Consider the following 42,849-nt stretch of genomic DNA (forward strand, 5'->3'; position numbering starts at 1 on the left):
CAACAATCCTTGTAAAGAAGCCAGCGAGAGTGAAGGTGAAATATGTGATACGACTCATTGTCAAGTATATATGGACAAGAATGAGAGAATGAAAAAGTGGAGTGAAAAAGATGGTAATAAAAATTGGGATAAGATAAAAAAAGCAGTTAAAGATACAGAAGGACAAGTACTTGTTTATGATGGAAAAGTGTTGGAATATCCACAATTTTTTGCAATTAGTTCAGGAAAAACAGAAAGTGCTAAAGATGTATTTTCAAATGATATACCATATTTAAAATCTACAGATAGTACAGGTGAAGAAATTGCTCCTAAATACAAAAGCTTTATAGAAGTTAATTTAGATGATTTCATAGATAAAATAAATAAAAATTATTCTAATTTAAATTTATTAAAAAATAATATAGGTTCTAGTATGAATATAGATTCATATACAGAGGGGGGAGCAGTAAAAGAATTAAAGATAGGTGATCAAATTATAAAGGGAACTGAATTTAGAAAATTATTTAATTTAAATTCCACAAATTTTAATTGGACAATAAAAGATAATATTATAAAAATAGATTGTACTGGATATGGTCATGGAGTTGGAATGAGTCAGTGGGGGGCTAATGCTATGGCTAAAGATGGTAAAAAATATAATGAAATATTAACTCATTATTATGATGGGGTTGAAATAAAAAATATAACTTATAAATAATTTGAATTTATTGGAAATATATAAATTCAAAATTAAATTATAAGAAAACAAGCTATATTATTAAAAATAAATAATATGGCTTGTTTTTTTATTTTTTAATTTATATATAAAAAAACAGTATTAGTGTATTAATTTCTACAAAAGGGAAATAATGAAAAAAGGAGGTGTTAATATGGACAAAAATTTTAAAGGAAAGTTTAGAGACTTATTAAGAAAGGAGAGCTTTTATATTGCTTTATTTCTATGCCTTTGCGTTATGGCTGCTGTAGGAACTGTTTCTTATAAAAGAATAAGTAACCAACATGAAGTTGCAAAGGTTCAACAACCAGAAAAAGAGCTAACTTTAAATATTAATGATAAAAGCGTTACAAATGAAATTCCAAATGCGGAGAGAGTAGAGAATACTGCAAAAGATGAACCCAAGGTAAATAAAGAAACTGCTTCTAAGGAAACTGCTAAAAGTGTTGCTTCAACAACAGTTAACTTATCAAATCCAATAGAGGGAAAAATAAGTAGAGGATATACTTATCCAGCACCAGTAAAAGTAGAAGATAATTTATACAGAACTATAAGAGGTGTAAATATAAGTTCTAAAATTGGAACAGAAGTTAAAGCAGCTGCAGATGGAATTGTTGATGTTGTAGAAAATGCAGGCGTTGAAGAGGGTACAGTAGTAGAAATTAAACATGCCAATGGATTAAAGACAAGGTATGGAAATCTTGATAAAAATGTTTCTGTAAAAGCTGGAGATAAAGTTACAGCCAATCAAGTAATCGCTAAGATTGGAGATACAGCTAAATTATATGATAAAGAAACATTTGGTGAATATTTGAATTTACAAGTAATTAATCCAAATGGAGAACAAGTAAATCCAGAAAAATATATTAAACTTAAATAAAAGTTTAAGGAAAAAATTCTTACTAAATGAATAACTCAATAATTATTATTGAGTTATTCTTAAAATATTATTTTAAGGAGGTTGTATAGTTTGAAGGATTATATAGAGGAAAGAGTGTTAGAAGTTGCTAAATATATTATAGATTCAAAAGCCACAATAAGAAAGACTGCAAAAGTTTTTGGGGTTAGTAAAAGTACTATTCACAAAGACATGACAGAAAGATTGCCTAAAATAAATCCTATAATAGCAGAAGAAACCCATACAATATTAGAATTAAATAAAGCTGAACGTCATATTAGAGGTGGAAAAGCTACAAAAATGAAGTATAAAGCTATTGAACGATAAACATAATAGGTTTATAATATAGAATTAGTAGAAAAATGTTATTAATGGTAAGAATATGCGATTTAGGAGTGAATGATGAATGTGGTTTTGGAGAACTGGGACAGACCTTGGAATTGATTTAGGTACAGCTACTGTGCTAGTTTATGTAAAAGGCAAAGGTGTAATATTAAAAGAACCATCTGTAGTAGCCATAAATAAAAATAATAATAAATTATTGGCTGTGGGTGAAGAAGCAAGAAGAATGATAGGTCGTACGCCTGGAAATATAGTTGCTGTTCGTCCATTGAGAGATGGGGTTATTTCAAATTATGATATAACAGAAAGAATGTTAAAAGAATTTATAAGAAAAGCGTGCGGAAAGAGAAATATTACAGCGCCTAAGGTTATGGTCTGTGTACCTTCTCAAGCTACAGAAGTTGAAAAAAGAGCTGTTATTGATGCAGCAAGAAATTCTGGAGCGAAAACAGTTCATTTAATTGAAGAACCATTGGCAGCAGCAATTGGTGCAGGCATTGATATAACAAAGCCTAATGGAAACATGGTTATAGATATAGGTGGAGGAACTTGTGATATAGCTGTTATTTCATTAGGTGGAATAGTTGAGAGATCTTCAATTAAGATTGCAGGAGACAAATTTACTGAAGCAATCATAAAATATGTAAGAAATAAATATAAAATAATGATTGGAGAAAAAACGGCTGAAGATTTAAAAATAGGTATAGGTTCAGCGTTTAAAGGTTCTAGAAGTTTAACTGCTAAGATGAAGGGAAGAAACCTAGTAACAGGATTGCCAGATGAGTTAGAAATAGGCACAGAAGAAATTAGAGAAGCATTAGAAGAATCTGTTGAATCTATAGTTGATGTAGTTAAGACAGTCTTAGAAAGAACTCCACCTGAATTAGCTGCAGATATAATAGAAAAAGGCATATTAATGACTGGTGGCGGTGCATTATTATATGGGCTTGATAAGCTCATAGAGTTTAGAACTGGTGTGGAAGTAACTATAGCTGAAAATGCTATTGAGTGCGTTGCTGAAGGAACAGGAGCAGTTTTAGGACAATTAGATAAGTTAGACAATGAATTAAATTCTCAAGAAATAGTTCTTATTGAATAAAAAGAATAAAATCATCCCAAAACTNNAGTTTTGGGATGATTTTATTTTTTTAGATTATATGCATCGATTAAAGCTTTTGATATTAATTTAGCCATGTCCATAACTAAAGAAAGTCTTATGCTGTAAGAAGAAAATACTTCTGAATTATTAACAGTATCAACTATACCGATTATTGAAGCTATACCAACTTCAGGTAACTCTTTACCAACACCTTTTCCGGGATGTATAGCATAATCTCTAGTATGAATTTCTCCAATAGCATCTTTATTACCAAGGCATGCATCTACTCCTATTATTGGAGAATCAGGATGTTTTTCGTATATTTCTTCTAGTCGATCATCTATGTTTAAAGCGTGTATAGGACTTGAAAGTGTACCGTATACAGGTAATTCAAATGAGCTATCTTTTAAAATTGAGCCTACTAAAGGACCTAAACAATCACCAATACATTTATCAGTACCGATACAGACTATTATTGTTTTATTATTAAGATAATCCTTAATTGCTTCAGATATCTCAAAACAAGCATCTGTTGATTTATAATTTACTTTGTGTTTAGTCAAATGCAATACCCTCCCCTCTTAACATATATATATGATGGGATTTAATAAAAAATGTGGTTTAAAGTATAAAAAAAAACAAAGTGGAAAATATTAGAATGAGAGGTGAGCAATAATGAAGAGAATTTTAACTATCATATTTATGACTTTTGCATTATTAATGAATATTTATTTAATATTTTATTGGCAGCCTAAAGATGCCAAAGCAATAATTACTAGCAATAATGATAGTGTAAGTGTAATGTCATATTCAAGATCTATGTATACAGTTAATAAAAACACTGTAATGACGATATTATCTGAAGATGATAAAAAGAATTTAACAAGAATAGTATATAAATTATCAACAAGTGATATAGGAAAAGTTGAAGAAGCATTTAATTTAGAAGATGAAAATGAAGGTTTGATGAGAGCTTTTAAAGTTTTTCAAACAAGATTATCAACACAGGATTATATAAAGTTAAGAGGAATTTTTTCTAAATTTATAGATATAGAAGTATTAGATTTAAATTTGAAAAAATAATTAAAGTTATATACTAAACAGAAGTATTATAAAGTAAAATAAAGTAATATAAATATAATTTAAGTACATGAGTATATGTAAGACTTGAAATATAATTGGATTGAATATATACTAGTCATTGTTGATTGGCAACAACGCAACAAAACAAAAAAAGAATATTTTGGAGGAATTCCCGAGTGGCCAAAGGGGGCAGACTGTAAATCTGTTACGTTACGTTTCGATGGTTCGAATCCATCTTCCTCCACCAATTAATGGGCGCATAGCTCAGCTGGGAGAGCATCTGCCTTACAAGCAGAGGGTCACAGGTTCGAGCCCTGTTGTGCCCACCATTAATTAAAAAGTAAAAAATGCTGGCATGGCTCAACGGTAGAGCAGCTGACTTGTAATCAGCAGGTTGTAGGTTCGATTCCTATTGCCAGCTCCATAAAACTAGGAGGAATTCCCGAGTGGCCAAAGGGGGCAGACTGTAAATCTGTTACGTTACGTTTCGATGGTTCGAATCCATCTTCCTCCACCAATTTAATGGGCGCATAGCTCAGCTGGGAGAGCATCTGCCTTACAAGCAGAGGGTCACAGGTTCGAGCCCTGTTGTGCCCACCATTAATTAAAAAGTAAATAAGTGCTGGCATGGCTCAACGGTAGAGCAGCTGACTTGTAATCAGCAGGTTGTAGGTTCGATTCCTATTGCCAGCTCCATAACGCGGAGGAATTCCCGAGTGGCCAAAGGGGGCAGACTGTAAATCTGTTACGTTACGTTTCGATGGTTCGAATCCATCTTCCTCCACCAAAGAGAATAAACATAGTTTATTCTCTTTTTTATTATTTAATAGTCAGAAGTTATTGTAAGTATAGTTTATGTACATATTTAATTTTAAAATAAGGTTATAAAGATATAGATTTTATAGAAAATAGGAAAAACTATTAATTAGATAGTTTTATTAATTACTAAAAATTATAGGTTGACTAAGTAAACACCATATGTTAAAATACGAATGAAAATTAAATTAAAGTTACTCTTATCGAGAGAGGTGGAGGGAAAGGGCCCTATGAAACCCGGCAACCTGTGTATACAAGGTGCCAATTCCTGTAGATAAATTGTATCTACAAGATAAGAAAAGGATTATTGAATTAGTACTCTTCTTATAGAAGGGTTTTTTTATTCTTTAGAAATTTATCAAAATCAAATATAAGTTTAAGAATTTATTATAATAAAGAGCAGAATGAAGGGAGAAAACAATGAGAAGATTATTTACATCAGAATCAGTTACAGAAGGGCATCCAGATAAAATGTGCGATCAAATTTCAGATGCTATTTTAGATGCTATTTTAACTAAGGATCCAAATGCGAGAGTTGCATGTGAAACATGTACTACTACAGGACTAGTTATGGTAATGGGAGAAATATCAACTAATTGTTATGTTGATATTCCTAAAGTTGTTAGAGAAACAGTTAGAGAAATTGGATATGATAGAGCAAAATATGGATTTGATTGTGACACTTGTTCAGTTATGACTACTATAGATGAACAATCAGCAGATATAGCAATGGGAGTTGATGAAGCTCTTGAATCTAAAAAAGGTCAAAAAGATGAGGTAGAAGCAGTAGGTGCTGGAGATCAAGGTATGATGTTTGGTTTCGCTACTAATGAAACAGATGCATACATGCCACTACCAATTTATATGGCTCATAAATTATCTAGAAGACTTACAGAAGTAAGAAAAGATGGAACTTTAGATTATTTAAGACCAGATGGAAAAACACAAGTTACTGTTGAATATGAAAACAATAAGCCTAAGAGAATAGATACAATAGTTATATCTACTCAACATGGTGAAGAAGTATCATTAGAAACAATAGAAAAAGATATAAAAGAACATGTAATAAACTCAGTAGTTCCAGCTGAATTATTAGATTCAGAAACTAGATACTTTATAAATCCAACTGGAAGATTCGTTGTAGGGGGTCCTCAAGGGGATTCAGGATTAACAGGAAGAAAAATAATAGTTGATACATACGGTGGATATGGAAGACACGGTGGTGGAGCATTCTCAGGCAAGGATTCAACAAAGGTTGATAGATCAGCAGCTTATGCAGCAAGATGGGTGGCTAAGAACTTAGTTGCAGCAGGTATTGCAGATAAATTAGAAATACAATTAGCTTATGCTATAGGGGTTGCAAAACCAGTTTCTATTGAAATTGAAACTTTTGGAACAGGTAAAATGCCAGAGGATAAGATTGTTGAAATAGTAGAAAAAGTATTTGATTTAAGACCAGGTGCTATAATAAGAGATTTAGATTTAAGAAAGCCTATATTTAAGCAAACTGCTGCTTATGGACATTTTGGAAGAACTGATCTTGATTTACCATGGGAAAGATTAAATAAATTAGAAGAAATAAAAAAATATATTTAGAAATCTAATGAATTTTATATAATTTATAAAGACTTATCTTACTTATTAAGTGTATTAATAGTAAGATAAGTTTTTTTATTCTTTAGGAATTTATATTATTAAAATATTTTAGCAAAGTGGTGATGTATTCATAAGTAAAGCTATATCGAATTTTAAAAAGATTCTTATTAAAACAACATATTATTTTTAAAGATCATGTCGATAATATAAACAGTATGTATTTAAATTTTTATAAATTTATTATTCATAGTATAATATTATAAACATTATTTTTAATAAAGATTAGATTAATAGAGTTTATAAAATAAATTTATTTTGATGATTTGGAGAGATTATATGGAAGTCATAGATGGCTTTGTTGAAAACATCGTATTTAAAAGTGAAGAAACTGGATATGTAGTTTGTAAAATAAGAACTGCTAAAAACTTAATAAGTGCAGTTGGGACTATTCCATTTATAAAAGAGGGACAAAATGTAAAAATAAAAGGACATTGGACTGTGCACAAGCAGTTTGGACAGCAATTCCAAATAGCTGAATTTGAAGAGGTATTGCCAGATTCATTAGATGGAATAGAGAAATATTTAAGTGCAGGAATAATACATGGAATAGGTCCTGTTACAGCTAAAAAGATAATTGATAAGTTTGGTGAAGAAACTTTAGATATACTAGAAAATCATATAGAAAGATTAATGGAAATAGAAGGTATAGGAAAAAAGAAGTTCATGATAATATATGAATCTTATATGGAACAGAATGGATTAAAGGAAGTTATACTACATTTCCATAAGTATGGGTTAAGTAATAATCAATGTATGAAAATATATAAAAAATTTGGACCATCATCTAACCAAATAGTTTCAGAAAATCCTTATATATTATCTGAAGAGATAGTTGGAATTGGATTTAAAACGGCAGATAGAATTGCTATGAATCTTGGTATAAGTGATAATTCAGAGTTTAGAATAAAAAGTGGTATAAAGCATGCTTTAAATCAGTTTTGTTTATTAGGGAATACATATATGCCAAAAGAAAAATTAATAGAAGATTGTGAAAAACTTTTATCCATTGAAAGAATATTAATAGAGGAGAATGTATACTCAATAGCTGCTTCCAAAAATATAATATTAGAAAAATTGGGAGAAGAAGAAGCTGTATATTTGCTCCCTTACTATTATTGTGAGTTAGGAGTTACGAATAAAATAATTACTTTAGGTATGCAAACAATACAAACTATTAATTCGGACTTGGATTTTGAAATAAATGTATTAGAAAAGGAATATAATATAAAGTTTGCTACATCTCAAAGAGAAGCTATACTTGGAGCTTTTAATAATGGGATTGAAATAATAACAGGTGGTCCTGGTACAGGAAAAACCACTATAATTAAATGTATAATTGATATATATGAAAAAAACGGCATGGATGTAATATTAGGTGCACCAACTGGAAGAGCTGCAAAAAGAATGACAGAATCAACAGGTCGTGAATCAAAGACTATACACAGATTATTAGAAATAGGTGTATCAGAAGATGATTCTGTTTTTGGAAAAAGTGAATCATCTCCATTAGATACTGATGTCATAATTATAGATGAAGCTTCCATGATAGACATAATGCTTATGCATAATTTATTAAAAGCTGTTAATTTAGGTACTAGATTAATAATTGTTGGTGATGTTGATCAATTACCATCAGTGGGAGCTGGGAATGTATTAAAAGATTTAATAGAAAGTGAATATATTAAAGTTGTAAGGCTAAATGAAATATTTAGGCAAGAAACTGAAAGTTTAATAACAACTAATGCTCATAGAATAAATCAAGGTGAGGCACCTATATTAAATCAAAAGAATAAAGATTTTTTCTTTATTGGTGAAGAAAACTTAAACAAAACAGTTAATGTTATCATAGATTTAATAAATAGGAGACTTCCAAGTTTTAATAAGCAATGGGATAAGTTTAGAGATATGCAAGTTTTAAGTCCTATGAGAAAGGGAGTACTTGGAGTAAATAATTTAAATATAAATCTTCAAAAGGTATTTAATCCACCATCAAAAGACAAGAAAGAAAAGAAGATAAAAGAAATTATTTTTAGAGAAGGTGATAAAGTAATGCAAACTAAAAATAATTATTCTTTAAAATGGACTAGAATTAAAGGTGAGGGAGAATATGAAGGTGTTGGAGTATTTAATGGGGATTTAGGTTTTATACAAAGTATAGATGAAGAAAATAAAAGCTTTACTATAACATTCGATGATGAACGAAAAGTTATATATGACTTTATGTATTTAGATGAATTAGACCTAGCATATGCTACTACAATACATAAAAGTCAAGGTAGTGAATTTAAAGTTGTAATAATTCCCGTATTTATGGGAAGTCCTTTTTTGATGAATAGAAATCTTTTATATACGGGTATAACTAGAGCAAAAGAACTTGTTGTAGTTGTAGGTGTGAAAAGAGCTTTAATTTACATGGTTGGAAATACGAATATCATGGAGCGGTATTCTGGATTAAAATATAGAATTAAAGATATACTGACTAATGCAATAGAGTAGCATAATATTATAATTTATAAAAGGAGATTTTTAGATGGGCAAATATAATCAGCTTGATTATGAAGAATTGAATTATGCAATAGATAAAATAGCTCATTGGTATAAAAAGAACATAAAATTTTTAAATATAATTACAGTGCCTTTTAATACATCATATATATTTTCAGATATAATAAATGAAATTTCGATGCAAGGCGGAAAGATACTGTATATTTGGGGAAATAATAGAGAAAATAGAGAATTATTAACTCTATTAAGAGAAGTTAACTTAGAGATAACTTATTCGTATATTGAATGTGGTAAAGGAATTACTAATTTAACATTTGTAAATGAAAGAAATTTAGGTCTTATTAGAGGAAAATACGATTTAATTATATTTGATGATATAGGATATTTTTCAAATATTGATAATTTAAATCTAAGAAATAAAATGGATATTTGTTCTATTTTAAGTAACAAAATAATATTTTATGGAATAGAGAAAATAAGTTTAAATGGAGAATTTATTGAATTATCACCATATAATTATGAAAAACCATTTGTTGAACCTAGAATTTTAACAACAAGAATAAACTTAAACACAGATATACCGTATAATTTATATGAATATCTTAAATGGTTTGTAAATATGAGAAAGAAAGTTGCTATTTATACTCCAGATAAGGAAAGATTAAATTCGGTTTATGAATATTTTGAAACACAATTAATAATGAAAGGTGTAAAAGTTATAAAGGTATCTGAAGAAGAGGAATTTAAAAGATGTGGTAGAGTATTAAAATATAAAGATAAGGCAATATTTATAATAACTGATAAAGTTAAGGAGTTGAGTGAATATTGTCTTGTTAATGATGCGGTTATCTTATTTGCAGATGATATTAGGTACACGTACAAGAAACTCATGTATTTATGTGGAAAAATAGGACAAATAAATAAGGAGTTACCTGAAGTGTTATTAGTATCTAATAGTGTTTCAGAAGATATTGATAAAGCAAAAGAATTATCAAGAGAATTTAACAGAAAAATATGGGAAAAAAGATCAAAAAAATAATAAAAATTATATATGAAAGTGTAGTTTCAATAATATATCCAATTGAAAATTATTGTATATTATGTAATAGAAATGACTATACTGGAATATGTGATATTTGTAAGTCTAAAATTACATGTATTAAAAACAATGATAATGAGATAATAAGTTATGGGTATTATGGTGGAGTAATAAAAGAGCTTATACTTAAATTTAAGTATAAGAATAATTTTACAGCAGGGGATATCCTATCTGAATTTTTAGAAAAATATATTATCGATAATATAAATTATAAAGAATATATAATAACATATATACCTATGACTACTAAATCTCAAAAAAAGCGAGGTTTTAATCAATGTGAATATATTGCTAAAAAAATCGCTAGTTCGTTAAATATGGAATGTAAAAAAATATTAATTAAAGTAAAAGACACAAAAGAACAAAAAATGTTAAATAAAAATGAAAGAAAAGAAAATATTAGTGGTTCTTTTGATATAATAAAGAAAATTGATTTAAATGATAAAAAAATAATACTTATTGATGACGTTACAACTACTGGTTTTACAATAAGAGAAGGATATAAAGTATTAAAAAAATATGGAGCAAAAGAAATAAAACTATTGACCTTAGCGAAAAGTCATATATAATATTAATGTAAAGCTAGGTTTGTGGTTGAAAGTCGATGCTAGTCGCAGGCAAAACGATCCACTTAAGTTAGACAAAATGTCTAATGAGCATGGTGCGGTATAGAAGTGAGTCCTGCCATTCATGAAGAGTGAGAGGGTTAGTAGTGAGGAATTAACTTTTAGTAGCAAAAGCTCCAGCAGGCGAGTGTGGGGGCAAAAACCAGGTCAACTAGCTTTACTTTTTTTATATGTTCATAAGTAATATTTTGTAATAAAAAGAATAAAATAGAAACTAAGAATTTTCTGTAAATTCTGAATATTACTCTTGTTAACTAGGAAAAAAAGTAGTAAAATATAGTTAATAAATAAAATAAATTTTGTCTAAAAGGTTTTATACAGAGAGGGGCTGGATTTTTATGAAAGTAATAGTTATAGCAAAAAATATTGAGTTAACTAATGCATTGAGAGAAATGGTTGAAAAGAAAATTTCAAAGTTAGGAAAATATTTTAATTCTGATATAGAAGCCAAGGCTACTTTAAGCGTACAAAGAAATAGGCAAATAGTAGAAGTCATGATACCTTTTAATGGAGTCGTATTAAGAGGAGAAGAAGCTAATGAAGACATGTATAGAGCTATAGATTTAGTTGAGGAAAAGCTAGAAAGACAAATTAGAAAACAAAAAACTAAATTATCTAGAAAAAAGAATGGATCATTAAAGTTTGGAGAAATAGTAGATTTGTCTCCAGTTGCAGCTGATGAAGAAGAAGCCAAGCTAGTTAAAAGAAAGAGATTTGGTGTTAAACCTATGGATGTAGATGAAGCAATACTTCAAATGGAATTAGTAGGACATAATTTCTTTGTTTATCAAGATGTAGAAAGTAATAAAATAAATGTAATATATAAAAGAAAAGATGGCGATTATGGATTGTTAGATCCAGAATATAGATAAAACAAAAATTTGGAAATCCTCTAGTAATATGCTAGAGGATTTTTATTTTATGGTAAATTAAATGAAAAAAGCTAGATAAAATCTAGGTTTAAGGTAACTTTAATAAAAAACGTATATATAATCCACATTATTCTTATGCTGGAAATTGATATTAAACAAAAAATTGTAAATTTTATTGAAAATAATTGATAGAGAATGTTATAATGATAGAATGTACGATTTGCAAGAAAGTAAATTACTTTTATTGACAAAATATGTAGTTTGAAAGGATGACATTATGGGATTATTAAGTGCCGTATTTGGAACATATAGTGAAAGAGAAGTAAAGAGAATTAGACCTATTGTCAGCAAAATAAATGAATTAGACGAAGCTATGCAAAAACTTTCAGATGATGAATTAAAAGCAAAGACTGTAGAGTTTAAAGAAAGACTTAACAATGGTGAAGCAATAGATGATATTTTACCAGAAGCATTTGCAGTAGTTAGAGAAGCGTCTAAAAGAGTATTAAATATGAAACATTATGATGAGCAACTTATTGGAGGAGTTGTTTTACATCAAGGTAGAATAGCTGAAATGAAGACCGGAGAAGGTAAAACATTAGTAGCAACTTTACCAGCATATTTAAACGGATTAACAGGCAAGGGTGTTCATATAATAACAGTTAATGATTATCTTGCAAAAAGAGATGCTGAACAAATGGGAGAATTATATGGCTTTTTGGGATTGACAACGGGTGTTATTGTTCATGAATTAACTAATGAACAAAGAAGAGAAGCATATAACTCAGATATAACTTATGGAACAAATAATGAATTTGGTTTTGATTATTTAAGAGATAATATGGTTATATACAAAGAAGAAAGAGTTCAAAGAAAATTGAACTTTACTATAGTAGATGAAGTTGACTCAATATTAATTGATGAAGCTAGAACTCCACTTATAATTTCTGGTCAAGGAGAAAAATCTACAGAATTTTACAAAGTAGCAGATTATTTTGTTAAAACATTAGTAAAAGAAAAAGATTATACAATAGATGAAAAAGCTAATGCAGTAATGTTAACTGATGAAGGATTCCATAAAGCAGAACAAACTTTTAAAGTAGAAAATTATGCAGATGCTGAAAATGTAGAATTACAACATTATGTTACTCAAGCATTGAAAGCTAACTATGCAATGAGAAGAGATAAAGATTACATGGTTAAAGATGGAGAAGTAATAATTGTTGATGAATTTACAGGAAGACTTATGGAAGGAAGACGATATTCGGATGGTCTTCACCAAGCAATAGAAGCTAAAGAAAATGTTAAGATTGCAAGAGAATCTAAGACATTAGCAACTATTACGTTCCAAAATTACTTCAGAATGTATGAAAAATTATCAGGAATGACAGGTACAGCATTAACAGAAGAAAATGAATTTAGAGAAATTTATGGATTAGATGTTATTGTTGTTCCAACTCATAAACCAGTTGTTAGAATAGATAATCCGGATTTAGTATTTAAAAGTGAAAAAGGAAAGATCATGGCTGTTGTTGATGAGATAGCAAAGGCGCATGAAGTAGGTCAACCAGTACTAGTTGGTACTGTAAGTATTGAAAAATCAGAATTGATTTCAAGTATGCTTAAGAAAAAAGGCGTTCCACATCAAGTTTTAAATGCAAAATTCCATGAACAAGAAGCAGAAATAATAACTCATGCTGGAGAAAAAGGTATGGTTACTATAGCTACTAATATGGCTGGTAGAGGTACTGATATTAAGCTTGGAGATGGTGTTCTTGAAATTGGTGGACTTAAGATAATAGGTACTGAAAGACATGAATCAAGAAGAATAGATAACCAATTAAGAGGACGTTCTGGTAGACAAGGAGATAACGGTGAATCAACATTCTTTATTTCATTAGAAGATGATTTAATGAGAATTTTTGGATCAGAAAAAATTCAAGGTGTTGTTGAAAAACTTGGTCTTCAAGAAGATGAAGCAATAGAAAGTAAACTTGTTTCTAAGTCTATAGAAAATGCTCAAAAGAAAGTTGAAGGTAATAACTTTGATATAAGAAAAACATTATTAGGATATGATGATGTTATGAATAAACAAAGAGAAGTTATCTACAAACAAAGAGCAGAAGTTCTTGAGGGTGAAGATGTAAAAGAAGAAATATTACATATGTTAAGAGATGTAATATCAGATGCAGTTGATGCTCATATTAAAGAAGATGCTGAAGATTATAGAGAAAGCTTCTTATTCTTAATATCATACTTAAATGACATATGTATACCAACAAATGAAGTGAATTTACCTGCACTTGCAGATATGTCAAAGGAAGAAATAGTAGATCATTTATATGATGTTGCAGTTAAAAGCTACGAAGATAAAGAAGAAGAATTTACATCAGAAAGATTAAGAGAAATAGAAAGAGTTGTTCTTTTAAGATCTGTTGATACAAAATGGATGGATCATATTAATAATATGGATAACTTAAAACAAGGTATTGGACTTAGAGCATTCAAACAAGTAGATCCTGTTCAAGCGTATCAAATGGAAGGTAGCGCTATGTTTGAAGAAATGATAGATTCTATTAAGAAGGAAACTGTAAAGATGTTATTCCATGTTAAAGTGGAAAGAGCACCTGAAAGAGTAAGAGTTGCACAAGAAACAGATGCTGTGCATGGAGATAAACCATCAGCTCCAGTAGGACCAGTTAGAAATCTTAATAAATTTGGAAGAAATGATGTATGTCCATGCGGAAGTGGAAAGAAATTTAAAAATTGTTGTGGTAGAGAAGCTTAAAAATAAATATTAAAATATTTATAAAGATAGTATAATAAATTCCGTAGAAGTTTCATAGTAAAATAATATTATGAAATTTGCTACGGAGTTTTTTAAATAACAATATTATTTTTATCAACTGTTAACACATAAAACCTGTGGATAAGTAAATGTAATTGTTTATAAGTAATATGGTGTTATTAAAAATAAAAAATGAAGAGGTGAATATATTGATTATTGAATTAGAAAAAGAATTATTAAAACTTTCTAATATAAAAAAATCTATATTTGAAATGAGTGAATCTCTTTGACAAAGAATATTTGGAAAAACAATTAAGTGAATTGGAATTTCAAATGCAAGAAGATGGCTTTTGGAATGATACTAAAAGAGCAGAAGAGATAACTAAAGAGAGTAAAAGAATAAAAGACAAGATTCAAAGAGTAGAAAGTGTTCAATCTAAGCTTGATGATATTGAAGTTTTAAAAGAAATTATGGATGATGACGATGAAGAATCTGCATATGAAATAATTAATAATATAAAAGAGATTGAAGAAGAAATTGATAATTATAATATGGAAATTCTATTGTCAGGTGAATATGATAAGAATAATGCAATACTTACATTACACGTAGGTGTTGGAGGTACAGATGCAAATGATTGGACAGAAATGCTTCTTAGAATGTACACAAGATGGTGTGAAAAGAAGAATTATAAAGTTGAAATGATTGACTTACTTGAAGGTGATGAAGCAGGGATAAAGAGCGTTACTCTAAAAGTCATAGGAGAATATGCTTATGGATATCTTAAAGCTGAAAAAGGAATTCATAGATTAGTTAGAATATCACCTTTTAACGCTAATGGTAAAAGACAAACATCATTTGCTTCAATGGAAGTATTACCAGAGCTTACAAAAGAACAAGATATTGATATAAGGTCAGAAGATATTAAAATTGATACTTATAGGGCATCAGGGGCTGGAGGACAGCATATAAATAAAACTGACTCAGCAGTGAGAATAACACATCTTCCTACTGGTGTTGTAGTGCAATGTCAAAATGAAAGAAGTCAGTTTTCTAATAAAGATACAGCAATGGGAATGCTTAAAGCAAAGTTAATAGAATTAAAAGAAAGAGCTCATAAAGAAAAAATTGAAGATTTAACTGGAGAACTAAAAGATATGGGATGGGGAAGTCAAATACGTTCATATGTATTTCACCCATATAATTTAGTTAAAGACCATAGAACAAATGTAGAAGTTTCTAATGTTACTGCAGTTATGGATGGAGATTTGGATTTATTTATAAATTCATACTTAAAGAGCTTAAAATAAAAAAAGTTGAGGGTTAATGAAAAATTTTTAACTCTCAACTTTTTTGATTTATTCACTTAAAAATCTAGCATAGTTGATTTACAAAAAATATATAATAAGTAGAAAAACAAAATTTAAATTACACGAATTTTATTTTTATTAACGTATTGTTTTAATTTTTTCTTGATAGTGGGTAAAAAGAATATAAATAAGAATAAAGCAAATAAAAATAAAATAAAATTATGACTATAAAAGACTAATCTAAAATCATCATAAGCATAATTAGAAATTTCATCTTTAACAAGAGAATAAACATCATCAATTGCTTTGGTATCAATATACTCTACTTTATCATTTAGCGTATGAATTTTAGAGGTATCAGAATGACATAATGTAATAGAATCCATTCCCATATTAGTAAAACTTGCATGATCACTACAATCTTCAAATGTAATTTTATAATCGATATTTTTATTTGAACAGATTGTTTTTAATGAATTTAATAAATTTATATTAGCATCTTTATTACTTTTGCATACTGATCCACTCATTATAGAAATAGGGGTATTAGCAGCACCAATCATATCAAAATTAATAATTTCACTATTTTTTATAAGATTTTCATGATTTTGAGCAAAATTTGAAGATCCAAGTAATCCAAACTCTTCTCCAGTTAATGCTACAAAAATAATATCTCTTTTTGGTTTTATGAAACTTGATAAATTCTTAGATAACTCCATTAAAAAAGCTGTACCAGAAGCATTATCTAATGCACCGCCATAACAATTATTTAAATAATCTTGTCCTACATGATCGAAATGAGCAGTAATTACAAGTGGCGGTAAATTTTTAGACGTTCCATTTATTACTCCAACTACATTAGAGGTTGATTTTTCATGCTTAGAATAAGGAAGAGTAATTTTTATTATATTATTGCTTCTTAAAGAATCTAGTATATTGTTATATAACTCAGTAGTTATAGCAATTGAAAATTGATAATCAGATTTATCATTAAAGGAACTTCTAAAAGAAAAGTTGTTACATGAAGGTGTATAAAACAAATATATTTTTTCATCATGTTTTATTGTTAAAGAAGTAGGGAAAATGTTAAGAATATCTTCTTTATTAAAAGTAACTGAACTTTCATTAAAATTAAGCAAGTCCTCTTTATAATCAACACCATATTTGTAATCATATAAGATTTTATCATCATTTAATATTTTAAATGAGGGATTATTTCCATTCTTAAATGGTGTATTAACATAAAAACTTTCTTTATAATTTTCAGTTAATGGAACTAAACCAATATCTTTAAACCAATTTTCTATAAAATCAGCAGTTTTTTCATTTCCGCTTGAGCCTGTTAATCTACCTTCATATTCATCAGATGAAATTATTTTAATATTATTTTTAACGTTTGAAGAGTTAAAGTGATAATATGTAGTTTGAAGAAATATTGAAAATACTAGAGCTATAAATACTAATAATAAACTACTGTAATAAATAATCTTTTTCATTGTTAACCTCTCTTAAATTATTTCTCATAGTAGAGTTTATTAATAATTAATTAACAATATGAACTATATTTTTATATAAATATAAATGTAAAATAAAAAAGACACAATGTAAATAGTTACACAAAAAGAAATAATTGAAAAACAAAATCAAATAAGTTAAAATATGGTGTACATAATTTATAATTGGAGGCATTATTTATGGAGAATATTTCAAACAATCAAGTTCCACAAGAAGTGAAAAAGTGGAATTGGGGAGCATTTATGCTAAATATATTTTGGGGAATAGGTAATAATAGTTATCTTCCTCTTTTATGTTTAGTTCCTCTACTTAACATAGTATGGATATTTGTATGTGGAGCAAAAGGAAATGAATGGGCATGGAAAAAAGGAAGTTATTCAAGTGCTGAAGAATTTTTATTAGTTCAAAAAACTTGGAATAAAGCAGGACTAGCATACTTTGTGTTTACATTCGTAGTAATATTATTATACATATTTGTTTTTAGTGCATTAATAGCTGGATTATCATCTACAATGTATTATTAAAAACAACATAAAAAATATAAGCTATTCGTATTTTATGTGAATAGCTTATATTTTTTATTTATACTTTTTTATAAAACATGTCAATAATGCAATAAATAGATGTAAAAGCTAAGCAACTATAAATATACATATTTAATCCAGATTCCAATATAGAAATTATTCCACCAATAATTAAATTTAATATTATTACTATGTTAATAAACTTAAAAAGTTTGGAATTAGTAGTTAAGATTACATTTATAGCTGAAAATATAGTTAATATAAGAGTCAAAAAATAAAATATGTTTCTTAAATCTTCAGAGTAATCTATAACTTTTAACTTATTTAAAGATAGTACTAATATAAAAAATAATAATAAGAATGAAGTAACTTTATTAACAACTTTAATCATCTGCAGCACCTCTTATTACAAATATTTCCAATTATAATTATACAGTTAGCTTTACATAAGAGCAATAAAAATATAGGATATATTACATTTAATGTAAATTCAAAAAGCTAATTATTTAAAAGTTATGTTAACTTTTAAAATTAATATAGTGTTTAATTTTATGTTTTGGTTAATATATACATATAATATTGCTATTAATGTAAATAAGTTTATAATATTAGTAGTCACTTAGATATTTTATAAAGTTTATTTATTTAGAAGTATGTTAATACTTTAATATAAACAGTTAATTATAAAACAGAGTGGATAATTTAATATAGTCATTAGGAGGAAAGCATGAAATCTATAGAAGAAAGATTAGCAGCAGAATTGAATTTAGGATTAACTCAAATTAACAATGTAGTAAGTCTTTTAGATGATGGAAATACAGTTCCGTTTATATCAAGATATAGAAAAGAAGCAACAGGAGGTCTTTCTGATGAAGTGTTAAGAAAGTTATCAGAAAGACTTACTTATTTAAGAAATCTAGATGAAAGAAAAGATGACATTAAAAGATTGATTAATGAGCAAGGAAAATTAAATACTGAAATAGAAAATGCATTAGAAAAAGCAACAACATTAACAGAAGTTGAAGATATATATAGACCATATAAACCTAAAAAGAAGACTAAAGCTACAATAGCTGTAGCAAAAGGATTAAAACCATTTGCAGAATTAATACAAGACGGAGTTTTTAAAGGAAATTTAAATGAAGAAGCATCTAAATACATTAATGACGAAAAAGGTGTATTAAAGGCAGAAGAAGCTGTTCAAGGAGCATTAGATATAATTGCAGAAAATATATCTGATGAGGCTAAATTTAGAAAACATATAAGAGAATTAATTATAAAAGAAGGTTTTATAGAATCAAAAGGTGATTCAAAAGATACTACTCCTTATGAAATGTATTATGATTATAAGGAAGAAGTTAAAAAGATACCTCCACATAGAATATTAGCTATTAATAGAGGAGAAAAAGAAAAAGTATTAAGTGTAAAAATTACAGTTAATGAAGATAAAATAATAAGATATTTAGAAAATAATATTTTAACTGGAAATGAAGTTTTAGATGAAAAATTAAAACTTTCTATAAAGGATTCTTTAAAAAGATTAATATACCCATCAATAGAAAGAGAAATAAGAAATGAATTAACTAATATTGGTGAAGAAGGTGCTATAAATATATTTAAAGAAAATTTAAAAGCATTATTATTACAAGCACCTATAAAGGGTAAAGTTGTAATGGGGTTTGATCCGGGATTTAGAACAGGATGTAAGATTGCAATATTAGATGAAACAGGTAAGTTCTTAGAGAATACAGCGGTATATCCTACGCTACCTAAGAGAGATATTGCTGGAACTAAAAAAACATTAAAAGAATTAATTTACAAGCATGATGTAGATGTTATATCTCTTGGAAATGGTACAGCTTCAAGAGAATCAGAAGAAGTCATAGCTGAAATGATAAAAGAGATAAAAGAAGAAAAAGGAAAAGAAGTATCATATGTAATTGTATCTGAGGCAGGGGCATCAGTTTATTCAGCATCAGAGCTTGCAACTAAGGAATATCCTAATTTAGATGTTACTGTAAGAGGAGCTATATCAATAGGTAGAAGACTTCAAGATCCACTTGCAGAACTAGTAAAGATTGATCCAAAGGCTATAGGTGTAGGTCAATATCAACATGATGTTACTCCTAAAAAATTAGAACAATCATTAGCTGGTGTGGTTGAAGATTCTGTTAATACTGTTGGCGTGGATTTAAATATAGCAACACCATCTTTATTAACATATATATCAGGAATAAATTCTACTATTGCACAAAACATTGTAGCCTATAGAGAAGAACTAGGACAATTTAAATCAAGAAAAGAATTACTAAAAGTAAAGAGGTTAGGTCAGAAGGCATATGAGCAATGTGCAGGATTTTTAAGAGTTTCTGAAAGTAAAGAATACCTTGATAATACGTCTGTGCATCCAGAGTCATATAATGTTGCAAAGAAGTTAATTGAAATATTAGGATATAATAAAGATGATTTAAAAAATAATAATTTAGATGATATAGATAAGAGAGCAGAACTAAATGGAATAAGTAAATTAAGTAATGACTTAGATATTGGAGAACTTACATTAAAAGATATAATAAAGGAATTAAAGAAGCCTGGTAGAGACCCTAGAGATGAAATGCCAACGCCTATATTAAAAACTGGAATAATAGAACTTAAAGATTTAAAGCCAGGAATGGTTTTAAATGGAACAGTAAGGAACGTATCTGATTTTGGAGCTTTTGTTGATATAGGAGTTCATCAAGATGGTTTGGTTCATAAAAGTCAAATGGCAAATAGGTTTGTAAAACATCCATTAGATATAGTAAAGGTTGGAGACATAGTAAAGGTTAGTATTTTAGAAGTGGATCCAAAAAGAAAGAGAATTTCTTTAAGCATGAAAGATGTAGAAGAAAAATTGAATGCTTAAAATAAAGAATTAAACTATTTTAAAATAGTATTAATATTATAAAAAGTTTATAATAGATAAGCTAATAAAAAGACTGTTTCAAAATAATTTTAGAGAAATATTATTTACGAAACAGTCTTTTATAATTAATTATTTGTTCACAATATAACTTAAATTGGGGGAGTTACGCATGGATAAGAAAAAAATTTATACTAATAGAAAAAATATAGTTATATTAGCAATTATATGCTGCATTTTATGGGGAAGTGCATATCCAGCCATAAAGGTTGGTTACCAGTTATTTAATATAGGATCAAATGATATATGTTCAAAATTAATATTTGCAGGGTATAGATTTGCTATTGCAGGTATTCTGGTATTATTGCTAGAAGTAATTAATAAAAAAAATATATTTAATTATTCATTAAGAGAATTTGGAGAAATGACTTTATTAGGTTCTACTCAAACAGCTCTTCAATACATATTTTTTTATATTGGATTATCTTATACAACAGGAGTAAGAGGATCTATAATAAATGGAACAGGGACATTTGCAAGTATAATATTAGCTCATATAATATACAAAAACGATAAATTAAATTTTAATAAAGTTATAGGATGTATTATAGGATTTGTTGGTGTAATTATTGTTAATTTAAATGGTAAAGCAATTACAGGACAAGCATTTTCTATGAGAGGAGAAGGTTCTCTTATGATAGCAGCAATAATCTTTGCTGCATCAGCAATATATGGTAAAAAAATTACTCAAAATAAAGATGCATCAATAGTTACTGGATATCAATTACTTATAGGTGGAATTCTATTAAGCATATTAGGGTTCTTATTTGGTGGATCTTTAAAAGGATTTACATTAAATTCAACATTGCTTTTAATATATATGGCATTATTATCATCAATAGCTTTTGCTGTTTGGACTCAATTATTAAAATTTAATAAGGTTGGAGTAATATCAGTTTTTAATTTCTTAGTACCTATATTTGGAACATTACTATCAGCTATATTTCTTAAAGAAAATATATTTGATATTAAAATTTTAATATCTTTAATACTAGTTTGTTCAGGAATTTTTTTAGTTTATAATGAAAAAGCCATTAAATTAACAAAGATAAATTCAGATAAAAAATAAAAATTACTATTAGTTAATCAGTATACTAATTTTAAGATATGAGAAGTTATGGAATATTAAAAATTACTTAATATATTTTTAAATTCCATAATTTTCTTGTTTTATAAATGAAAATAGTAAATATTCACAAAATAATAACGAAAATATTAGTAAAGGAGGTAGTTATGGAGATAATTTTTGAGTACGAAGGAAAAGGGAATTTAGAAGTTAATAGTGTGGCTGTTATAGGAAGCTTTAATAATTTTGATCATACAAAAGGGAATATGGTAAGAGAAGGAAGCAAATGGGTTTTAAAATGTGATCTTTTAGAAGGAGAGCATTATTACAAATTTCTTATAAATAATGAATTAAAACTTAATGATTCATCAGCAAATATATATTTACCAGATGATAATGAGGAGCTTTGGTCTGTAGTTATAATAAATGATAAAAATCAAAGAATGTATAACAATAATCAATATACTGTTCATGTTGATTCGTATAATGTGACTTGCAATATCAATGAAGAACAAAAATCAGCAAATAAAAAGAATTTTAATGTATTATTAGATAAAAAAGTTGTTACAAGATTGGGTTTCACTAATGTAACAGGATTGCATAGCATTACAACAGCATGGTTTACCCCGAAGGGAGAATTGTTTCAAGTAGTAGAAAATAATTTATTTGCTACAAAAGATAATGAAAAAGATCCAATATTAATGTGGTTTTGGATGGAATTAAATGATAGTCATAAAAATAACTGTGGAATTTGGACAATTAAATTATTTATTGATGGAGAATTTGTTTTAGAAGATCAAATCAAATTGTTAGAAAACACTTCTTATACGGCTCAAGGAAAAATGAATTACTAAATACTGAAAGTGAAGTGATTAAATATGATAAAAGCTATCAATATTAACACAAATTTTAATGAAAACATAAATAATATAAATCAAAAAAATAGTAAAGTTCAAAGTAAAAAAACTATATCTAGCAATGAAAATAATATGAACATTGATGAATACAAAGCATCAATTTTAAAAGATGCTTCTACAGAAAATGAAGTGTCTAAAGTAAAAAATACAACTAAAAGTTCACTTGGAAACTTTTTTGAAGGATTAACATCTACTGCAAATGTGGTAAAAAAGGCAGTAACATCAGTAGTTGATAATGTAAATAAAACAATTATATCTGTAAGTGAAAGCGTTAAAAATACTGTGAATTCAGTTTCTAAAAGTGTAATAGATGCTTCAAATGCAATCAATAAGACTATAATGAACGTTTCTAAATCAGTAACAAATACTATAAATAAAACATCATCACAAATAGCTAGTACGGTAAAACAAGTAACAACTACAGCATCGGAATTGAAAGAAGCTGCTTTAAATGTAAAAAATGCTGTTACTGATATGATTAGTGTTGGAAGTAAGACATTAGTATCTGTATCTTCTGATGTATTAGAAGTATCAGGTAAGATTGGAAGCACTGTAGTAGGAGTTAAAATGGCGACAAGTAATCCTAATGATAATATAATAAAAAAGACAGTAGCAACTTTTAACATTGTAAAAAATGGAGTCGATTCAATAAAAGAGCCTATTGGTAGAATTAAAAATACTCTAGTTAAAGGGTATGAAGACATGTCTAAGAGTTATGGTGAAGTAGTGAATAATCTTAACAAATTAAAGGACTCATTGGATATTGCAAAAGATATTCCTAATACAATAATTTCTACTAGTAAAGATGTTATATCAAATGTAAAGTTTGTAGCAAGTGAAATTAAAGACGGAAGTATTAATGTATTTAATACTTTAAAGAGTACTACAACTGAAGTTAAAAATACTGTTTTCAATGGAATTGAAGAAGTAAGTAATACTGTTAAAGAAAATTATGAAAGCTGTAAAAATGATGTTACAGAATCAGTAGATACAATAAAAAATAATAACAGTATGTTTTCTCCAGAATTAGCATAATTAATATTACATCTGTTTAAGTAAAGTGTTGATATATGCATAAGCAAAGTTGATTTAGTAATTGAATTTAGGAACAATGTTAATTTGCCTAGTGCATATATCAACATATATTTAAAGTATATACATATCATAAAAAATTTTAAAAAAGTAAATAATATATATACTGTTTAAAAATGTGTTGTAAAAATTATTTTAAGAATATATAATGAATGTATAGTAAAAAATAATTTAATACTTATATCTTCAGGGCAGGGTGTAAATCCCTACTGGCGGTAAAGCCCGCGAGCTAAATTTATAGCAGATTCGGTGTAACTCCGAAGCCAACAGTATAGTCTGGATGAAAGAAGGTAACCTATTAGGAATTAAGATAGTTTTATTCTTAATAATTTAGTATATGCCCTGATGTATTTATGCATCAGTTTTTTTGTTTTTTAGAGAGTTATGAAATGTAATTTTTAGCATACAATTTATATAAAAATGTGCTTTAAGAAAACATAAAATCTAAAGAATAAAAATATTAAATTTAAGAACAACTTAATTTGTAATTTAATCTTACAAAGAGTAGTAAAACGTTATCTTAAGACTTAATAAGCTACACCAGGGAGATAATCTTTTGGGAGGCGTAAAAATGAACAAAAACACAAACAAAACAATTAAAATTTCATTATTATCAGCATTAGCACTTATACTTATGTACCTTGAAATTCCTTATCCAGTATTTCCATGGCTTAAAATTGATTTAAGTGATGTGCCAGCATTATTAGGAGCATTTGGATTTGGACCATTGGCAGGTGTAACTATAGAATTAATTAAAAACATATTGATTCTTTTAATTAAAGGAAGTCAAAGTGGATTTGTTGGAGAACTTGCTAACTTTTTAGTTGGAGTATCTTTAATATTACCAGCAGGAATTCTTTATAAAAGAAATAAATCTAAAGAATCAGCTATTTTAGGAATGATTTTAGGTGGAGTTTGTATCGAAATTATAGGAATTATCTCAAATGTATATTTGCTTTTACCAGCATATGGTATGCAAATGAGCAGTGCAGAATTATTAAGATATGTTACTGTGGGTTTAGTACCTTTTAATGGAATAAAAGCTATATTGGTATGTACATTAACATATGTTTTATATAAAAAGGTGTCTGTATCTATATTTAAGGCAGAACCTAACTTTGGAAGTCCAGAAAAAAACTCAAAGACTATAACTGAATGATTAAATATATAAAAATAATTCGTAGGCTAAATTAGCTTACGAATTATTTTTTTCATCTATACGCCACATAATTATTGCATCTTCTTTATTATCTTGATAATAATTTTTCCTCACTCCTTGCTCTACAAATCCATATTTTTTGTATAATTCTTGAGCAGGAATATTGCTAGCTCTTACTTCTAAAGTATAAGCATTACAATTAGCACTTTTAGTTAATTTAACTAATTCACCTAATAAAGCAGAAGCAACATTTTTTCTTCTAAAATTAGGATGTACAGCTATATTTGTGATATGGGCTTCATCTATTATTATCCAAGCGCCTATAAAACCTATAACTTTATCATCACATTTCGCAACTATATAATTAGCAAGAGGATTTGCTAATTCTTGAATATATGATTCTTTACTCCAAGATGTAGGGAAACTTAATAAGCTAATTTCTAAAACATCATCAATATCAGTTTCAGTCATTAAACTAGTTGTTAGTTTCACTTTTTAATTTCATCCTTTTTTCATATTCCCTCTCAGCTTGAGGTTTTTTTAAATAAAATGGAGCAGAGTTAGAATCATCATATTCACCATTTTTTAGTTTTAGTAGTCCTAATTCACCCAATGAAGAAGCTCTAACTAAATTAAGATGATTTGGTGGAAAGAAACAATTATTACAATTTTCTAATAGGTATTCCTTTGTATTATTAAGTCCATCACCAATGAACATAACATTTTCTCCTTTTTCATTAAGCATATCAACTAGCTCATTTATATCAAGAGCAGAGTAATCCATTATTTGTTCTAACTTTCCGTTACAAGATTTATATAAGGCAGTATAAACATTGTTTCTTAATGCATCCATTACAGGACAGATTATACCGTTAAATGGAGCAATACTATATGCAAGTGCATCAAGACTAGAAATACTTACATAAGGTTTATTTCCTCCAAAGCTTAATCCTTTAATTGTAGCCATTCCAATTCTTAAACCTGTAAAAGAACCAGGACCTTTAGATACTACAAAGCCATCTATAGAATCAATATCTAAATTACAGTTTTCTAATAAATTTTCTACTAAAGTCATTAATATAGTAGAGTGCTCTTTTTTATTGTTTAAAGTTATTTCTCCTAGTAATTTATCATCTTGAAGTAAAGCAGCAGTTGCAACTTTTGAAGATGAATCTATACTTAGTATAATCATATTTTTAACTCCTTTATATATTCATATTTTTTGCCGTAAGGTGTTAATGTTATCTTTCTATAATTATCACCTTTTTCTAAATCTTTTTCTATATTTATATGAAGAAACTCATCAGGAAGAATATCTTCAATATAATTTGCCCATTCTATGATAGACACACTATCAGAAAAAATATAATCATCAAATCCAATTGCATATATTTCATCAGGATCATTTACTCTATATACATCAAAATGATTTAATTTTAATCTTCCGTCATCATATTCATTTACAATTGTAAATGTAGGGCTTGTAATATCATCTTTTATATCTAAACCAAGAGCAATGCCTTTAGTTATATGAGTTTTACCAGTACCTAAATCTCCTGTTAGACAAATTATATCTCCTGAATTAAGTAATTTTCCTATTTCTATACCTAAGTTAGTAGTTTCATTTATGCTATAAACATTAAATTCCATAAAAAGAACTCCTTTCACTAGCATTTAAACTTAATTTGCTTTTATATTAAAAATTATTGCCATCTTTTTATTTTATCTAATTTCAATTATAAAATCAAAGCTTATAATTTTACTTATAAAAATTAATCTATAATAATATTATATTTAAAGTTAGAATAATAGGGCAAATTAATTAATATAAGTTAAAAAAGTATACAAAAATATACATAATAAATTAAATTTAAATAAATTTTATAATAAAAATATATACATTTAACATATTTAGTTGATATAATATTACTAGAGTTTTATTTGGAAATAATTTATATATATTTTCGGAGGAGATCGATTTGAAAAAGATTACCTTTATTATGATTGTAATAACTCTTACATTTTCTATAGGTATGGGAGTATTTGCGAATCCGTTATTAGCTAATACTGAAAATAATCAAAAAGAAGATAGAGAGAAATATTTAAATATAATGACTGTTAATAAACCACAATATAAAATGGTAAAGAAAATTGTTAATAATAAACACAATGTTCAATACATGATGACAGAAGAAAGAGATATTAATGAATTTAAGTACAATAAAGAGATTATAGAAAATGTATCTAATATGGATCTTTTTATTTATTCTGGAACAAGTTTTGAACCTTGGGCAAATAGTTTTATAGATGAACTTAAAAAGGGTAGTATGGGAATAATTAATTTATCAAGAGGTATGAGGCTTCTAAATTATGGTGGAAATGAATCATCAAAAGAAAACCCTTATTACTTTGAAGGAATAGATTCATATAAGATAGCTTTATACAATATAAAAGCTGCTGTTCAAGATAGAGACCCTAAAAATAGAGATTATTATGAAGAAAACTATAATAATGCTATAAAAGAATTAAATGTTCAAATAGAACCCTATAGTGAAAAAATAAAAGGATTAAAAGATTATACATTCCTAGCTTTAAATGATAATTTTGATTATTTAACTAAAGACTTAGGATTACATGTAGTAAAATTAAACAATTATGAAATATCAGAGTTTATAAAAGTTAATAATTTAGATGAAAAGAAACTAGTTATATTAAAAGATGGTACAGAACAAACTAATATGGATTTATCGAAATACAAAGTGGTGAATTTATGGAAGTATTACGGAAATATGTCTTTTGATGAGCTAATATTATACAACATAAAAGTATTAACAGATTTATTGTAGAAAATAGTTGATTTTTTAATAATCATGTTATATAATAAATACTGTTGTGAAGGGGTATGGCTCAACGGTAGAGTAGTGGTCTCCAAAACCATTGGTTCTGGGTTCAAATCCTAGTGCCCCTGCCAGAAAAGGTCGTAACACGTTGTGTTGCGGCTTTTATTTTTTTGTCTAAAAATAAATGCTGTAAATTATCTATAGATAATTTTTTTTACTTTACAATAGAACTAATGTTCGTATAAAATTATAGTGAAGTAAGAATACATTTAGGGAGTGTAGATATATTGGGTAGAAGTGATAAATTAATTTTTCATATAGATGTTAATTCTGCATATCTTTCTTGGACAGCACTTAAACTTTTAAATGAAGGTAGCAATATAGACATAAGAAAAATACCATCAGCTATAGGTGGGGATGAGGAAAAACGTCATGGTGTTGTTTTAGCAGCATCAATACCAGCCAAGAAGCTAGGAGTAAAGACAGGTGAGAGTTTATATGAAGCTAAAAAGAAATGTCCTAATTTAGTTATATATCCGCCAGATCATAGTTGGTACTTTAAACTTAGCAATGAAATGATAAAAATATTAAAGGAGTATTCTCCTAAGATAGAAAGATATAGTATTGATGAATGTTTTATGGACTGTACTCATTATAAAGGTAATTATAATATGATGTCTGTAAATATCAAAAACAGGATAAGTGCAGAGCTTGGGTTTAACTGTAATATAGGAATATCAACAAATAAATTATTAGCTAAGATGGCAAGTGATTTTAAACCTAAGAATTCAATACACACTTTATTTAAAAATGAAATTAAACAAAAAATGTGGCCACTTCCAGTTGGAGAATTATTTATGGTTGGTAAATCTACTAAATTGAAATTAGCTAAATTAAATATTAAGACAATAGGAGAACTAGCTAATTTAGATGTTAATTTTTTAATTGAAAAAATGCATTCACATGGAAAACTTATATATGAATATGCTAATGGAATAGATAATTCTGAGTTAGTTGAATCAGAATCTTTAAAAATAAAAGGAATAGGAAATTCTACGACTCTTTCTAAGGACGTTGATAATACTGAAGAAGCTTTGAAAATCCTACTTTCTCTTACAGAAAATGTTTCAAGAAGGCTTAGAGAAAGTAAAAATTTATGTTCTATTATTACTGTAAGCATAAAAACTAATAATTTTATATTATATTCTCATCAAAAGGTTTTAAGTAACTATACAGATAATACTATGGAAATTTTTAAAGGAATAAAAAAAGCTTTTTATGAATGTTATAAAGGAGAAAAAATACGTTTATTAGGAGTTAGACTTACTAAATTGTGTGATAATAAGTATTATCAGCCTAGTCTTTTTGATTTTAAAAATAATGAAAAACAGAAGAGTCTAGATATTACAATGGATATGATAAGAAAAAAATATGGTAAGGAGTCTATAGTCAGATCTGAATTATTAAATTCGTCTGCAATAAATTTAAAAGATGATATAAATAAATACTGATTAAATAAAAATATAAATTAATTATGTTATGAATAAATTTAATATAATTAGATAAGATAATGTTTTATTATTAGTTAAAAGTTGAAAATTATATTTTATGTATTTTATCTTAGAATTTTAAATTTAATAAGTATAAAAAAGAAGATAAGTTTAATTTTACTATTAAGTTATTTTTTAAATCTTGTTGACATAAATATGGTATTCATGTTAAAATTAAAAACGACTTAGGGGTATGGCTCAACGGTAGAGTAGTGGTCTCCAAAACCATTGGTTCTGGGTTCAAATCCTAGTGCCCCTGCCATAAGAAAAAGCTAGAATATAAATTCTAGCTTTTTTTATATTTAAAATTAATACTCCGTTTTAAATGTGTGTTGATATATGCAATAGGTAAAGTGTCATTCCTAAGTTTAATTACTCGGCCCACTGTGCTTATGCACATATCAACACTGTGCTAAAACAGAGCCAAAATTAAATAAAAAAAGATATTGATATTAAGTGATTTTTTTAATATCAATATCTTTTAAAAAGTAAATAATTAAATAGATAATTTTTACTATTATATATAATAAGCAAAGTTGTATTTTAACTTAACCTTGAGGATTATCAAATAAAATTAAAAATAAGGGTAATTATTAAAATCTTATATATTTAGGTTAAAATGAGAATATATTTATTTTATTATGGATAAGTTTAATTAATTTATACAACTTTACCTATGAATATATCAATAAAATGTGAATAGATTATATTAAGCTTTTCTCAATTCTTCTTCTAATTCAGTCATAAGTTCTTTAACAGACATCATTTTATCAATTCTACTTGCGTTTTCTCCACAGAAGATAAGTCCTTCATTAATGTTTCCATTAACAGCATTCATAAGTGCTTTACTTATGCAATAAGGTGTTGTTTTAGGATCACAAGGAGTTAAACAATTATAGCAACTAGTTATATTTTCTCTACCTGTTAAAGTCTTTTTTATGAAATCATTTTTTATAGCTCTGCCAGGCATTCCAACAGGACTTTTAACAATATCTATATCTTCTTTTGAACAATTAATATATGCATCTTTAAATTCTTGTGACGCATCGCATTCGTAAGTAGCAACAAATCGTGTAGCCATTTGGACACCATTAGCACCTAGTTTAAGATATTTAGCAATATCATAGCCGTCATAAACACCACCAGCTACTATTACAGGAATTTCCTTATTATATTTTTCACTATATTTTTTTGTTTCTTCAATTATTTGAATTATAGTGTCATCAAAATTTATATTATCATTTTTTAGTTCTTCTTCTTTAAATCCTAAATGTCCACCTGCTTTAGGACCTTCTATAATAACTAAATCTGGAGCTATATTATCATGTCTATCCCATAATTTTAAGATTACCTTTGCAGACTTTAATGATGAAACTATAGGTGCAAGTTTTACTTTTGAATCTTTTGCTATTTTAGGTAGCATAGTAGGTAAACCAGCACCAGATATTATTAAATCAATACCAGCATTAATAGCTGTTTTTACATATTCAGCATAGTTGCTGCTTGCAACCATTATATTAACTCCAATTATTCCATTAGGAGCATTCTTTTTAGCAGTTATTATATGTTCTTTTAATGCATTTAAATTTGAACCTAAAGCATCTTTATTAAAATTAGAATCTTTATAGCCTAATTGAGCAGAAGAAATAATACCTATTCCTCCAGCATTAGCAACCGCTGATGCAAGCTTTGAAGCGGACACGCCTATTCCCATTCCACCTTGTATTATTGGAAGGTTTGCTATTAAATTACTTATTTTAAGTGAATTAAATTTCATATTCATTTATCCTTTCAAACAAATTTGATTGTTAAACATTTTGATTATCAAAGTATTTATTATATTATAATTTAAAAGTTATATATTAACAACCCTTAAATATTAGATTATAGTGTAATAATAAATTTATTTTGTATTATATTCTATAAGTACATTTAATTACCAAGAATATATATATCTATATTGGATAATATAATAGTGTAGCCAGGAAGAGTTAAATAAAATTTAAATTTTCCTGATTATATAAATACCAATAGCCGGGAGGGATTGTTATGTCAAACAGCGTATTAGTTCCAGAAGCAAAACAAGGATTAGCTAGATTCAAGAACGAAGTAGCTAATGAACTAGGAGTACCATTTAGTGAATACAATGGTGATCTAAGTTCAAGACAATGTGGTTCCGTAGGTGGCGAAATGGTTAAAAGAATGGTAGAGCAATACGAAAACTCAATTCAATAACAAATTGAAAAGAGAATAAATATAACTAAGTAAAGTTATATTGTATTGCAAAACTAGGAGGGTACACTACTTAAAATGTAGTGTACCCTTTCTTTTTATTTATAAAGTTTTTTATCTAAGCATTACATTTTTATTACTAAAAAATATTTAAAAATAGTTTAGAATAAGAGTAAATACAAATTTTATATAAAATATAAAAAAATACTAGAACATTATTAAGAGTAAAAGCATCTAATAAGTAGTTAAATAAATAAAGTCTTTTATATTGAAAGGAGGAGAACATAAAATGTATAGTAGTTATTTTAATAATTTTTTTAGTTGTATAGATATATTTAATTTTATAAATTTAAATATAAAGAATGATATTTTAGATAGAAAATTAAATATTATAAAGCAACAAATAAACAAATTATATGAAATGAATATAACTCAAAATAAAAGTGAGAAAGGAAAAGTTGAAAATAATATAGTTGATTATAATAAATTGAAAAAATGTAGTACTGAATATAAAGCTTCAAAGGGGGATAAAGAAGCTTTTATAGAATTAATTACAGAAAATAAGTTGTCATTATATAGAGTAGCGAAAGGAATATTAAAAAATGAAGAGAAAGTAGAGGATGCCATTCAAAATACAATATTAAAGGCTTATGAGAATATAGTAAAAATAAAAAAACATGAGTACTTTAAGACTTGGATTATTAGAATTCTTATAAATGAATGCAAAGCAATAATTAAAAAAGAAAAAAGAGTTATTTATTTAGATGAAACAATTATAGAAGGCAATTATGAGGATAAATATCAAGATATAGATTTAGAAACAGCTTTAAATAACATTGATGAAGATTTACGCGAATTAGTAGTCTTGTATTATTTTGACGACATTCCTCAAAAAGAAATTGCTAAAATTTTAAATATTAATGAAACTACAGTTAGGACAAGACTTTTAAGAGCTAGAAAAAAGCTTTACGAGTTATTAAAATTAGAATAGTTAGAGAGGAGGAAAAATAAAAGTGGACAATAAAAATTTTGATAAAATATTAAAAGATAAAATTAAAAGTAAGTATAATAATGTTCCAGATAAAATAGATCTAATGATTCAAGAAACATTGGATTCACTTAAGCCTAAAGAACAAAAAAGATATAGAAAAGTTATTAGTATAGCAGTTATTTGCTTTTGTGTATTATTTGCCAGTATAGGTGTGGGGATAACTACGACAGCTAATGCATTAGGTCTTCCAGTTAAGGATTTTATAGCTGAAATAATGGGACTATCACCTCAATATTCTGATTATGCATCTGATGTAAATATAACTAAAGAGAGTAATGGAGTAAATTTTACAATAACAAGTGTGCTTTATGATGGATATAAGCTTAAAATAGCATATAAAGTAGAAGGTACAGTGGCGGATTCTTTAGAAAAACTTGCGAAATTATCATCTTTTCTAAATACTAAAGTTTCAGTAAATGGAAAAGAAGTAAATCTAACTAGTTCGGGATATTCAAAGCCTATAAATAGTAATACTGTTGGTGGAATTAATATTTTTGATATAGATGATACCATGTATGATAATTCATTTATGGGATTAACACAATTAGATATTTTAGATACGTTTAACTTTAATATTAGTATTGAAGATGAAATTGACAATGAAAAATATAAATGGGATTTTAATATTCCTATATCTAGTGAAAAAATTAAGAGTAAAATAGAAGAATATTCATTAGATAATACTGTAGGGGATTATAAAATAAAAAATGTAATAGTAACACCTATAAGCACTTATATAAGTGGGACATTTAAAGATTCTAAAGATAAAATATCAATTATGAATTATATTGTTGTTGATGATAAAGGAAGAGAAGTTAAAATTGATAATTGCAATGAAAGTACAGGAGTTGGTGGAGGAAAATTTAGATGTGAAATTTTAAATAATGATTCAGAATTAAATTCATTAACATTTATTCCTTATAAAAATAAGCAACACTATTCTCCAGAAGAAATGCCATCTACCGATGGGGAAGCAAAAGAATTTAAAAAGGCATATAGAGAAAAATTGCAAAAAGAAATAAGTTTAACATTAAGTGAAAATGGATTTAATTTTACCGGTGATTCTGAATTGAATATAACTAAAGTGGTAAGAGAAGAAAATAAAACAAAAATATATTATGAAACTAAGTATCCAACAATGGTGAATTTACGATTAAATATTTCAAGAGATGATATTAAAACAAAAAGTAATAACAATGTAGAAAATGTAGAAAGTATTGAATCAGGAGTTGGAGTTGTAACATTGAATGGAATATTAGAAGATAAAACTTATAATTTAATATATGATAGTCCAGATAAATCATTAGAAGTTTATAAAGAAAGAGCAGTTACTGTGGAATTAAAATAACAATTCTTATGTTTTAAATAAATATCATGAACTTATGTAGATTTCTTTATTAAAGTTTATCAATTTTCTTAGTATTAAAAATATAATTGTTATTTTAATACTAAGTGTAAAAAGTTCTTTTGTAGTAGAAAATTTTATTACAAAAGAACTTTTTTATGTGAAATTTTCAATTTAAATTGAAATGGAAGATATTTTAATTAATAGTATAAAATCATATAAATAAATGTTGGAAATAAAGGAAAATTTTTGGACTATTATTAAATTTCATGATAAAATGAGAACTAAAGTTCGATGAAAAGGTGATATTATGAAAAAAATAAAAATTTTACATACATCAGATTTACATTTTGATACTCCTTTTAGTGGAATGAAGAATAATAAATCTATTAAATGTAGAGAAGAACTTAAAGAAGTCTTTGAAAAAATAATAAAAATTTCATTAGAAAATAATATAGATATTTTATTAATTGCAGGAGATATGTTTGATAATTTATCAGTAAATAAAAGTACATTATGTTTTTTAAAATCATGTTTTGAGAAAATAGATAAAGTAAAAATATTTATAAGTCCAGGTAATCATGATCCATATAATGAAAAATCGTTTTATAGCATGATAGAGTGGCCTAAAAATGTATATATATTTAAGGGAAATATGGAAAAAGTGGTTTTAGAGGATTTAAAAACTATTGTATGGGGAGCTGCTTTTACTCACAATTATATTTATGAATCCTTAATAAAAGATGTAAATAGAATTGATGGATATAACAATATAATGGTTATTCATGGAGAGATATCATCAAAAGAAAAGAATGAATATAACCCTATAACTGAAGAAGAAATTGCTAAAAGTAATATGGATTATATAGCATTAGGACATAGACATAAGTATGTTGGTGTTAATAAAGTATCAAATACTTATTATGCATATAGTGGGTGTCCACAAGGAAGAGGATTTGATGAATTAGATGACAAAGGAATTATATTATTAGAGATTTCTAATAGATATTGTGATTATAAGTTTATAAAAACAGCTATTAGAAATTATTATGAAAAGGAAATAAATATAGAAGGTTGTTTTGGATACAATCAAGTTAAAAGTAAAATTTTTAGTTGTATAGATAAAGAAAATATTAAAGATAATTCTTACAAAGTAATATTAAAGGGAGAAATTAATGAGGAATTTAATTTAAGAGAAGAAATCATAGAAGAGATGATAAAAAAGGATGATTACGATATAAGAGTAATAGATAAAACTGAAGTGAAAATAGATATGGATGAATTATTGAAAGGGTATTCAATAAAGAGCTTATTTGCAAGAAAAATATATGAAGAACTAGAAAAAGCAGAAACAGAAGAAGAAAAAGAAATAATAAAATTAGCTTTAAAGAAAGGACTTCAAAGTTTATCGGGTGAAGAGGTGAGAGATTATAATTATTAAGCAAGTTAATATAGAAAATTTTGCAGGGATAAAAGGAAGAATTATAAGCTTTGCTAATAAATTTAACTTAATATATGGTGAAAATGAAAAAGGTAAAAGTACAATAGAGAATTTTATAAAGATATGGCTTTATGGATTTGAAAAAAATCGTGGCAAAGATAATGATAGGAAAAAGTTTACTCCATTAACTGGCGGAAAAATAAGTGGAGAATTAACAGTTGAACATGAAGGGGTAACATATGTTATAAGAAGAAGTTTTGGATTAACTAAAAAAGAAGATACCTGTGAAATACTTGATGAAGTAACTGGAGATAAAATAGATATACCATATAATAATGAACCAGGAAAATATTTTTTAGATATAAATTTATCAACATTTTCTAAAACTTTATTTATAAATCAATTAGGGGTTATGGTAAATAAGGATAAAGAAGAAGAAATAATGGAGAAAATAACTAATACTTATAATTCAGGAGAAGAAAATGTATCTTTTAAGAAAGCAATAGAAGTATTAGAAAAAGGAAAAAAGAAAATTAAGACAACTAGGAAATCTGGGGAATTAGATTTACTTACAGAAAAGAAAAATTTACTAAAAGAAGAATTATGGAATGCATATACTCTGTCAGAGGCAAACATAGAAAATGAAGAAAAATTATTAAATACTAAAAATGAAAAAGAAGAAATAATAAAGAAATTAGATAGTTTAGAATTATACAAGAAGTATATAAAAAAGAGTAATTTACAAAAAGATTATTTAGAAATTGCGCAATATTTAAAGAAGAGTGAAGAACTTAAGAAAAAAGAAGAAGTAATAAATGAAGAACTAAATAGAAATTATACTAATATAAATAGTGAGTTTTTAGAAGAATTAAATAAAGAGTATAATAGATATTTAAATTTAAATGATATAAAACAAGAAAAGAAAAGAGAATTAAATATTTTACAAAATAAATTAAATGAAAAAAACAATGATTTTAAAGAATATAAAGTATTAGATTCCCTTTGTGAAGAAGATATAAAAGATAAATTATATGTATTAAAAATAGAACAGGAAAATTTAAAGGAGAAATTATATAAAGTTGAGTCTATAGAAAATTCTATAGAAACATTTAAAAGTGATTTAAATATTAGATCTAATAAAATGAGGAATTTGGAATATATAGCTGAATATAGAGAGGATATAGAGGAAAATATTAATTTATATAAAGATAAATTAAAAGAACTAAAATATAAATTAGAATTATACTCATCAAACAATGAGAGGTGCTCTATAAAAAATATTAAGAATAAGATGATTTTTATTTATGTATTGTTTGCTTTGTTTTTAGTAGTTTTATTTATAGGTATTTTTAAAGAGAACTTTATAATAGATATCTTAACAGTACCTTTACTAGCTATTTTGACTAAAGTTTATTTAAAGTATTCACTAATAATGAAGGAAGCTTCTATTAAAGAAAAAAATAAACTTAGCATACAAAAGCTAAAAAATGAAGTAGAACAATATGAAGAAAAATTGAATTTGCATATGAATGAAATTAATTGTAAGGATTATGAGAATTTAATAAAGCAATTATCACAATATGATTCATATAAAATCTATAAGGATAATATTTATGCATCTATAAACTCTAAAGTTAAAGAAATTAATGATTTTAATATAGAAGAATTAAATAATAAATATAATAAAAATAAGAAAGTACTAGAATCATTATTTAAATTATTAGAGTGTAATTCCATAGAAGAAACAATAAATAAAGTAAATATATATAGTAAATTTAAAAAAGAGTTATTACCAATGGAATATAAAATTAGTTCATTAGCATTAGAACTAAAAGAAATAGATTTTCAACTAAAGGATAAAGAAGAAGATTTAAGAGAAAAGACAAAAGGAATGGAATTTGAAAATATTGATATATTGGATTTTCATATAAAAATTAAAGAGTATAAGGATAAAGTTAATAAAATAATGGAAGTAAAAAGTAATCTTAATAGTGTAGAAGAAACATATAAGGTGCTTTTAAAAGATAGGAATATAGAAGAAATTAAAAAAGAAATTGAAAATATATTACCTGATGATTTAAGCTATTCTTATAAATCAGAAGAAGATATAGAAAAAGAAATAAAAAAAAGTTCTAACAAGTTATTAAAAATAGAAAAAGAAATAAAAGATTTAGAACATCTTATAGAAAAACGATATTTAGGTAAACGAGCAATAGCTGAGATAGAAGAAGAATTATATGATGCTCAGGAAAAAATTTTAAAGTGTGAAAAAGAATTTAAGGCTTTAGAAGTAGCTTCTTTAAAATTACAAGAATCATTTAAAGAACTAAGAAGCAATATAGGACCTAAGTTGAACAATGAAGTATTAAAAAATTTTAATTTCTTAACATTAAAAAATTATAAAGATGTTAAAATATCTGAGGACTATAAGTTAAAGGTGAGGGATAATAGCGTATTATTTGATTCAGAAATATTAAGTAATGGAGCTAAGGATCAGTTATATCTATCGCTAAGATTATCATTTATAAATATGCTGTTTAAAAATAAGAAAGTGCCTATATTTTTAGATGATGCATTTATACAATATGATGATAATAGAAGAGAAAGAGCATTAAAGCTATTAATAAAAGAAGATTTTAATCAAGTAATATTTTTTACATGCCAAACAATAGAAAAGAATATTTTAGATAATATTTCATATGATTATAATTTAATCGAATTAAGTTAATAATTATATTATAGTTTGACAAGTATAAGAAAATAAATTAAAATTATATTTGCAAATGCAAATCATATGCAAATAGGAGGACTTAATGAAAAAAAGATTTTTTTTAACACTATCATGCATTCTAATGAGTTTATTTATCATTGGATGTTCTAATTCAAATTCAACGAATGAATCTAATAAAGTAAATGATGAGAGTAAAAAGTTACAGGTTATGGTTTCAATATATCCATTAAAGGAATTCACTGAAAAAATAGGCGGAGATAAAATTGAGGTTACTTGTTTAGTTCCTGAAAATATGGAACCACATGATTATGAACCAAAGACTAAAGATTTTGAAAAGCTTATGAATAGTGATATTTTTATTTATAATGGATTAGGAATGGAACATTGGATTGATTCTGTTAATAATGTAGTTTCTGATGATAAAGTATTAAAAGTAAATTCAAGCGATGGCATTGATGTTAGAAAAGAGGGAGAACTAGTAGATCCTCATTCATGGTTAAGTTTAATACAAGTACAAAAACAATGTGAAAATATAAAAAATTCACTTATAAGTTTGGATGAAGCAAATAAGGATACATATGAAGCAAACTATAATAAATTTAAAGAAGAATTACAAGGTTTATATGATGAATACTCAGCTAAGTTTAATGAGTTAAGCCAAAAAGATTTTATAACAGGTCATGCTGCTTTTGGTTATTTATGTAGGGATTTTGGGTTATCTCAAAAATCAGTTGAAAATTTATATGGAGAGGGTGAACCTACTCCCAAGGAATTGGAAAATTTGGTTAATTTCTGTAAAGAAAATAATATAAAAGTTATTTTTTCTGAATCTTTAGCAAGTCCAAAAGTTTCAGAGACATTAGCATCAGAAGTTGGTGCAGAGGTAGTTCCTATATATACATTAGAATCAAATGAAGATGATATGAGTTATTTAGACGCTATGAAAAATAATTTAGATAAGATATATAATTCTTTAAGTAAGTAGATAAAAAGTGAACCAATTAGGTTCACTTTTTTAATTATACATAAATTTTATTTATGATTTTTTTATGAAATGGCAATATATATGTTAAAATTAGTATATTATTACTAATAATAAGAGGGAGATAATATGAGCAATTCAAAGGAATTTTATAAAAGTACTTTAAAAGAAAATATAACAAAAAGAGAGTCATTATTAAAAAAAATAAATATTATAAGTGTTATTAGGTTAGTAATAGTTCTTTTTATGTTAATAATTGATTATTTATTATATAAGGCAAATAATTATATAGCAATAATATTTACAACTACCATGTTTCTGATTATGTTTATAATTGCAGCACTATTTCATTCAAGTAAGCTAAGAGACAAAAATATTGCAGATATATTAATAGACATGAATCAAAAAGGTATTGATAGAATAAATGGAGATTTTAAAAAGTTTAAAGATAATGGTGAGGAATACTTAAATTATAAACATAAATTTATAAATGATTTAAATATATTTGGACCTAATTCTCTTTTTCAATTTATAAATTCTACAGTTACATCTGGTGGTAGAAAGAGATTAGTACAAATATTAAGTATTGAACAAAATATAAATAAAAACGATATACTAATAAGACAGGAATCTATAAAAGAGCTATCTTCAAAAGTTCAATGGAGACAAAAATTTATAGTAAAAGGTTTAATGAACAAATCATCTAAATTTAATTTGAATGATTTAATTAGTTGGGGTAAAGAGAAAAGCAAAGTAAACAAAATAAATATAATTATTAGCTGTATTTTTATAGTGACTAATTTTGTATCAATATTTTTAGCACTAAGTACTATATTACCTTGGTCATTTGTTATATTAGTATTTATGATTGATTTTGTTGTACTTAAAATGTTAACAAAATCAATAAATAAAGACATACTACTATTTAACAATATAAAACAAGATATTAATGGATATAGCGAAATATTAGAATTAATAGAAAATGAAAATTTTAATTCAGAATATTTAAAGGAACTAAAAAATAAGATATCTCATGAAGAAGTTAGTTGTAAGAAAGAAATGAAAAAACTAACTAATTTAGTAGAATGGATAGGAGATAGTTCTTATAATGCATATTATTTAGTAATAAATATATTATTTTTTTCAGATGTATTTATAATGAATAATTTAGAAAAATGGAGAAAAACTAATGGATTAAGGTTAATGGAATGGCTTAATGTAATGAATGAATTTGATGCATTAAATAGTATTTCTAATATAGCATTTGATAATGAAGAGTGGGTATATCCTAATATATTAGATACTAGTGAAGTATATGGAGAAGAGATTGGTCATCCCTTAATAGGACATAAAGCAGTAAAAAATAGTTTCTCTTTAAATGGAATTCAAAAGGTTGCATTAATTACAGGTTCAAATATGTCAGGAAAAAGTACATTTTTAAGAAGCATAGGTTGTAATTTGTTATTAAGTTATATAGGAGCTCCTGTATGTGCAAAAAGGTTTAACTGTGGAATAATGAGTTTATATACATGCATCACTACAAGAGATAGTTTAGAAGAAAGTATTTCTTCATTTTATGCAGAAATTTTAAGAATAAAGATACTTATAGAAGCTTGTAAAAGAGGAGAAAAAGTATTTTTCCTTTTAGATGAAATATTTAAAGGAACTAATTCTAGAGATAGGCATACTGGAGCTACTGTATTAATAAATCAATTAATAAAATACGGTGCTATAGGACTTGTCTCAACTCATGATTTAGAATTATGTGATTTAGAAAAAGAAGATAATAAAATAATAAATTATAATTTTAGAGAATTTTATGAAGATGATAAAATAAAATTTGATTATATACTTAGAAGGGGAAAGAGTGAGACTCAAAATGCTATTAATTTAATGAAATTAGCAGGAATAGATTTCATGTAGTATATAAAAAGCATTTTATGTCCTAAAGATAATTGATATTTTAGTATAGGGCATATTTTTATACTAAAATATTAATTAGTTTTTAACCAGAAGCATTGTATTAAGAGAGGATTTGGGTATGGGGTATGTAATAATTGATTTAGAATTTAATAATTTAAAAAATATAACTAAATATGAAGAAGATTTCTTTGATAAACATAAAGAATTAGAAAATATAAATTTAGAAAATGAAATTATAGAGATTGGTGCTATAAAAGTTGATAAGTATATGAAACAAGTGGCTGAAATGAGAGAATATATAAAGCCATCTGTGTTTCCTGTAATGAATCCAATAGTAACGAATATAACAAAGATAACTATGGATACTTTAAAAAGAGAAGGAATAACATTTAAACAAGGCATGGATAAGCTAAAGAATATGATTGAAGATGGGGATATTATATGTTCATGGGCTAAGGATGATATTGCTGAAATTATAATAAATTCTAATTATCATAATTATACTGATTTAAGTTGGATAAAGGAGTATTTAGATTTACAAGAATATTCAACTAAGATTTTAGGACATAAGAAAGCAATGGGCTTAAAAAGTGCATTAGATGAATTGAAAATTAAAGTTGATAATACAAAACTTCATGATGCATTAAATGATGCTGAATATACTTTACTTGTATTTAAGCACATATACAATTCTAGAATAGTTAAAAATTATATAATAAATGATATATATAGTATGCCTGCAATACACGTAAAAGATTTAGAAAATATAGATATAGATGAAGAGAAATTAGATATAAGATGTCCTAAGTGTAACAAAAAAATAGATTTAAAAGAAAATTTCAAGTTATTAAATTGGAGATTTGTATCAATAGGTATTTGTCCTAAATGTAATAATAAGATACTGAGTGAGTTAATAGTTAAAAGAACACTTCAAGGTGAAAATGCCTACAATGAAGTAAATACTATACTTAAAGAAGAGGCTTATCTAAATTATTACTATAAATTGGAGAAATTAAATTCATGCAAATAAAGGTTTTCATTAAAGATTTTTTTATAAAAATATGTTAAAATATAAGTATACAAGAGTAAATAATATTAGTACAAGAGAGGATTTTGTTATGAATATAGCATTTTTTCTTACTCCAAAAAATGAAGTCGTATATGAAAGCGAAGATGCAACAATGAGACAAGTTATGGAGAAGATGGAGCGATACGGATACACAGCTATTCCACTTATTGATAAAGAAGGAAAGTATGTTGGAACATTAACAGAAGGAGATTTATTATGGAAATTAAAGAATACTCCTGACCTAAATTTTAAGAATACTGAATGTGTAAATGTAAGTGATATAAGCCGAAGAATATCTCATAAATCTGTTTCTATTAATGCTGATATAGAGAACTTAATATCATTAGCTATAAGTCAGAATTTTGTCTCAGTAGTTGATGATGATGGAATATTTATAGGAATAATAAAGAGAAGTGATATAATAAATTATTGCTTTAACGAAATAAAGAAAAACAATGAAATAAAAAATAAAAAAGAAATAGTATAAATGATAAAGCTGTATTGAAATTAATTCAATACAGCTTTATTGTTCTAATAATTGACTATGTTTTAAATATATGTTGATATATACAATAGGCAAAGTGGCATTGTAATTGGGCTTTTGGAATACTTAATGAGTATTGTCACATTTACTGCTTGT

At 26.3% G+C, this 42,849-nt stretch carries 36 protein-coding genes, 9 tRNA genes and 2 riboswitches (1 of these 47 cut by a window edge); of the genes, 38 read left to right on the forward strand and 7 right to left on the reverse strand.

Annotation, left to right across the window (positions count from 1 at the left end; translation table 11 throughout):
- The 4 genes from spoIID to NG918_RS02835 all read left to right on the forward strand — a co-directional run.
- Window positions 1-697, forward strand: the 3' portion of a protein-coding gene (spoIID, locus tag NG918_RS02820; RefSeq protein WP_252224409.1) for a stage II sporulation protein D. Its footprint begins 341 nt before the window's first position; only the last 697 of its 1,038 coding nucleotides appear in the window; its start codon lies beyond the left edge, outside the window; its stop codon occupies window positions 695-697.
- A gap of 172 nt (window positions 698-869) precedes the next feature.
- A complete protein-coding gene (locus NG918_RS02825; RefSeq protein WP_252216370.1) occupies window positions 870-1,595 on the forward strand; it encodes a M23 family metallopeptidase in 726 nt (241 codons plus the stop codon).
- Window positions 1,596-1,685: 90 nt separating this feature from the next.
- A complete protein-coding gene (spoIIID, locus tag NG918_RS02830) occupies window positions 1,686-1,940 on the forward strand; it encodes a sporulation transcriptional regulator SpoIIID (RefSeq protein WP_012423010.1) in 255 nt (84 codons plus the stop codon).
- A gap of 79 nt (window positions 1,941-2,019) precedes the next feature.
- Window positions 2,020-3,054: a rod shape-determining protein gene (locus tag NG918_RS02835; protein WP_252216373.1), complete on the forward strand. Its 1,035-nt coding sequence runs from the start codon at window positions 2,020-2,022 to the stop codon at window positions 3,052-3,054.
- A 41-nt stretch (window positions 3,055-3,095) separates the two neighbouring features.
- On the opposite strand, the gene yyaC is transcribed toward NG918_RS02835, so the two are convergent.
- Window positions 3,096-3,617, reverse strand: a complete 522-nt coding sequence (gene yyaC, locus NG918_RS02840) for a spore protease YyaC (RefSeq protein WP_252216376.1) — start codon at window positions 3,615-3,617, stop codon at window positions 3,096-3,098.
- A gap of 112 nt (window positions 3,618-3,729) precedes the next feature.
- On the opposite strand from yyaC, the gene NG918_RS02845 reads away from it, so the two are divergent.
- The 15 genes from NG918_RS02845 to prfB all read left to right on the forward strand — a co-directional run bounded on the left by NG918_RS02845 (window position 3,730) and on the right by prfB (window position 15,810).
- The gene (locus NG918_RS02845) at window positions 3,730-4,137 is read left to right on the forward strand and encodes a hypothetical protein (protein ID WP_252224412.1); all 408 of its coding nucleotides are present in this window, start codon (window positions 3,730-3,732) and stop codon (window positions 4,135-4,137) included.
- A 162-nt stretch (window positions 4,138-4,299) separates the two neighbouring features.
- Window positions 4,300-4,384: transfer RNA gene (locus tag NG918_RS02850), tRNA-Tyr, on the forward strand.
- Between the two features lie 6 nt (window positions 4,385-4,390).
- A tRNA-Val gene (locus NG918_RS02855) sits at window positions 4,391-4,466 on the forward strand.
- A 20-nt stretch (window positions 4,467-4,486) separates the two neighbouring features.
- Window positions 4,487-4,561, forward strand: a tRNA-Thr gene (locus NG918_RS02860).
- Window positions 4,562-4,569: 8 nt separating this feature from the next.
- Window positions 4,570-4,654 (forward strand) — tRNA-Tyr (locus NG918_RS02865).
- A gap of 7 nt (window positions 4,655-4,661) precedes the next feature.
- Window positions 4,662-4,737 (forward strand) — tRNA-Val (locus NG918_RS02870).
- 21 nt (window positions 4,738-4,758) lie between these two features.
- Window positions 4,759-4,833, forward strand: a tRNA-Thr gene (locus NG918_RS02875).
- Window positions 4,834-4,839: 6 nt separating this feature from the next.
- Window positions 4,840-4,924, forward strand: a tRNA-Tyr gene (locus NG918_RS02880).
- 226 nt (window positions 4,925-5,150) lie between these two features.
- A riboswitch (SAM riboswitch) is annotated at window positions 5,151-5,252 on the forward strand.
- Between the two features lie 121 nt (window positions 5,253-5,373).
- Window positions 5,374-6,549 carry a methionine adenosyltransferase gene (metK, locus tag NG918_RS02885; protein WP_252214394.1) on the forward strand — a complete coding sequence of 392 codons (1,176 nt, stop codon included), beginning with the start codon at window positions 5,374-5,376 and terminating at the stop codon, window positions 6,547-6,549.
- 336 nt (window positions 6,550-6,885) lie between these two features.
- Entirely contained in the window at window positions 6,886-9,105 is a 2,220-nt protein-coding gene (recD2, locus tag NG918_RS02890; protein WP_252224415.1) for an SF1B family DNA helicase RecD2, read from the forward strand.
- A 34-nt stretch (window positions 9,106-9,139) separates the two neighbouring features.
- A complete protein-coding gene (locus tag NG918_RS02895) occupies window positions 9,140-10,153 on the forward strand; it encodes a hypothetical protein (protein WP_252214398.1) in 1,014 nt (337 codons plus the stop codon).
- Window positions 10,129-10,782: a ComF family protein gene (locus NG918_RS02900; protein ID WP_252214400.1), complete on the forward strand. Its 654-nt coding sequence runs from the start codon at window positions 10,129-10,131 to the stop codon at window positions 10,780-10,782. Before NG918_RS02895 ends, NG918_RS02900 begins: the two co-directional genes overlap by 25 nt.
- 395 nt (window positions 10,783-11,177) lie before the next feature.
- A complete protein-coding gene (gene hpf, locus NG918_RS02905; RefSeq protein WP_252214402.1) occupies window positions 11,178-11,711 on the forward strand; it encodes a ribosome hibernation-promoting factor, HPF/YfiA family in 534 nt (177 codons plus the stop codon).
- 277 nt (window positions 11,712-11,988) lie between these two features.
- Entirely contained in the window at window positions 11,989-14,499 is a 2,511-nt protein-coding gene (gene secA / locus NG918_RS02910; protein ID WP_252214404.1) for a preprotein translocase subunit SecA, read from the forward strand.
- A gap of 209 nt (window positions 14,500-14,708) precedes the next feature.
- Window positions 14,709-15,810, forward strand: a protein-coding gene (prfB, locus tag NG918_RS02915; protein WP_350339618.1) for a peptide chain release factor 2 whose coding sequence is annotated in 2 segments (ribosomal slippage) — window positions 14,709-14,786 and window positions 14,788-15,810 — 1,101 coding nt in all. Because the reading frame shifts where the segments join, the coding sequence is not laid out codon by codon here.
- A gap of 113 nt (window positions 15,811-15,923) precedes the next feature.
- On the opposite strand, the gene NG918_RS02920 is transcribed toward prfB, so the two are convergent.
- Entirely contained in the window at window positions 15,924-17,306 is a 1,383-nt protein-coding gene (locus NG918_RS02920) for a M28 family metallopeptidase (RefSeq protein WP_252214408.1), read from the reverse strand.
- Window positions 17,307-17,504: 198 nt separating this feature from the next.
- Between NG918_RS02920 and NG918_RS02925 the strand changes: the two genes are divergently transcribed.
- Window positions 17,505-17,849, forward strand: coding sequence for a ribonuclease G (locus tag NG918_RS02925; RefSeq protein WP_252214410.1), 345 nt, complete (start codon window positions 17,505-17,507; stop codon window positions 17,847-17,849).
- A 58-nt stretch (window positions 17,850-17,907) separates the two neighbouring features.
- On the opposite strand, the gene NG918_RS02930 is transcribed toward NG918_RS02925, so the two are convergent.
- Window positions 17,908-18,240 (reverse strand): hypothetical protein, encoded by a 333-nt coding sequence (locus NG918_RS02930; protein ID WP_252214412.1) that lies wholly within the window; start codon window positions 18,238-18,240, stop codon window positions 17,908-17,910.
- Window positions 18,241-18,576: 336 nt separating this feature from the next.
- Between NG918_RS02930 and NG918_RS02935 the strand changes: the two genes are divergently transcribed.
- From NG918_RS02935 to NG918_RS02955, 5 genes are all read left to right on the forward strand, one after another.
- A complete protein-coding gene (locus NG918_RS02935; protein WP_252224422.1) occupies window positions 18,577-20,754 on the forward strand; it encodes a Tex family protein in 2,178 nt (725 codons plus the stop codon).
- Between the two features lie 169 nt (window positions 20,755-20,923).
- Window positions 20,924-21,880, forward strand: a complete 957-nt coding sequence (locus tag NG918_RS02940; RefSeq protein ID WP_252214416.1) for a DMT family transporter — start codon at window positions 20,924-20,926, stop codon at window positions 21,878-21,880.
- A gap of 164 nt (window positions 21,881-22,044) precedes the next feature.
- Window positions 22,045-22,731 carry an early set domain-containing protein gene (locus tag NG918_RS02945; RefSeq protein ID WP_252214418.1) on the forward strand — a complete coding sequence of 229 codons (687 nt, stop codon included), beginning with the start codon at window positions 22,045-22,047 and terminating at the stop codon, window positions 22,729-22,731.
- A gap of 24 nt (window positions 22,732-22,755) precedes the next feature.
- Entirely contained in the window at window positions 22,756-23,829 is a 1,074-nt protein-coding gene (locus NG918_RS02950; RefSeq protein WP_252224426.1) for a hypothetical protein, read from the forward strand.
- 235 nt (window positions 23,830-24,064) lie between these two features.
- A riboswitch (FMN riboswitch) is annotated at window positions 24,065-24,182 on the forward strand.
- Between the two features lie 275 nt (window positions 24,183-24,457).
- A complete protein-coding gene (locus NG918_RS02955; protein ID WP_252224429.1) occupies window positions 24,458-25,045 on the forward strand; it encodes an ECF transporter S component in 588 nt (195 codons plus the stop codon).
- Window positions 25,046-25,081: 36 nt separating this feature from the next.
- On the opposite strand, the gene rimI is transcribed toward NG918_RS02955, so the two are convergent.
- From rimI to tsaE, 3 genes are read right to left on the reverse strand one after another with little or no spacing between them, the layout of a single operon-like run.
- Window positions 25,082-25,537 carry a ribosomal protein S18-alanine N-acetyltransferase gene (rimI, locus tag NG918_RS02960; RefSeq protein ID WP_252214424.1) on the reverse strand — a complete coding sequence of 152 codons (456 nt, stop codon included), beginning with the start codon at window positions 25,535-25,537 and terminating at the stop codon, window positions 25,082-25,084.
- Window positions 25,521-26,237, reverse strand: coding sequence for a tRNA (adenosine(37)-N6)-threonylcarbamoyltransferase complex dimerization subunit type 1 TsaB (gene tsaB, locus NG918_RS02965; RefSeq protein ID WP_252224431.1), 717 nt, complete (start codon window positions 26,235-26,237; stop codon window positions 25,521-25,523). The genes rimI and tsaB overlap by 17 nt, the downstream gene beginning before the upstream one ends.
- Window positions 26,234-26,695, reverse strand: coding sequence for a tRNA (adenosine(37)-N6)-threonylcarbamoyltransferase complex ATPase subunit type 1 TsaE (gene tsaE, locus NG918_RS02970; RefSeq protein WP_252214428.1), 462 nt, complete (start codon window positions 26,693-26,695; stop codon window positions 26,234-26,236). The genes tsaB and tsaE overlap by 4 nt, the downstream gene beginning before the upstream one ends.
- 329 nt (window positions 26,696-27,024) lie before the next feature.
- On the opposite strand from tsaE, the gene NG918_RS02975 reads away from it, so the two are divergent.
- The 4 genes from NG918_RS02975 (at window position 27,025) to NG918_RS02990 (ending at window position 29,697) form a co-directional block, all read left to right on the forward strand.
- The gene (locus NG918_RS02975; RefSeq protein WP_252224437.1) at window positions 27,025-27,891 is read left to right on the forward strand and encodes a metal ABC transporter substrate-binding protein; all 867 of its coding nucleotides are present in this window, start codon (window positions 27,025-27,027) and stop codon (window positions 27,889-27,891) included.
- A 50-nt stretch (window positions 27,892-27,941) separates the two neighbouring features.
- Window positions 27,942-28,016: transfer RNA gene (locus NG918_RS02980), tRNA-Trp, on the forward strand.
- A 153-nt stretch (window positions 28,017-28,169) separates the two neighbouring features.
- Window positions 28,170-29,396, forward strand: a complete 1,227-nt coding sequence (locus NG918_RS02985; protein WP_252224886.1) for a Y-family DNA polymerase — start codon at window positions 28,170-28,172, stop codon at window positions 29,394-29,396.
- A gap of 226 nt (window positions 29,397-29,622) precedes the next feature.
- Window positions 29,623-29,697 (forward strand) — tRNA-Trp (locus NG918_RS02990).
- 447 nt (window positions 29,698-30,144) lie between these two features.
- On the opposite strand, the gene NG918_RS02995 is transcribed toward NG918_RS02990, so the two are convergent.
- Window positions 30,145-31,212 carry an NAD(P)H-dependent flavin oxidoreductase gene (locus NG918_RS02995; protein ID WP_252214432.1) on the reverse strand — a complete coding sequence of 356 codons (1,068 nt, stop codon included), beginning with the start codon at window positions 31,210-31,212 and terminating at the stop codon, window positions 30,145-30,147.
- A gap of 272 nt (window positions 31,213-31,484) precedes the next feature.
- On the opposite strand from NG918_RS02995, the gene NG918_RS03000 reads away from it, so the two are divergent.
- The 9 genes from NG918_RS03000 to NG918_RS03040 all read left to right on the forward strand — a co-directional run bounded on the left by NG918_RS03000 (window position 31,485) and on the right by NG918_RS03040 (window position 42,696).
- Window positions 31,485-31,670, forward strand: coding sequence for an alpha/beta-type small acid-soluble spore protein (locus NG918_RS03000; RefSeq protein WP_252214434.1), 186 nt, complete (start codon window positions 31,485-31,487; stop codon window positions 31,668-31,670).
- Between the two features lie 286 nt (window positions 31,671-31,956).
- Complete coding sequence (locus NG918_RS03005; protein WP_252224442.1) at window positions 31,957-32,658, forward strand: RNA polymerase sigma factor; 702 nt, start codon at window positions 31,957-31,959, stop codon at window positions 32,656-32,658.
- A gap of 22 nt (window positions 32,659-32,680) precedes the next feature.
- Entirely contained in the window at window positions 32,681-34,066 is a 1,386-nt protein-coding gene (locus NG918_RS03010; RefSeq protein ID WP_252224445.1) for a DUF4179 domain-containing protein, read from the forward strand.
- Window positions 34,067-34,373: 307 nt separating this feature from the next.
- Window positions 34,374-35,504 carry a metallophosphoesterase family protein gene (locus NG918_RS03015; protein ID WP_252214440.1) on the forward strand — a complete coding sequence of 377 codons (1,131 nt, stop codon included), beginning with the start codon at window positions 34,374-34,376 and terminating at the stop codon, window positions 35,502-35,504.
- Window positions 35,494-38,232: an AAA family ATPase gene (locus NG918_RS03020; protein ID WP_252224888.1), complete on the forward strand. Its 2,739-nt coding sequence runs from the start codon at window positions 35,494-35,496 to the stop codon at window positions 38,230-38,232. The genes NG918_RS03015 and NG918_RS03020 overlap by 11 nt, the downstream gene beginning before the upstream one ends.
- Before the next feature lie 85 nt (window positions 38,233-38,317).
- The gene (locus NG918_RS03025; protein WP_252214443.1) at window positions 38,318-39,220 is read left to right on the forward strand and encodes a metal ABC transporter solute-binding protein, Zn/Mn family; all 903 of its coding nucleotides are present in this window, start codon (window positions 38,318-38,320) and stop codon (window positions 39,218-39,220) included.
- A gap of 126 nt (window positions 39,221-39,346) precedes the next feature.
- Window positions 39,347-41,140 (forward strand): MutS-related protein, encoded by a 1,794-nt coding sequence (locus NG918_RS03030; protein ID WP_252214446.1) that lies wholly within the window; start codon window positions 39,347-39,349, stop codon window positions 41,138-41,140.
- 118 nt (window positions 41,141-41,258) lie between these two features.
- Window positions 41,259-42,170: a 3'-5' exonuclease gene (locus tag NG918_RS03035; protein ID WP_252214450.1), complete on the forward strand. Its 912-nt coding sequence runs from the start codon at window positions 41,259-41,261 to the stop codon at window positions 42,168-42,170.
- Between the two features lie 88 nt (window positions 42,171-42,258).
- Window positions 42,259-42,696 (forward strand): CBS domain-containing protein, encoded by a 438-nt coding sequence (locus tag NG918_RS03040; protein ID WP_252214452.1) that lies wholly within the window; start codon window positions 42,259-42,261, stop codon window positions 42,694-42,696.
- The last annotated feature ends 153 nt before the right edge of the window (window positions 42,697-42,849 follow it).

This window comes from Clostridium sp. ZBS2 (assembly GCF_023845855.1).
Classification (GTDB): Bacteria; Bacillota; Clostridia; order Clostridiales; family Clostridiaceae; genus Clostridium; species Clostridium aquiflavi.

What these genes read in the sequence shown, in the direction of transcription:
- NG918_RS02825 (WP_252216370.1), top strand. Translation starts at nt 870, where the DNA reads ATGGACAAAAATTTTAAAGGAAAGTTTAGAGACTTATTAAGAAAGGAG.
- NG918_RS02835 (WP_252216373.1), top strand. Translation starts at nt 2,020, where the DNA reads ATGTGGTTTTGGAGAACTGGGACAGACCTTGGAATTGATTTAGGTACA.
- NG918_RS02845 (WP_252224412.1), top strand. Translation starts at nt 3,730, where the DNA reads ATGAAGAGAATTTTAACTATCATATTTATGACTTTTGCATTATTAATG.
- metK (WP_252214394.1), top strand. Translation starts at nt 5,374, where the DNA reads ATGAGAAGATTATTTACATCAGAATCAGTTACAGAAGGGCATCCAGAT.
- recD2 (WP_252224415.1), top strand. Translation starts at nt 6,886, where the DNA reads ATGGAAGTCATAGATGGCTTTGTTGAAAACATCGTATTTAAAAGTGAA.
- NG918_RS02895 (WP_252214398.1), top strand. Translation starts at nt 9,140, where the DNA reads ATGGGCAAATATAATCAGCTTGATTATGAAGAATTGAATTATGCAATA.
- NG918_RS02900 (WP_252214400.1), top strand. Translation starts at nt 10,129, where the DNA reads ATGGGAAAAAAGATCAAAAAAATAATAAAAATTATATATGAAAGTGTA.
- hpf (WP_252214402.1), top strand. Translation starts at nt 11,178, where the DNA reads ATGAAAGTAATAGTTATAGCAAAAAATATTGAGTTAACTAATGCATTG.
- secA (WP_252214404.1), top strand. Translation starts at nt 11,989, where the DNA reads ATGGGATTATTAAGTGCCGTATTTGGAACATATAGTGAAAGAGAAGTA.
- NG918_RS02920 (WP_252214408.1), bottom strand. Translation starts at nt 17,306, where the DNA reads ATGAAAAAGATTATTTATTACAGTAGTTTATTATTAGTATTTATAGCT.
- NG918_RS02925 (WP_252214410.1), top strand. Translation starts at nt 17,505, where the DNA reads ATGGAGAATATTTCAAACAATCAAGTTCCACAAGAAGTGAAAAAGTGG.
- NG918_RS02930 (WP_252214412.1), bottom strand. Translation starts at nt 18,240, where the DNA reads ATGATTAAAGTTGTTAATAAAGTTACTTCATTCTTATTATTATTTTTT.
- NG918_RS02935 (WP_252224422.1), top strand. Translation starts at nt 18,577, where the DNA reads ATGAAATCTATAGAAGAAAGATTAGCAGCAGAATTGAATTTAGGATTA.
- NG918_RS02940 (WP_252214416.1), top strand. Translation starts at nt 20,924, where the DNA reads ATGGATAAGAAAAAAATTTATACTAATAGAAAAAATATAGTTATATTA.
- NG918_RS02945 (WP_252214418.1), top strand. Translation starts at nt 22,045, where the DNA reads ATGGAGATAATTTTTGAGTACGAAGGAAAAGGGAATTTAGAAGTTAAT.
- NG918_RS02950 (WP_252224426.1), top strand. Translation starts at nt 22,756, where the DNA reads ATGATAAAAGCTATCAATATTAACACAAATTTTAATGAAAACATAAAT.
- NG918_RS02955 (WP_252224429.1), top strand. Translation starts at nt 24,458, where the DNA reads ATGAACAAAAACACAAACAAAACAATTAAAATTTCATTATTATCAGCA.
- tsaB (WP_252224431.1), bottom strand. Translation starts at nt 26,237, where the DNA reads ATGATTATACTAAGTATAGATTCATCTTCAAAAGTTGCAACTGCTGCT.
- tsaE (WP_252214428.1), bottom strand. Translation starts at nt 26,695, where the DNA reads ATGGAATTTAATGTTTATAGCATAAATGAAACTACTAACTTAGGTATA.
- NG918_RS02995 (WP_252214432.1), bottom strand. Translation starts at nt 31,212, where the DNA reads ATGAAATTTAATTCACTTAAAATAAGTAATTTAATAGCAAACCTTCCA.
- NG918_RS03000 (WP_252214434.1), top strand. Translation starts at nt 31,485, where the DNA reads ATGTCAAACAGCGTATTAGTTCCAGAAGCAAAACAAGGATTAGCTAGA.
- NG918_RS03005 (WP_252224442.1), top strand. Translation starts at nt 31,957, where the DNA reads ATGTATAGTAGTTATTTTAATAATTTTTTTAGTTGTATAGATATATTT.
- NG918_RS03015 (WP_252214440.1), top strand. Translation starts at nt 34,374, where the DNA reads ATGAAAAAAATAAAAATTTTACATACATCAGATTTACATTTTGATACT.
- NG918_RS03025 (WP_252214443.1), top strand. Translation starts at nt 38,318, where the DNA reads ATGAAAAAAAGATTTTTTTTAACACTATCATGCATTCTAATGAGTTTA.
- NG918_RS03030 (WP_252214446.1), top strand. Translation starts at nt 39,347, where the DNA reads ATGAGCAATTCAAAGGAATTTTATAAAAGTACTTTAAAAGAAAATATA.
- NG918_RS03035 (WP_252214450.1), top strand. Translation starts at nt 41,259, where the DNA reads ATGGGGTATGTAATAATTGATTTAGAATTTAATAATTTAAAAAATATA.
- NG918_RS03040 (WP_252214452.1), top strand. Translation starts at nt 42,259, where the DNA reads ATGAATATAGCATTTTTTCTTACTCCAAAAAATGAAGTCGTATATGAA.